This is a genomic window from Flavobacterium sp. LK-23 (assembly GCF_058135255.1).
The window spans coordinates 115,343-173,013 of record NZ_JBYUVT010000002.1 but is presented as its reverse complement, the minus strand read 5'-3'; the positions used below and the strand labels follow the sequence as shown (position 1 = coordinate 173,013).

At 33.0% G+C, this 57,671-nt stretch carries 59 protein-coding genes (2 of these 59 running past the window's edge); 40 read left to right on the top strand and 19 right to left on the bottom strand.

Annotated features, from left to right (window positions below; genetic code table 11):
* The 5 genes from AC3Y25_RS04230 to AC3Y25_RS04210 form a co-directional block, all read left to right on the top strand.
* Positions 1–717, top strand: partial view of an Ig-like domain-containing protein gene (locus AC3Y25_RS04230; RefSeq protein ID WP_489901852.1) — the end only. The gene continues 9,693 nt to the left of window position 1, outside the view; 717 of the gene's 10,410 nt are visible here — the last part of the coding sequence; its start codon lies off the left edge, out of view; its stop codon occupies positions 715–717.
* Between the two features lie 47 nt (positions 718–764).
* The gene (locus tag AC3Y25_RS04225; protein ID WP_379800591.1) at positions 765–1,697 is read left to right on the top strand and encodes a PorP/SprF family type IX secretion system membrane protein; all 933 of its coding nucleotides are present in this window, start codon (positions 765–767) and stop codon (positions 1,695–1,697) included.
* Positions 1,698–1,708: 11 nt separating this feature from the next.
* Positions 1,709–3,646 carry an OmpA family protein gene (locus AC3Y25_RS04220; RefSeq protein ID WP_489901851.1) on the top strand — a complete coding sequence of 646 codons (1,938 nt, stop codon included), beginning with the start codon at positions 1,709–1,711 and terminating at the stop codon, positions 3,644–3,646.
* A gap of 244 nt (positions 3,647–3,890) precedes the next feature.
* The gene (gene ligA, locus AC3Y25_RS04215) at positions 3,891–5,894 is read left to right on the top strand and encodes an NAD-dependent DNA ligase LigA (protein ID WP_489901850.1); all 2,004 of its coding nucleotides are present in this window, start codon (positions 3,891–3,893) and stop codon (positions 5,892–5,894) included.
* Positions 5,884–6,573 (top strand): hypothetical protein, encoded by a 690-nt coding sequence (locus tag AC3Y25_RS04210; protein ID WP_427873176.1) that lies wholly within the window; start codon positions 5,884–5,886, stop codon positions 6,571–6,573. Before ligA ends, AC3Y25_RS04210 begins: the two co-directional genes overlap by 11 nt.
* Here AC3Y25_RS04210 and AC3Y25_RS04205 read toward each other — a convergent pair.
* Positions 6,563–7,474 carry a bifunctional metallophosphatase/5'-nucleotidase gene (locus tag AC3Y25_RS04205; RefSeq protein ID WP_489901849.1) on the bottom strand — a complete coding sequence of 304 codons (912 nt, stop codon included), beginning with the start codon at positions 7,472–7,474 and terminating at the stop codon, positions 6,563–6,565. The genes AC3Y25_RS04210 and AC3Y25_RS04205 overlap by 11 nt on opposite strands.
* A 45-nt stretch (positions 7,475–7,519) precedes the next feature.
* Positions 7,520–8,299 carry a 5'-nucleotidase C-terminal domain-containing protein gene (locus AC3Y25_RS04200; protein ID WP_489901848.1) on the bottom strand — a complete coding sequence of 260 codons (780 nt, stop codon included), beginning with the start codon at positions 8,297–8,299 and terminating at the stop codon, positions 7,520–7,522.
* A 47-nt stretch (positions 8,300–8,346) separates the two neighbouring features.
* Between AC3Y25_RS04200 and AC3Y25_RS04195 the strand changes: the two genes are divergently transcribed.
* The 18 genes from AC3Y25_RS04195 (at position 8,347) to AC3Y25_RS04110 (ending at position 25,219) form a co-directional block, all read left to right on the top strand.
* Positions 8,347–8,859 carry a DUF6913 domain-containing protein gene (locus AC3Y25_RS04195; RefSeq protein WP_489901847.1) on the top strand — a complete coding sequence of 171 codons (513 nt, stop codon included), beginning with the start codon at positions 8,347–8,349 and terminating at the stop codon, positions 8,857–8,859.
* A 12-nt stretch (positions 8,860–8,871) separates the two neighbouring features.
* Complete coding sequence (gene dapA, locus AC3Y25_RS04190) at positions 8,872–9,753, top strand: 4-hydroxy-tetrahydrodipicolinate synthase (RefSeq protein WP_489901846.1); 882 nt, start codon at positions 8,872–8,874, stop codon at positions 9,751–9,753.
* A 141-nt stretch (positions 9,754–9,894) separates the two neighbouring features.
* Positions 9,895–10,689 (top strand): outer membrane protein assembly factor BamD, encoded by a 795-nt coding sequence (locus AC3Y25_RS04185; RefSeq protein ID WP_250835677.1) that lies wholly within the window; start codon positions 9,895–9,897, stop codon positions 10,687–10,689.
* 9 nt (positions 10,690–10,698) lie between these two features.
* A complete protein-coding gene (locus AC3Y25_RS04180) occupies positions 10,699–11,016 on the top strand; it encodes a DNA-directed RNA polymerase subunit omega (RefSeq protein ID WP_008463064.1) in 318 nt (105 codons plus the stop codon).
* 7 nt (positions 11,017–11,023) lie between these two features.
* Positions 11,024–12,238 (top strand): bifunctional phosphopantothenoylcysteine decarboxylase/phosphopantothenate--cysteine ligase CoaBC, encoded by a 1,215-nt coding sequence (coaBC, locus tag AC3Y25_RS04175; protein WP_489901845.1) that lies wholly within the window; start codon positions 11,024–11,026, stop codon positions 12,236–12,238.
* A 69-nt stretch (positions 12,239–12,307) separates the two neighbouring features.
* The gene (gene porD / locus AC3Y25_RS04170) at positions 12,308–13,192 is read left to right on the top strand and encodes a type IX secretion system protein PorD (protein WP_427873184.1); all 885 of its coding nucleotides are present in this window, start codon (positions 12,308–12,310) and stop codon (positions 13,190–13,192) included.
* A 59-nt stretch (positions 13,193–13,251) separates the two neighbouring features.
* Complete coding sequence (gene recN, locus AC3Y25_RS04165; RefSeq protein ID WP_489901844.1) at positions 13,252–14,904, top strand: DNA repair protein RecN; 1,653 nt, start codon at positions 13,252–13,254, stop codon at positions 14,902–14,904.
* 9 nt (positions 14,905–14,913) lie between these two features.
* Entirely contained in the window at positions 14,914–15,435 is a 522-nt protein-coding gene (locus AC3Y25_RS04160) for a tetratricopeptide repeat protein (RefSeq protein ID WP_095927698.1), read from the top strand.
* A 22-nt stretch (positions 15,436–15,457) separates the two neighbouring features.
* Entirely contained in the window at positions 15,458–16,648 is a 1,191-nt protein-coding gene (fabV, locus tag AC3Y25_RS04155; protein ID WP_095927697.1) for an enoyl-ACP reductase FabV, read from the top strand.
* Between the two features lie 126 nt (positions 16,649–16,774).
* Positions 16,775–17,767 (top strand): glycosyltransferase family 2 protein, encoded by a 993-nt coding sequence (locus tag AC3Y25_RS04150; RefSeq protein ID WP_489901843.1) that lies wholly within the window; start codon positions 16,775–16,777, stop codon positions 17,765–17,767.
* Between the two features lie 9 nt (positions 17,768–17,776).
* Entirely contained in the window at positions 17,777–18,373 is a 597-nt protein-coding gene (coaE, locus tag AC3Y25_RS04145) for a dephospho-CoA kinase (RefSeq protein WP_427873190.1), read from the top strand.
* 59 nt (positions 18,374–18,432) lie between these two features.
* The gene (locus AC3Y25_RS04140; RefSeq protein WP_250835685.1) at positions 18,433–20,019 is read left to right on the top strand and encodes a sensor histidine kinase; all 1,587 of its coding nucleotides are present in this window, start codon (positions 18,433–18,435) and stop codon (positions 20,017–20,019) included.
* Between the two features lie 3 nt (positions 20,020–20,022).
* Positions 20,023–20,739 carry a response regulator transcription factor gene (locus tag AC3Y25_RS04135; protein ID WP_489901842.1) on the top strand — a complete coding sequence of 239 codons (717 nt, stop codon included), beginning with the start codon at positions 20,023–20,025 and terminating at the stop codon, positions 20,737–20,739.
* Positions 20,740–21,252: 513 nt separating this feature from the next.
* On the top strand, positions 21,253–22,014 hold the full coding sequence (locus AC3Y25_RS04130; protein ID WP_489901841.1) for a hypothetical protein: 762 nt from the start codon (positions 21,253–21,255) through the stop codon (positions 22,012–22,014).
* The gene (locus tag AC3Y25_RS04125; protein ID WP_489901840.1) at positions 22,004–23,395 is read left to right on the top strand and encodes an RtcB family protein; all 1,392 of its coding nucleotides are present in this window, start codon (positions 22,004–22,006) and stop codon (positions 23,393–23,395) included. Before AC3Y25_RS04130 ends, AC3Y25_RS04125 begins: the two co-directional genes overlap by 11 nt.
* A 12-nt stretch (positions 23,396–23,407) precedes the next feature.
* Positions 23,408–24,013 (top strand): hypothetical protein, encoded by a 606-nt coding sequence (locus AC3Y25_RS04120; RefSeq protein ID WP_489901839.1) that lies wholly within the window; start codon positions 23,408–23,410, stop codon positions 24,011–24,013.
* A complete protein-coding gene (prfH, locus tag AC3Y25_RS04115; protein WP_489901838.1) occupies positions 24,001–24,690 on the top strand; it encodes a peptide chain release factor H in 690 nt (229 codons plus the stop codon). Before AC3Y25_RS04120 ends, prfH begins: the two co-directional genes overlap by 13 nt.
* A complete protein-coding gene (locus tag AC3Y25_RS04110) occupies positions 24,677–25,219 on the top strand; it encodes a hypothetical protein (RefSeq protein ID WP_489901837.1) in 543 nt (180 codons plus the stop codon). The genes prfH and AC3Y25_RS04110 overlap by 14 nt, the downstream gene beginning before the upstream one ends.
* A gap of 242 nt (positions 25,220–25,461) precedes the next feature.
* Here AC3Y25_RS04110 and AC3Y25_RS04105 read toward each other — a convergent pair whose 3' ends face one another.
* From AC3Y25_RS04105 to AC3Y25_RS04065, 9 genes are all read right to left on the bottom strand, one after another.
* The gene (locus tag AC3Y25_RS04105; RefSeq protein ID WP_489901836.1) at positions 25,462–26,208 is read right to left on the bottom strand and encodes an acyl-[acyl-carrier-protein] thioesterase; all 747 of its coding nucleotides are present in this window, start codon (positions 26,206–26,208) and stop codon (positions 25,462–25,464) included.
* Positions 26,209–26,287: 79 nt separating this feature from the next.
* On the bottom strand, positions 26,288–27,208 hold the full coding sequence (gene miaA / locus AC3Y25_RS04100; RefSeq protein WP_489901835.1) for a tRNA (adenosine(37)-N6)-dimethylallyltransferase MiaA: 921 nt from the start codon (positions 27,206–27,208) through the stop codon (positions 26,288–26,290).
* Positions 27,209–27,360: 152 nt separating this feature from the next.
* Positions 27,361–28,200: an ion transporter gene (locus AC3Y25_RS04095; protein WP_379800547.1), complete on the bottom strand. Its 840-nt coding sequence runs from the start codon at positions 28,198–28,200 to the stop codon at positions 27,361–27,363.
* Between the two features lie 30 nt (positions 28,201–28,230).
* Positions 28,231–29,592, bottom strand: a complete 1,362-nt coding sequence (locus tag AC3Y25_RS04090) for an exonuclease domain-containing protein (protein ID WP_489901834.1) — start codon at positions 29,590–29,592, stop codon at positions 28,231–28,233.
* A 103-nt stretch (positions 29,593–29,695) separates the two neighbouring features.
* The gene (locus AC3Y25_RS04085; RefSeq protein WP_091496967.1) at positions 29,696–30,043 is read right to left on the bottom strand and encodes a four helix bundle protein; all 348 of its coding nucleotides are present in this window, start codon (positions 30,041–30,043) and stop codon (positions 29,696–29,698) included.
* Positions 30,044–30,105: 62 nt separating this feature from the next.
* The gene (locus tag AC3Y25_RS04080) at positions 30,106–30,777 is read right to left on the bottom strand and encodes a YggS family pyridoxal phosphate-dependent enzyme (RefSeq protein ID WP_489901833.1); all 672 of its coding nucleotides are present in this window, start codon (positions 30,775–30,777) and stop codon (positions 30,106–30,108) included.
* A 5-nt stretch (positions 30,778–30,782) separates the two neighbouring features.
* Positions 30,783–31,277, bottom strand: coding sequence for a hypothetical protein (locus AC3Y25_RS04075; RefSeq protein WP_489901832.1), 495 nt, complete (start codon positions 31,275–31,277; stop codon positions 30,783–30,785).
* A gap of 15 nt (positions 31,278–31,292) precedes the next feature.
* Positions 31,293–32,180, bottom strand: a complete 888-nt coding sequence (locus AC3Y25_RS04070) for a 3-hydroxyacyl-CoA dehydrogenase family protein (RefSeq protein WP_489901831.1) — start codon at positions 32,178–32,180, stop codon at positions 31,293–31,295.
* Between the two features lie 93 nt (positions 32,181–32,273).
* On the bottom strand, positions 32,274–33,239 hold the full coding sequence (locus tag AC3Y25_RS04065) for a Gfo/Idh/MocA family protein (RefSeq protein ID WP_095927680.1): 966 nt from the start codon (positions 33,237–33,239) through the stop codon (positions 32,274–32,276).
* A gap of 246 nt (positions 33,240–33,485) precedes the next feature.
* Between AC3Y25_RS04065 and AC3Y25_RS04060 the strand changes: the two genes are divergently transcribed.
* The gene (locus AC3Y25_RS04060; protein ID WP_250835697.1) at positions 33,486–34,127 is read left to right on the top strand and encodes a protein-L-isoaspartate(D-aspartate) O-methyltransferase; all 642 of its coding nucleotides are present in this window, start codon (positions 33,486–33,488) and stop codon (positions 34,125–34,127) included.
* A gap of 28 nt (positions 34,128–34,155) precedes the next feature.
* Here the strand turns inward: AC3Y25_RS04060 and AC3Y25_RS04055 are convergent, their stop codons facing one another.
* From AC3Y25_RS04055 to smpB, 3 genes are all read right to left on the bottom strand, one after another.
* Positions 34,156–35,163: a helix-turn-helix domain-containing protein gene (locus AC3Y25_RS04055; protein WP_489901830.1), complete on the bottom strand. Its 1,008-nt coding sequence runs from the start codon at positions 35,161–35,163 to the stop codon at positions 34,156–34,158.
* 85 nt (positions 35,164–35,248) lie between these two features.
* Positions 35,249–35,887, bottom strand: coding sequence for a putative periplasmic lipoprotein (locus tag AC3Y25_RS04050; RefSeq protein ID WP_250835699.1), 639 nt, complete (start codon positions 35,885–35,887; stop codon positions 35,249–35,251).
* An 82-nt stretch (positions 35,888–35,969) separates the two neighbouring features.
* Positions 35,970–36,425: an SsrA-binding protein SmpB gene (smpB, locus tag AC3Y25_RS04045; protein ID WP_095927676.1), complete on the bottom strand. Its 456-nt coding sequence runs from the start codon at positions 36,423–36,425 to the stop codon at positions 35,970–35,972.
* Positions 36,426–36,566: 141 nt separating this feature from the next.
* Here smpB and AC3Y25_RS04040 point away from each other — a divergent pair, with 141 nt between their 5' ends.
* Both AC3Y25_RS04040 and AC3Y25_RS04035 read left to right on the top strand, forming a co-directional pair.
* The gene (locus AC3Y25_RS04040) at positions 36,567–37,205 is read left to right on the top strand and encodes a hypothetical protein (RefSeq protein ID WP_379800535.1); all 639 of its coding nucleotides are present in this window, start codon (positions 36,567–36,569) and stop codon (positions 37,203–37,205) included.
* A gap of 110 nt (positions 37,206–37,315) precedes the next feature.
* The gene (locus AC3Y25_RS04035; RefSeq protein ID WP_489901829.1) at positions 37,316–37,540 is read left to right on the top strand and encodes a VF530 family protein; all 225 of its coding nucleotides are present in this window, start codon (positions 37,316–37,318) and stop codon (positions 37,538–37,540) included.
* Positions 37,541–37,543: 3 nt separating this feature from the next.
* Here the strand turns inward: AC3Y25_RS04035 and AC3Y25_RS04030 are convergent, their stop codons facing one another.
* From AC3Y25_RS04030 to AC3Y25_RS04020, 3 genes are all read right to left on the bottom strand, one after another.
* Complete coding sequence (locus AC3Y25_RS04030) at positions 37,544–38,098, bottom strand: DUF3575 domain-containing protein (protein WP_489901828.1); 555 nt, start codon at positions 38,096–38,098, stop codon at positions 37,544–37,546.
* Positions 38,099–38,208: 110 nt separating this feature from the next.
* Positions 38,209–38,757 (bottom strand): GNAT family N-acetyltransferase, encoded by a 549-nt coding sequence (locus AC3Y25_RS04025; protein ID WP_489901827.1) that lies wholly within the window; start codon positions 38,755–38,757, stop codon positions 38,209–38,211.
* A gap of 8 nt (positions 38,758–38,765) precedes the next feature.
* On the bottom strand, positions 38,766–39,617 hold the full coding sequence (locus tag AC3Y25_RS04020; protein WP_489901826.1) for an aldose 1-epimerase family protein: 852 nt from the start codon (positions 39,615–39,617) through the stop codon (positions 38,766–38,768).
* Positions 39,618–39,802: 185 nt separating this feature from the next.
* Here AC3Y25_RS04020 and AC3Y25_RS04015 point away from each other — a divergent pair, with 185 nt between their 5' ends.
* The gene (locus AC3Y25_RS04015) at positions 39,803–42,073 is read left to right on the top strand and encodes a M1 family metallopeptidase (protein ID WP_489901825.1); all 2,271 of its coding nucleotides are present in this window, start codon (positions 39,803–39,805) and stop codon (positions 42,071–42,073) included.
* 102 nt (positions 42,074–42,175) lie between these two features.
* Here AC3Y25_RS04015 and AC3Y25_RS04010 read toward each other — a convergent pair whose 3' ends face one another.
* Positions 42,176–42,343, bottom strand: coding sequence for a hypothetical protein (locus AC3Y25_RS04010; protein WP_162615021.1), 168 nt, complete (start codon positions 42,341–42,343; stop codon positions 42,176–42,178).
* Positions 42,344–42,544: 201 nt separating this feature from the next.
* On the opposite strand from AC3Y25_RS04010, the gene AC3Y25_RS04005 reads away from it, so the two are divergent.
* From AC3Y25_RS04005 to argH, 11 genes are all read left to right on the top strand, one after another.
* Positions 42,545–43,192, top strand: a complete 648-nt coding sequence (locus tag AC3Y25_RS04005) for a GNAT family N-acetyltransferase (protein ID WP_248726406.1) — start codon at positions 42,545–42,547, stop codon at positions 43,190–43,192.
* Between the two features lie 55 nt (positions 43,193–43,247).
* A complete protein-coding gene (locus tag AC3Y25_RS04000) occupies positions 43,248–44,441 on the top strand; it encodes an argininosuccinate synthase (RefSeq protein ID WP_248726407.1) in 1,194 nt (397 codons plus the stop codon).
* Positions 44,434–45,411, top strand: coding sequence for an N-acetyl-gamma-glutamyl-phosphate reductase (argC, locus tag AC3Y25_RS03995; protein WP_489901824.1), 978 nt, complete (start codon positions 44,434–44,436; stop codon positions 45,409–45,411). The genes AC3Y25_RS04000 and argC overlap by 8 nt, the downstream gene beginning before the upstream one ends.
* Positions 45,412–45,570: 159 nt before the next feature.
* Complete coding sequence (locus tag AC3Y25_RS03990; protein WP_489901823.1) at positions 45,571–46,710, top strand: aspartate aminotransferase family protein; 1,140 nt, start codon at positions 45,571–45,573, stop codon at positions 46,708–46,710.
* 96 nt (positions 46,711–46,806) lie between these two features.
* Entirely contained in the window at positions 46,807–48,000 is a 1,194-nt protein-coding gene (locus AC3Y25_RS03985) for a glutamate-5-semialdehyde dehydrogenase (RefSeq protein ID WP_489901822.1), read from the top strand.
* Positions 48,001–48,209: 209 nt separating this feature from the next.
* Positions 48,210–48,971 (top strand): glutamate 5-kinase, encoded by a 762-nt coding sequence (gene proB / locus AC3Y25_RS03980; RefSeq protein WP_489901821.1) that lies wholly within the window; start codon positions 48,210–48,212, stop codon positions 48,969–48,971.
* A 107-nt stretch (positions 48,972–49,078) separates the two neighbouring features.
* On the top strand, positions 49,079–49,468 hold the full coding sequence (locus AC3Y25_RS03975) for a GxxExxY protein (protein WP_489901820.1): 390 nt from the start codon (positions 49,079–49,081) through the stop codon (positions 49,466–49,468).
* Positions 49,469–49,567: 99 nt separating this feature from the next.
* On the top strand, positions 49,568–50,521 hold the full coding sequence (locus AC3Y25_RS03970) for an N-acetylornithine carbamoyltransferase (protein ID WP_489901819.1): 954 nt from the start codon (positions 49,568–49,570) through the stop codon (positions 50,519–50,521).
* A 97-nt stretch (positions 50,522–50,618) separates the two neighbouring features.
* Positions 50,619–51,392: an acetylglutamate kinase gene (gene argB / locus AC3Y25_RS03965; RefSeq protein WP_489901818.1), complete on the top strand. Its 774-nt coding sequence runs from the start codon at positions 50,619–50,621 to the stop codon at positions 51,390–51,392.
* Between the two features lie 259 nt (positions 51,393–51,651).
* Positions 51,652–52,722: a M20 family metallo-hydrolase gene (locus AC3Y25_RS03960; protein ID WP_057118419.1), complete on the top strand. Its 1,071-nt coding sequence runs from the start codon at positions 51,652–51,654 to the stop codon at positions 52,720–52,722.
* A gap of 167 nt (positions 52,723–52,889) precedes the next feature.
* Positions 52,890–54,170 carry an argininosuccinate lyase gene (gene argH / locus AC3Y25_RS03955; RefSeq protein ID WP_489901817.1) on the top strand — a complete coding sequence of 427 codons (1,281 nt, stop codon included), beginning with the start codon at positions 52,890–52,892 and terminating at the stop codon, positions 54,168–54,170.
* A gap of 74 nt (positions 54,171–54,244) precedes the next feature.
* Here the strand turns inward: argH and AC3Y25_RS03950 are convergent, their stop codons facing one another.
* On the bottom strand, positions 54,245–55,561 hold the full coding sequence (locus AC3Y25_RS03950; protein WP_489901816.1) for a T9SS type A sorting domain-containing protein: 1,317 nt from the start codon (positions 55,559–55,561) through the stop codon (positions 54,245–54,247).
* A gap of 258 nt (positions 55,562–55,819) precedes the next feature.
* Between AC3Y25_RS03950 and AC3Y25_RS03945 the strand changes: the two genes are divergently transcribed.
* Positions 55,820–56,821 carry a DUF2157 domain-containing protein gene (locus tag AC3Y25_RS03945; protein WP_489901815.1) on the top strand — a complete coding sequence of 334 codons (1,002 nt, stop codon included), beginning with the start codon at positions 55,820–55,822 and terminating at the stop codon, positions 56,819–56,821.
* Positions 56,818–57,671 carry the 5' portion of a hypothetical protein gene (locus AC3Y25_RS03940; protein WP_489901814.1) on the top strand. Its footprint extends 310 nt past the window's final position, so 854 of the gene's 1,164 nt are visible here — the first part of the coding sequence; its start codon is at positions 56,818–56,820; its stop codon lies off the right edge, out of view. The genes AC3Y25_RS03945 and AC3Y25_RS03940 overlap by 4 nt, the downstream gene beginning before the upstream one ends.

Sequence of the window (57,671 nt, the reverse complement as noted above, 5' to 3'; positions counted from 1 at the left end):
GGAAAAGTAACTGTAGCTTATGTTAATAATTGCGACGAGAGAACAATTAAAACGTTAGATGTTACTGTTGCAAGCTGTTCAGATTTAACTATTACGCATACTGTAGATAATCCAACACCGAACTTTGGAGATAAAGTAACGTTTACGATTACAGTAAACAATGTAGGTGAAGGAGATTTTATAAATACTATTGTGAGTGATTTGCTTCCTAGCGGTTTACAATTGGTAAGTTCTTCGGCAACTGCAGGAACATACGATCCAGCGACACAGCTTTGGACTATACCAACATTAACGGCAGGTCAGAGCGTAGTATTGACAGTTGTTGCAGAAGTATTATCAAGTGGAAACTACACTAGCGTTGCTACCGTTGAAATTTCGACTCCTTTAGATGTTGATGCATCAAATAATTCAGCTTCAGTTACATTAGAACCAATTTGTCTAACTGTTTACAATGAGTTTACTCCAAACAATGATGGTAAAAACGATTTGTTCAGAATTGACTGTATTGAGTCTTATCCAAACAACGAACTGAAAGTATTTAACAGATACGGAGCATTAGTGTATAGTAAAACACGTTATGAAAATGATTGGAACGGTACAGCAAATGTATCCGGTGTAGTTAATAGAGGAGATATGCTGCCAACAGGTACTTATTTTTATGTGATAACCATTGGAGATGGAACGGTTAAAAAAGGCTGGTTGTCTATTATGAGATAATCCACTTCTATTAATCATCTAATTAATTAAACTAAATAAGTATCGTTATGAAACTATATATAAAATCATTAGAAACATATTTCATTTTAATATGTTCTTTTATTACGGTTTGCGCTTCGGCACAACAAGATCCCGAATATACCCAGTATATGTATAATACTATGGCGGTAAATCCAGCGTATGCTGGATCTACCGGAACCATAGAAGCAGCACTTTTGTATCGTTCTCAATGGGTTGGAATGCCTGGAGCTCCAGAAACACAATCTTTCTCTATTCATGCTCCTCTTAGAAATGAAAAATTAGGAGTAGGTCTAAGTATTGTAAATGATAAAATCGGACCGTCCAACGAACTGTATCTTGATGGAAACTTCTCTTACTCATTACCTCTCGGGTATGAAAAAAGATTGGCTTTTGGTATAAAAGCTGGTACGAGAATGTTAAACATCGATTGGTCTAAAGGAAGATACTACGATGATGATGATGTTTTGTTAAATCAGAACATTAACAATCAGATGAAACTAGCTGTAGGAGCAGGTATTTACTACTATACAGAAAAATGGTATGTAGGATTCTCTATTCCAAGTTTTATTCAGAATGATTACTATGACGATGTGAAAGAATCTATAGATTATGATCGTTTGCACTACTACTTAATGGGGGGATATGTTTTTGATTTGAATCCAAATTTGAAATTTAAACCAGCATTTTTAGTAAAAGCCGTAAGTGGAGCACCGCTTACCGCAGATGTATCAGCAAATTTCATGATTCAAGAAAAGTTTGTTATAGGAGGAGCGTATCGAACAGATGATTCGATAAGCATACTGGCAGGTTTTCAAATATCACCAAGTTTCTATCTTGGATATGCTTTTGATTATACTGTAAGCCAATTGAATAAATACAATGATGGCTCACACGAGATCATCTTGCGTTATCAATTTGTGAAAAACCAAAGCAAAATTAAATCTCCTCGATTCTTCTAAAAACAAAACTTATGAGAAAACTATATATCCTATGTTTAATTTTGAGCGTTACGTTTAGTTTCGCTCAAAAAACTAATTTGAAGAAAGCTGATGCTTTGTTTAAAAACTTCTCTTATTTGGATGCTTCCAAAGCTTACGAAGAATGTTTGCAAAACATAAAAGATCCATCAGCACAGACTTTGAAGAACGCAGCAGATTCCTACTATTTTATTTCTGATTCTAGAAATGCATTAAAATGGTATAGAAAGCTATATGAAGTGCAAGGAAATAATCTGACCGATATTTACTACCTGCGTTATATTCAATCTATGAAAGCAGTTATGGATTATGACGAGGCAGATAAAATCACAAAAGAATATCTAGATAAAAAAGGTGATAAAGCAGAGATTAATAAATATGTTGCCCAAAAGAAATATATAGACAGCGTTGCTAAAGCAAAACCACTTTACACTATTAAAAATTTGGATATTAATACCAGTAAATCAGATTTTGGAGCTACATTTTTTAAAGATAATGTAGTATTTACGTCAGCTCGTGATACAACAAAGTTTAGTGAAAAATTGTATACCTGGAATAATCAGCCTTTTCTTAACTTGTACATTGCAGAAAGAAATCCGGCAGACGGAAGTTTATTCAACGAGACGGTTTTTCTTCCAAACGTAATGACTAAATATCATGAAGCTACGGCAAGTTTTGATAGTAAAGGAAGTACCATTTATTATTCGACCAATATTGTAAAGAAAAATAAATTGGTTGTTGATGAGGCCAGAGTAAACAATTTTCAGATTGTCAAAGGATCAATTGTCAATAATAAATTAGAAAATCCTCAGAAAGTATTTTTTGATAGCGACGATTATTCTGTAGGACATCCATCATTAAGCGAAGACGGACAATTGCTTTTCTTTGCTTCAGACATGCCTGGAGGTCAAGGTGAAACAGATTTGTACATGGTGAAAATTGCGGCCGACGGAACCATGAGTTCTCCTAAAAATCTAGGGCCAAATATTAATACGATTGGTAACGAAGTGTTTCCATTCTTTCAAAATGGAGTTTTATATTTTTCGTCTGATGGACATTATGGCTGGGGTGATTTAGATGTTTATGAAAGTAAACTTTTACCCGATGGAACATTTTCTGCACCAAGAAATCTTGGAGCGCCTATCAACAGTAATAAAGACGATTTTTCTTTTATAATTGATAGAACAGGTGCTTATGGCTATTTTTCTTCCAACAGAGCAGGAGGAAAGGGCGATGATGATATTTACTCTTTTGTAAAAGGAAAACCAGTTTGCAACCAAAGTATTTCTGGAATGGCTATCGATCATAAAACAAAAAAGCCTTTAACAGATGTTACGATAATGGCATATAACTCTTTTAGTGAAGTTCTGGGCGAAACCAAAACAAACTTTGACGGAAAATATGCTATTGAAGTTCCTTGCAACAAAGTGGTAAAAATGATTGCCGCAAAACTAAATTACAGTAGTGATGATAAAACAGTTGAAACAACTGGTGAAAATGGTGGCGAAATAAAAGATGTAAATTTTGAATTGAGCAATTATGATGACTTAGTTGTCAAAAAACAAGGAGTTGAAAAAGTGGATGTAAATCCAATTTATTTCGATTATGACAAGTATGACATTACACCAAAAGCTGTAGAAGAATTGTCTAAAGTGGTCTTCATCATGCAGAAGTTTCCAAACATCAGAATCAAAATTGAATCGCATACCGATTCACGCGGAAAGGATTCGTACAACTTGAAACTTTCAGATAATAGAGCAAAATCAACTCGAGATTATATCCTTTCGCAGGGCATAGATGCTTCTCGTATCGAAAGTGCTATCGGCTATGGTGAAACACGATTAATTAATAAATGTAAAAATGGTGTAAAATGTTCTGAAGAGGAGCATCTGCTAAATAGACGTTCAGATTTTATCATTATTCAAAAATAGTTCTATATTTGTACTGTAAAGTATTGATTTTCAGTTTAAAATATAAAACGTCAAAACCATTTGGAAGTTGGTTTTTTTTAATTCTTTTTTAAGAATAATGGACAAGGAGGAAATCAGACTGCATGGATTTGCAGTCTGATTTTTGATTTTTTAAAACTTTTATTTTTTCTGCATTTGAACAAAAATAAATTCTAATTTTGATATTCAGTTTTACATTATTATAATCTGCAATATTTTACTATTTATGAGCATTCAAGAGACCATTCAAGCATTACGAAATGAACTTAATCAGCACAACTATAATTATTATGTGTTAGATAATGCTACAATTTCAGATTATGATTTTGATATTAAGCTAAAAGAACTTCAGGATTTAGAAAATAAACACCCAGAGTTTTTTGACGAAAATTCGCCAACTCAGCGAGTAGGAGGAACTGTTACCAAAAATTTCAAAACGATAGCGCATCAATACAGAATGTATTCTTTGGATAATTCTTATTCTAAAGAAGATCTTTTAGATTGGGAAAACCGCATTCAGAAAGTTTTAGGAAACGTAAACCTGCAATACACCTGCGAACTAAAATACGATGGAGCCTCAATAAGTATTACGTACGAAAACGGAAAATTGGTTCAGGCCTTAACGCGTGGAGATGGTTTTCAAGGAGATGAGGTAACGAGCAACATAAAAACCATAAAATCAGTTCCGTTGCATTTAAAAGGAAATTATCCTGATAAGTTTGACATTCGTGGAGAAATTATTCTTCCGTTTGCCGGTTTTGAAAAAATGAACCAGGAATTAATAGAAATTGGCGAAACTCCATATTCAAACCCAAGAAATACTGCTTCGGGAAGTTTAAAATTACAAGACAGTGCTGAGGTAGCCAAACGTCCGCTAGAATGCTTGCTTTATTTTGTAACAGGAAACAATCTGCCTTTTAAAACGCAATATGAAGGACTAGAATTAGCCAGAAGCTGGGGCTTTAAAGTTCCAAAAGAAGCAAAATTAGTTAATAGTATGCAAGAAGTTTTTGACTTCATTGATTATTGGGATGTTCACCGTCATAATTTGCCTTATGAAACAGATGGAGTTGTTGTAAAGGTTAACAGCATTCAGCATCAGGAAGAATTGGGGTATACAGCAAAATCGCCACGTTGGGCAATTGCTTACAAATTTAAATCAGAACAAGTTTCAACTAAATTAAAATCAATTTCGTATCAAGTTGGAAGAACTGGAGCTATCACGCCAGTTGCCAATCTAGAACCTGTGCAGCTAGCTGGAACTATTGTAAAAAGAGCTTCTCTTCATAACGCCGATCAAATTGAAAAATTAGATATTAGAATAAATGATACTGTTTTTGTTGAAAAAGGAGGAGAAATTATCCCGAAAATCATTGCAGTAGATTTAGAAAAACGTCCTGAAAATTCAGAACCAACATATTATATTTCTTATTGTCCAGAGTGCCATACAGAATTGGTTCGAAATGTTGGAGAAGCCAATCATTATTGTCCGAATTTTTATGGATGTCCTCCGCAGATTATTGGAAGAATTCAGCACTACATTTCAAGAAAAGCAATGGATATTGAAGGGCTTGGGGGAGAAACAGTGGCGCTGCTTTTCAAAAATAACCTAGTGCACAATTATGCCGATCTGTATGAATTGAAAGTTGAGGATATTCTGCATTTGGAAAGAATGGCTCAAAAATCTGCAGAAAATCTGGTAAATGGAGTTCAGAAATCAAAAGAAATTCCGTTCGAAAGCGTATTGTTTGCACTTGGAATTCGTTTTGTTGGAGAAACAGTTGCCAAAAAACTAGCCAAACATTACAAAAACATAGATGCTTTAGCACAGGCTTCTTTAATGGATTTAATTTTGGTTGATGAAATTGGAGAAAGAATCGCTAAAAGTGTTATCGAATTCTTCGAAAACGAAGAGAATAGAAAAATTATTGAACGATTAAAAAGTTATGGAATTCAATTTGAAATTGAAGAAAAAATAAACCCAAATGCTACTGATAAATTTGTTGGAAAAACTTTTGTAGTTTCTGGCGTCTTTAGTCAATTTTCTAGAGACGAATTAAAGAAGGCTATCGAAGATAACGGAGGAAAAGTAGGAAGCTCAATTTCTGCAAAAACAGATTTTGTAGTCGCGGGAGATAATATGGGACCAGCAAAACTGGAAAAAGCAACAAAGCTGAACATCACTATATTATCAGAAGAAGACTTTATAAACAAATTGAATGAAGCCTAATAAACCATCATTAATTTTGTTCTTTTTCGGCTTGTTTTGTACCATCATTTTTGATTGGGCAGAACAAGATGTTTTTGCGACATATGCAAAAGCGATTGTTCTCCCTGCTATTTTTATTTATTATTTAATTAGCAGTGAGTTTCAAATCGGAAAAACAGAAGGATTGATTTTTTTATTCTGTTTTGTTGGACAAGTTTATGATTTAATGGATGTTGAAAGCTCTGAATTAGGAGGAGTGCTCAGTTTTCTAGTTGTTTATAGTTTAATCGTCACTATATTTATTCGACAGCACGAAAGAATTAGATTAACCAAACGCGATATTCTGCCTATTTCTATTGTAGTTGTTTTTATAGTCTATTTGTTAATCTCTGTTTTGAGCTTGCAGTTGGACAGTATGAGAAAATTTATCGTAATATACACCGTGTACGGAATCGTTCTGAGTATCTTGAGCTATTTCTGTTTTGTAAGTTACATCACAAAAGGAACACATATAGCGCTACTGATGTCGCTCATGGCTATAAGCTACATTTTCTCAGATATCTTCTATATTTTTAATGAATACTTCTCGTATTCTATTGTTTTAGTTTTAATACGAGATACAACTCAAATTCTAGCTTATTTCTTTATGGTAGAATACTTTTTAGAAAAAGCTAGAATTCAAAAAAAGACTATACAATAATAGTTGCACTTTGGTTTGTATGCGCTTTGTTTTTATCAAAATAGAAATCGATACGGCCTAAATTAATTCCGTAACACCCAACTTGATTAACAAGAACCTCTTTTCCAGCCTTATTTTTTACAATTGTAGGTTTGTCTAAGAAAGTATGCGTATGTCCTCCAATAATTAAATCAATGTCTTGCGTTTGTTCTGCAAATGTCAAATCACTAATTTTTGTTGCATCATCTTTGTATTTATAACCCAAATGCGAAAGACAAATTACCAAATCACATTTTTGTTCTTGCTTTAAAAGTTTTGTCATATCCTGAGCAACTTCCACTGGATTATTGTAAACCGTTTCAAGGTATAGTTTTTTATCTACTAAACCTTGCAATTCAATTCCAACACCAAAAACACCAACCTTAATTCCATTTTTATTAAAGATTTTGTACGGTTTCACATGTCCGTTCATAACCGTATTTTTAAAATCGTAGTTAGAGTTGATAAAGTCAAAAGTTGCGTGCGGAAGCTGAGCATATAATCCGTCAAGACCATTATCAAAATCGTGATTTCCAATTGTAGAAGCATCATATTTCATCATACTCATCAATTTGAATTCTAATTCACCTCCATAATAATTGAAATATGGCGTTCCCTGAAAAATATCACCAGCATCTAATAAAAGTACATTCGGGTTTTCTTTACGAATAGTTTCAATCAACGTTGCACGACGAGAAACACCACCTTTGTTAGGATTACGCGGATCATCAGCAGGAAAAGGGTCAATGTGGCTATGCACATCATTAGTATGTAGAATCGTTAAATGCTTATTCTCGTTACTTTCAAAACTGCTCAAAGACAATCCTAAACTTAGTAGGGCAGTACTCGCTGCTGTTTTTTCGATAAACTCTCTTCTTTTCATTTTATATATTTTTTGCAGAAATGCTTTGCTTGTTTTTTATAATTTTTATTCCTCTGTGATTCTAATATTTTTTGGAGCAACAACAGTGTCAACTTCTTTAAAATAATCAATCAATACATCTCTAAGCTTGTAGTTTAAGTCAAACTTTTGAGTGTTTTTTGCAAAGAAAGTCATGCTGTCTCCACCATTTGCCAAGTAATCGTTTGTAGCAACATAGTATGTTTTGTTTAAGTCAAGCGGTTTGCCTTGCACCATGATGTTTTTTGCCTTATTGTCTTTTGTAATTGTGAAAGTCATTCCAGACAATGGCTGAGGTTTTTTCTCCTTAATAATATAAGCAGCAATTTCTGAGATTTGCTCACCTTTTAAAGCGAGAACAACCAAACTGTTTTCGAAAGGCATAATTTCAAAAGCCGATCTTGTTGTAACATTTCCTTTTGGAAGAATAGCACGAATACCGCCATGATTTAAAAGACATAAATCGATATCTTTCTTTTCGCGCGCGTTAAAAACAATGTTTCCTCTTAGCACACAAACATCTGCCATCAAGCTTCCAATGCCAGTTTGCCATTTTCCAGTGCTTTTGTCAAGAGTTTCTGGGCAATAAGCCAATACATTATCCAAATCTTTATTGATGTGATCGCGATAAGGCTTAATAAAGTTTTCAATTTCAGGAGTTTCTGCAGCTTTTTCAGTAACTGGGAGTTGTTTTCCTTCAATTTTAGTTAAATTGTAGTTATTCTTACTACAGGAAGAGATTAAAAAAAGTGTTAAGAATATAACAAAAAGTTTTAAAAATCCGTTATACTTTTTTAGTTTTACCATTTTAAATGCAACTTAAATAATTAATTTTGTAATCTAGTAAAAGTACTATGTTTTTGAATTATATAAAGGAATTTTTTGTAAAAAAATCATTAAATAATAATTTAAATAAGGAAAAAAACGAAGTATTTACTAAGAACGTCCAATCAATTGGTTTATTGATAGATGAGAGCGATTTTGAGTATTCGGAAGCGGTAGTAAAGGAGTTAACGCTCCACGGAATTGCTTTAGAAAATATAAAAGTTCTTGCGTACAAAGGAAAATTTAAGGAAAAAGAAACCTATTCTCGTCCAACTTTTGGTAAAAAACACATCAGTTGGAACGGAGAAATTACAGAAGGTTTCTTGAATGATTTTGTAAATTCAGAATTTGATCTTTTGCTGAGTTATTATAATGTCGAGAATAGTATTTTGATGTTAATCACGAGTAAGTCAAAAGCTAAATTTAAAGTCGGATTTTCTGCTGTAGATCAGAGGCTAAATCGTTGGATGATTAGTACAGAATTAGGAAGCTATAAACTATTTGTTTCCGAATTGTTTAGGTATTTAAAAAATATAAAATAAATTAATAATAATATGCAATCATTGATAGGAACTGGTGTTGCGCTTGTGACGCCATTTAAAAAAGATTTTTCAGTTGACATTGAGGCTTTACAGCGAATTGTAAACTTCTCTATAGATGGCGGAGTGGAGTATCTTGTTGTGATGGGGACAACAGCAGAAAATGCAACCCTTACAACAGAGGAGAAAGAGTTGGTTATAAAGACTGTAATCGATGTGAATAAAGGAAGATTGCCTCTAGTTTTAGGAGTTGGGGGAAATAATACTATGCAGATTGTTGAGGAGCTAAAAACAAGAGATTTTTCTGCTTTTGAAGCGATATTATCAGTTTCTCCATATTATAATAAACCAACTCAGGAAGGAATTTATCAGCATTTTAAAGCAATTGCGGAAGCTTCTCCAATTCCGGTAATCCTATATAATGTTCCTGGAAGAACGGCAAGTAACATGCTTCCTTCAACAGTGGTGCGTTTGGCTAACGATTTTAAAAATGTTGTAGCTATTAAAGAAGCAGCTGGAGATATGGCTCAAGCGATGCAGATTATTAAAAATGCTCCAAAAGATTTCTTAGTGATTTCTGGTGATGATATGCTAGCTTTGCCGATCGTTTTGGCTGGAGGAGCAGGTGTTATTTCTGTAATCGGACAAGGTTTTCCTAAAGAATTTTCAGAAATGATCCGTTTAGGACTAAATAAAAAAGCGGCTGACGCTTACAAAACACATTACTTTTTGTCAGACAGTATTGATATGATTTTTGAGCAGGGAAATCCAGCTGGAATCAAACAAATCTTCCAAGCCCTTGGAATTGCTGAGAATACTGTTCGTCTACCATTGGTTTCTGTTGATGAATCTCTAGCAACAAGGCTAAATGACTTTGTAAAAAACAGCATTAAATAATTGTTAAAGTGCTAGTATTTTAAGATACTAAAAAATTATTTTGCAGTAGCTAAATTAATAACTAAATTTGCCACCGAAACTTCGGTGCGATTTCACTTTGGCATAATTAATTGTCTGAGAGATTGTAATAACAGTAAGAAAATGAAAAAAATAGTATCGCTATTAATTGTTGTAACTCTTTTTTATTCTTGTGGAGAATATCAAAAAGCGTTGAAAAATGATGATGTTGCAGCAAAATTTGAAGTGGCAACAAAAATGTATGATGCTGGTAAATACACAAAGGCGATTCGTCTTTTTGAGCAACTGGCAACTTCGTACAGAGGAAAACCACAAGCAGAAAAACTGTTTTACATGTTTTCGCAGTCGTATTATAAAACAAAACAATATTATTTAGCTGGTTATCAGTTTGAAGCTTTTGTTTCAGGGTATCCAAGAAGTGAAAAAGTGCAGGAAGCTGCGTTTTTAGGAGCTTATAGTTATTCTAAGTTGTCGCCAGTTTATAGCTTAGATCAAGCAGATACGGTAAAGGCATTAGAGAAATTACAGACTTTTATTGAAAATTATCCAAATTCTGAATATATTCCTCAAGCAAATGAGACTGTACAGAAGCTAAATGGTAAATTGGAGAAAAAAGCTTACGAGAATGCTAAAGGATACAATACAATATCAGATTACAAATCGGCTTTAATAGCTTTTGATAACTTTATTGCTGATTTTCCTGGTACACCATTTAAAGAAGATGCGCTTTTCTATAAATACGATTCTGCATATAAATTGGCAATTAACAGTGTTCCTTCAAAAATGGAAGATCGTTTACATGTTGCACAAACATGCTATGCTAACTTATTGAAGTTTAAAAGCGATACGAAATATAAAAAAGAGGCAGACGAAATGAATGCCAGAGTTGAAACAGATTTACAAAAATTTACTAAATAAAATAAAGTCATGGATTTAAAAAAGACGAATGCTCCTGTAAACACAATAACTTACAATAAAACAGTTATTGAAGAGCCAACAGGAAATGTGTATGAGGCAATTACCATTATGGCTAAAAGAGCAAATCAAATTAATTCAGAGATTAAAAAAGAATTGACTGAAAAATTAGAAGAGTTTGCTACTTACAATGATAGTCTAGAAGAAGTTTTTGAAAATAAAGAACAAATTGAAGTTTCTAAATTTTACGAAAAATTACCAAAACCACACGCTTTAGCTGTTCAAGAATGGTTAGACGGTAAAACTTACCACAGAAGTTCAAACAAATAATAGTACAATGTCAGTTTTAAACGGGAAAAAGATTTTACTGGGTGTTTCCGGTGGAATCGCAGCGTATAAAACAGCCACTTTAGTACGACTTTTTATAAAAGCAGGTGCACATGTCCAAGTGATCATGACACCTGCTTCTAAGGATTTTGTAACCCCACTTACATTATCTACACTATCAAAAAATCCAGTACATTCAAGTTTCTTTAATCAGGATGATGAAGAGGCAGTTTGGAACAATCATGTAGAATTGGCTCTTTGGGCAGATTTTATGTTGGTTGCGCCTGCTACTGCAAATACTTTGTCTAAAATGGCTACAGGAAATTGTGATAACCTTTTAATTGCGACCTACTTATCGGCAAAATGTCCCGTTTACTTTGCGCCAGCAATGGACTTGGATATGTACAAACATCCTTCGACTTTATCGAGCTTTGCGGCATTGAAACAGTACGGAAATATTATGATTCCTGCTGAAAGCGGAGAATTGGCAAGTGGTTTGTCAGGTGAGGGCCGAATGGCTGAACCTGAGAATATTGTAGCTTTTCTAGAAGCTGATTTAGAAAGTAAATTGCCTTTAAAAGGAAAAAAAATACTAGTTACCGCAGGACCGACATACGAAGCGATTGACCCTGTACGTTTTATAGGGAATCATTCGTCAGGAAAAATGGGATTTGATATTGCTAATGAAGCGGCAAGCTTAGGTGCAGAAGTGTTCTTAATTGCAGGGCCAACTCATTTAAAAGCAAAAAATAGTCTGATAAAAGTGGTAGATGTTGTTTCGGCTCAAGAAATGTACGATGCTTGTCATTTGTATTTTAATGAAGTTGATGCGGCAATCGCTGCTGCTGCTGTTGCAGATTACAGACCTAAATTTGTTGCAGATCAAAAGATTAAAAAGAATACTGTCGAATTTTCGATAGATTTAGAGAAAACAAAAGATATCTTGTCTTCTTTAGGCGCTATCAAAAAAAATCAGTTTTTAATCGGGTTTGCATTAGAAACTGAAAATGAAATTGAAAATGCTAAGCTGAAAATTCAGAAAAAAAACTTAGATTTGATTGTTTTAAATTCCTTACAAGATAAAGGTGCAGGTTTTAAAAAAGAAACCAATAAAGTTACTTTTATTGATAAAAATTTTGAGATCGAACCTATGGAATTAAAATCAAAAGAATCTGTTGCGGCTGATATTTTGAATAAAGTTATTCTGCATTTTTCAAAATCATAAATTTAGAATATACGCCGAAAACATAAATTGGAAACAACTTATGTTATAAAATTAAATATCTAGACGATTATGAAGAAGATAGTTACGCTATTAGTATTTTTAAGCTTTGGTTTTGTACAAGCTCAACAGTTAAATTGTACAGTGACTATTAATACAGAACGATTAACAAACCCAAATAATCAGGTTTTTAAAACGCTTCAGACTTCTTTGGCTGAGTTTGTCAATAAAACAGACTGGACAGGCTCTGTTTTAAAACAAAATGAGAGAATAAACTGTTCAATGTATATTACTTTATCATCTAACAGTTCAGATCAATTCACTGGAACCATTCAAGTTCAGTCTTCGAGATTGATTTTTAATTCAACCTATTCTTCTCCGGTTTTAAATTACAACGATAAAGATTTTAATTTTAGATATACAGAGTACGAACCATTATTGTTTAACCCAAGTACTTACGAATCAAACTTAGTTTCTGTAATATCTTTCTACTGTTATGTGATTTTAGGGATGGATGCCGATACTTTTCAGATGGGAGCAGGAAATCCATATCTTCAAACCGCGCAAAATATTGCCAATGTTGCACAACAGGGAGGTTTTAAAGGATGGAACCAATCTGACGGACTTCAAAATCGATACTATTTAATTAATGATATGATTGCTCCAACCTATAGCGATTTGCGTCAGACTACTTATGCATATCATACAGGATTGGATGCAATGACATTGGATACAAAAGCAGCTAAGGAAAAAATCAAAAATGCATTAATGCTTATTGGTAAGTTAAACTCTGTTAAGCCAAATGCTTTTATAACCCGAGTTTTCTTTGATGCAAAATCAGATGAAATTGTTTCTATTTTTTCTGGAGGCCCAAGTATCACAATTACAGATTTAACCGATGTCTTAAATAAAGTTTCGCCGTTAAATTCTACAAAATGGTCACAGATTAAATACTAATCTCGTTTTTCATTTTTATCTTCGCTACTTTTTAACCTTATATTTTTACAAATCGACCTATGATTACATCACTGTCAATTAAAAATTATGCTCTTATCGAAAAACTGGCTATAGATTTTTCTAAAGGTTTTTCTATAATTACAGGTGAGACAGGTGCGGGAAAGTCAATTATTTTAGGGGCTATTGGTCTTGTTTTGGGTAAAAGGGCAGATCTAACTTCATTAAAAAATAAAGAAGAAAAATGTGTTATTGAGGCACAATTTGAAATTGGAAAATATAATTTAAAGGAGTTTTTTGAAGCTAATGATTTGGATTATGAAGATGAAACCATCATTAGGAGAGAAATTTTACCTTCTGGAAAATCTCGTGCATTTATAAATGATAGTCCGGTAAATCTTCAAGAATTGCAAGATTTGAGTTTGTATTTGATTGATATTCATTCACAGCAGCAAACTCAGGAATTGTCAGATGAAAATGTTCAGTTTAAAATTATTGATGCCATTGCAAACAATAATGACATAATTGCTGAGTATCAGAAACTGCTTAAGTCTTATAAGTCAGATAAATCGAAGTTAAATGCTTTGCTTAAAAAACAAAGTGATGCTGGGAAAGAGCAGGAATATCATACATTTTTATTGAATGAACTGGTTGCGGCTCAATTGAAATCTGGAGAGCAGGAAGAGTTAGAAGCAGATTACGAAAAACTGAATAATGTTGAGATAATTAAAGAATCTCTAGATAAATCTTTGACAATTGCCAATGAAGAGCAATTTGGTGTTTTTCATAGTCTGAATGAAATCAAAAATGCTTTGCAAAAAGTTGCACCTTTCTCTGTAGAGTACCAAAATTTGTTTGAAAGAGTAACAAGTTTGACGATAGAGTTTGATGATGTTTCTAAAGAATTGGAAAATTGCTCAGAAAAATTATTGAATGATCCTGCACAATTAGAATTGATCAACCAAAAACTGCAGTCGATTTATAATTTACAGAAAAAACATCAAGTGAGTACTGTAGATGAGTTATTGCAAATTCAGTCCGATTTAGGAAATTCTTTGCTTGAGCTTGATAATATGGATGAAGAAATAGCTTCATTGACTAAAATTATCGAGGAAAAAGCAACAGAGCTTGATGTTTACGCATCGAAAATACATCAAAATAGATTAGATGCAATTCCTACGCTATCAGCACAATTGGTTTCAATTCTCGAGACTTTAGGAATGCCTAATGCACGTTTTAATATGGAATTGCAGCCTTCTGAAACGTATTTTCAAAACGGAAAAGACGAATTGCAATTCTTGTTCTCAGCAAATAAAGGAACAGATTTTGGCTTGCTAAAAAAAGTAGCGTCAGGCGGAGAGATGTCTCGTATTATGCTGGCTGTAAAAGCAATTTTAGCTAAATATTCAAAACTACCAACTTTGATTTTTGATGAAATTGATACAGGGGTTTCGGGAGAAATTGCCATAAGAATGGGAGAAATTATGAAAGAAATGAGTGCAACAATGCAGATATTTGCCATTACGCATTTACCTCAAATTGCGGCAAAAGGAGATTCTCATTTTAAAGTTTCTAAGTCTACAGTTGGCGACGATACGCAATCTGAATTGAAACTTTTATCGCAAGAAGACCGAATTATAGAAATAGCCCAAATGTTATCTGGAGCAAACATCTCTGACTCAGCATTAAATCACGCAAAAGAATTATTGAATTAAAATAGACGAATGGAAAGTTTGAGTTTTTACGAAAATCAATTTATTAAGGCAGACGCATTAATTTCTGAAGGAAATTCTGCAGATGCAAAAGAGCTGCTGGAAGAAATTTTATCTCAGTATCCTGATTTTGGTAAAGCTCACAATCATTTGGGATGGATTTATTATAATAAATTAAGTGACTTCGAAAGAGGAATCTATCATTATAAATTGGCCATGAAGTTTGATTCTAAATATCCAGCTCCATATTTAAATTACACCTATCTGCTAATTGATATAGGGAGATATGCAGAAGCAAAAGAGCATATTAATTTTACATTGGCTAATTTAGAAAATGCAGATAACTCTACTTATAACAGTGAATTAGGAAGGATGGCGGAGTATGAAAGCCAATATACTAAGGCATTCAATTTTTATAAAGAAGCAAAGAGGAATGCATTAAACCCAAATTTTATTGACAATATGAAGGCTAATATGAAAAGGGTTAAGGATAAAATGTCTATTTTTGAAAAATTAAAACTGAAATTGAAATAATACAAAAAAAAATAATTGCAAGATGATTATAGAACCTAGAATGAGAGGATTTATTTGTTTGACTGCCCACCCAACGGGAGCTGAACAAAATGTAAAAAATCAAATCGAATACGTAAAATCTAAAGGAGAAATCGCTGGTGCTAAAAAAGTTTTAGTAATCGGTGCTTCTACAGGTTTCGGATTGGCTTCAAGAATTACTAGTGCTTTTGGTTCTGGTGCATCAACAATTGGAGTGTTTTTTGAAAAACCACCAGTTGAAGGAAAAACAGCTTCTCCAGGATGGTATAATTCTGCAGCATTCGAAAAAGAAGCTCATAAAGCAGGTTTATATGCAAAAAGTATCAATGGTGATGCATTCTCAAACGAAATCAAAAGAGAAACTTTAGATTTGATTAAAGCAGATTTAGGACAAGTAGATCTTATAATTTATAGTTTAGCGTCTCCAGTACGTACAAATCCAAATACAGGGGTTACGCATCGTTCAGTTTTAAAACCAATAGGACAAACTTTTACAAACAAAACTGTTGATTTTCACACAGGAAAAGTTTCAGATGTTTCTATTAATCCTGCAAATGAGGAAGATATTGAAAATACTGTAGCGGTAATGGGAGGTGAAGACTGGGCAATGTGGATTGATGCCTTGAAAGCTGAAAATTTATTAGCTGAAGGAGCTACAACAGTTGCTTATTCTTACATCGGGCCAGCTTTAACTGAAGCTGTTTATAGAAAAGGAACAATCGGTCGTGCAAAAGATCACTTAGAGGCTACTGCATTTACTATCGAAGATTCTTTAAAATCTATCGGAGGAAGAGCTTATGTTTCTGTAAATAAAGCTTTGGTTACTCAAGCAAGTTCTGCAATTCCAGTAATTCCATTGTATATTTCTCTTTTATATAAAATCATGAAAGAAGAAGGGATTCACGAAGGTTGTATTGAGCAAATCCAGCGTTTATTCCAAGACAGATTGTATAATGGTTCTGAAGTTCCTGTTGATGAAAAAGGAAGAATCAGAATTGATGATTGGGAAATGCGTGAAGATGTTCAAGAAAAAGTGGCCAAACTTTGGTTGGAAGCTACAACTGAAACATTGCCAGAAATTGGTGATTTAGCTGGTTACAGAAGTGATTTCTTAAATTTATTCGGATTCGAAGTTCCTGGTGTTGATTACAACGCAGACACTAACGAAGTTGTTGAGATTGAAAGTATCAAATAATATATTTTTACTTAGTAAAACCAAAAACCATCAACCAAAAGTTGATGGTTTTTTTGTGAATATACCATATCTTTGTTAAAATTTTAAAACAATAAAAATATACCCTTTAATAACGCACATTCTGCTATGATTTTTTCTTTAATTATACCCGTGTATAATCGTCCTGATGAAGTTGATGAGCTTTTGGAAAGTCTCTCAAAATCTGATTATAATGAAGCTTTTGAAATTGTTCTTGTCGAAGATGGATCTTCTATTCCATGTCGGGATGTGGTGATGAAGTATCAAGGAAAATTAAATATATCATACTACTTTAAAGAAAACTCTGGTCCAGGAGATTCTAGAAATTTTGGGATGCAGAGAGCTAGAGGTGATTATTTTATCATTTTTGATTCAGATTGCATTATACCGTCACAATATTTAACCGAAGTTCGAAAAGAATTAGATGCAAATTATGTAGACTGTTTTGGAGGTCCTGATAAAGCATTAGATAGTTTTTCTGATATTCAAAAAGCCATCAATTTTGCTATGACTTCTTTCTTGACTACAGGCGGAATTAGAGGTGGTTCGGAGAAGATAAACAAGTTTCAGCCACGCAGTTTTAATATGGGTATTTCTAAGAAAGCTTTTGAGGCATCAAAAGGATTTGGAAACATTCATCCGGGTGAAGATCCAGATTTATCAATTCGTTTGTGGAATTTAGGCTTCGAGACAAGGCTTTTTAAAGAAGCTTATGTGTATCATAAAAGAAGAATCGATTGGGAAAAATTCTCAATTCAGGTAAATAAATTTGGTATTGCTCGACCGATTTTAAATAGCTGGTATCCAGAACATAATAAGTTAACTTTTTTCTTTCCGACTTTCTTTATACTTGGATTATTATTAGCTTTTTTATTGTTAATTTTCAATATCGATATTTTATTACAATTATATTTCGTATATTTCGTTATAATTTTTCTTACAGCCAGTATTCAAAATAAAAGTATCAAAATTGGATATCTGTCTGTAATTGCAGTGTGGAAACAGTTTTTTGGTTACGGAACAGGATTTTTAAAATCCTACATTAAAGTAATTTTATTAAAGAAAAAACCACAAGAGGCTTTTCCGCGTATGTTTTTTTAAATTATAAGAATGACAAAAGTTATTGGTCTTACAGGAGGAATTGGCAGTGGGAAAACGACTGTTGCCAACTATTTTCAAGAAATGGGCGTTCCTGTTTATATTGCCGATGACGGTGCTAAAAGAGTAATGCAGTCAAAAAACATTCTGTCAGAAGTAAAAGCTGCATTTGGTGGCAATATTTTTGATAATGATATTTTAAATCGTGCTAAACTAGCTCAAATTGTTTTTAATGATAAAGAACAATTGGCAAAATTAAATGCGATTGTGCATCCAGCGGTAAAATTAGATTTTGATGATTGGGTAAAAGAGCACAAGAATAATGATTATGTAATGTATGAAGCTGCTATTTTATTTGAAAGCGGCCGATATAAAGATTGTGACGTAATTATAACCGTAACAGCACCCGAAGAGGTAAGAATTGATAGGGTTATAAAACGAGATAAAACCACCCGTGAAGAAGTTTTAAGTAGAATGAAAATGCAGTGGAATGATGAAAAACGAATTTCTAAGAGCAATTTCGTGATTAATAACAATAATCTTAAAAATGCTAAAGAAGAAGTTGTTAAAATTCTTAAAATTTTAAATATAAAACAAAAACAGTCTTAAATGTTAATATTTGGTTAATGTATTATTTAGTATATTGTTAAAATATTAATTTTGTTTCGATGAATAAATTATTTTTTAGAATACTTGTTTTATTGATGAGTTTGTCCTTGATAGGGATAATTCTGGTGCAAGTGTTTTGGTTCAATTCTTCGTTCAAAAATAATGAAGAGCAATTTAAATACCACGTTACTCAAGTAATTGGAAATGTTGCAGACAAGCTGGAACAACAAGAAGAGTACAGTTTCTACGACAAATACAACCGTATTAAAGACAGTACGGGTAAAATTCCAAAAAAAGAAGATTTACTAGAAGTACTTTATGTACAAAGAAACACAAAAACGAATAAAACAATCGTTTATTCAAGCACATTGACATCTGAAGATTACGATATTAATGGTTCAGTTTTTAACAAAAAATTCAGTAGCGAGCGTTTTAAAAATTTTAGTTCAAAAAGAATAACTGAAGTTTATAATAACCACAACGGAATTGATAATAATAATTTAGGTCAAAGTATAATTCCTGATCAAAGATTTGAAAAATCAGGAAGTTTAGATATTTTAAATAAAGTTCAACAGCAGATTCAATACAAAGATATTGCTTCTCTAACTCCAATTGAAGGGAGAGTTACAAAGGAAAGGCTTTTTAAATTATTGAAAAAAGAACTTGAAGAATATGGTGTAAAAACCAAATTTGAATTCGGAATATACAGCAGTGGCGTTCCAACAAAGATTAAATCCGATGGATTTCATTTTGATAAAGAATCCACATATGATATTCCAATTTATACAGATAATGAAGGGAATAGCAAATATGAATTATCAGTTACTTTTCCTCACAAAAAGAAATTCTTATTATCTGAATTATTAAGTATTACTATTTTGTCAATAGTTTTTACATTAATTATAATAGTTGCATATACAAGTGCGTTAAATCAATTATTGCGTCAGAAACACATTTCTGAAATCAAGACCGATTTTATTAATAACATGACGCATGAGTTTAAAACTCCTATTGCAACTATAAACCTAGCATTAGATGCTATTAGAAGTCCGAAAGTTATTGAAGATAAAGAAAAAGTGTATCGTTATCTTCAAATGATTCGAGATGAAAACAAAAGAATGCACGCTCAAGTTGAGAATGTTCTCCGTATTTCAAAATTAGAAAAGAGAGAACTTGACATAACTAAAGAGCCAACTGTAATTACAGATATAATTGACGATGCTATTGAGCATGTGAATCTTATTTTAGAAGACAGAAATGGTTCGGTAGTAAAGCATTATAACGCAGCAAGAACAACTTGTTTGATTAACGAAGTTCACTTTACAAACGTGCTGGTTAATATTTTGGAAAATGCCATTAAATATTCTCCAGACGCACCAGAGATCGAAATCTTTACTGAAAACATTAAAGATATGATCCTGATAAAAGTGAGAGATCATGGATTGGGAATGAGTAAGATAGCTCAAAAACGAGTATTTGAGAAATTTTACAGAGAACACACAGGGGATCTTCATAATGTAAAAGGACACGGATTAGGCCTTGCTTACGTAAAACGAATAGTAGAGGATCACAATGGTCAAGTATATGTAGAAAGCGAAAAAGGAAAAGGTAGCACCTTTATAATAAAAATACCATTAATAAATTAAAATATGGAAAATACTAACAAAAGAATACTTTTAGTAGAAGATGACCTAAATTTTGGGGCGGTTCTTAAAGATTATCTAATGTTAAATGACTTTGAAGTTACTTTAGCTAAAAACGGTATGGAAGGTTTCGAGAAGTTCAAGAAAGATGTGTACGATTTATGTATTCTTGACGTAATGATGCCTTATAAAGATGGTTATACTTTGGCCAAAGAAATTAGAGAGAAGAACAGTGAAGTGCCAATTATATTTTTAACAGCAAAATCTATGAAAGAAGATGTGTTAAAAGGTTATAAAGCTGGTGCGGACGACTATTTAAATAAACCTTTTGATTCAGAAGTTCTTTTAATGAAGATTAAAGCAATCATTCAAAGAAAATCAGCTGATACAAAAGCAGAACAAGTACAGTTTGAATTTAATATTGGAAAATTCCACTTAAATTCAAAACTAAGATTCTTAACTTTCAAAGATGAAGAGCCAATTAAATTGTCTCCAAAAGAAAATGAACTGTTAAAAATGCTTATTCTTCATGAAAATGATTTAATGCCAAGAGAATTAGCTTTAACAAAAATCTGGAGAGATGATAACTACTTTACATCAAGAAGTATGGACGTTTACATCGCTAAATTAAGAAAATATCTAAAAGCAGATGAAGATGTTGAAATCTTAAACATTCATGGAGAAGGTTTCAGATTGGTAATAAAAAGCAAAGTTTCTGAATAATCATTCAGCAAAAAAATAGATAAGCTCTGAGAAATCAGGGCTTTTTTTGTGCATGAAATAAAAATATTTTAATTTATTTTTTGTGATATAGATTTGCTTTTAATTATTTGATTCTAAAAACAATAGAGTTGGTTTTAAAAGCTCAAAATATATTGGTTAAATTTATTTTGAAGAATTTTCTTTAAATAAATTTGGAAAATCAAAAAAGTATTATGAATATTTGCACACGAAAAAAATAATAACCCTTTAAAAACGAAGAAAAAATGTTTGTACTTACATTGACATCTCAGAGCTTTACACCAAACGTATTTGGTGAAGCAATTCTTCGTGGCTTATTTCAATCCTAGAAATATATTTTTAGATATATAAAAAAAGCCCGAAGACAATAAGTTTCGGGCTTTTTTTTATTCTAGACTCTTCAAAATTTTCCCGAAAATCGATTTTTAGATTTTATCCATCAGGATAAATAGTTTGGCCTTTTTGGCTGTTAATTTAATGCACGATAATTTTTTTATGGAAAATTATACGGTAGACGAGTATGCTTTATGTACTCGTTTTAAAAGTAAAAGAAAAAAGAAAAGATTAGTAAAAGAAGATATTGAAAAACAATTAATCCAGTTAAGAAAACTTGAAATCGACCTTTGGAAAAAGCGTAAAGACTTACCATTGGTTCCTTTGGAAATTCCGTATCAAAAAGGCTGGCAACGTAATTTTAAATTAAGAGATGATATTGCTAGATCAAGTGAAGCGTCGTTTTACAGAGAGTTATTGGAAAAAATAAATACATGGCAGTTTTCTTCTGAAAAATCTTTTAAAAGAAAGGAAAAGAGAAAGAGAAAACATCTGTATGTTGAAAAACTCCAAACTGTAAAAGAATTTTCGGAGTGGGAGTGGAGAAGTTCAAAATTAGAATTGACCGAAAAAGAAAAAGCACATTTTTACAAAAGGGAACGTTGGTGCAGCAATTTTAAACGATACAAAATTCATTATGTATTTAACGAACCTTGGCGATATGTTCTTCGTGTAAGCCCTTATATGATAACACATACTAGAATGGTCGATTCAGATTTAGAAAGCCAAATTCAGCTTCTTGACAATTATATTGTTAATCATAATCTGAGAGATAAAATAAATAGATTAATACACGGCAGTTCTCATAAATGGAGTTACTATGAAAAGGAAAATCCAAAAGAGATAAGCCCAATTAAAAATAAAAGTCTGCATGCTTTGTATCAGGAATATGCAGACGAAATGATAGAAAATCATGGGAAATAAATTATCTGGAAAAGACCTGATTAAATTAGGTTTTCCAAAAAATAATTCAATAAATATCGCCTTAGGGCAGATAAACAGATATAGAAAAAGAGAAAAAAAGGAATCTATTCTAACAGAAGCAAAGGATGTATTGTTAAATCCTGAAAAATATGAAGGAAATGGAACTTGGGGTAAAGTAGCCGAAGGTTTAATCAAACCCGTTCAGGTAAGAATGCATCAGCTTAAAAATACAAGAGCGCCCTTTAAGATTTTTGGTGAGAACGAAATAGACGAACAGGCTAAATTTCAATTGTACGATTCGTTGAAACTCCCAGTATCGGTTGCTGGAGCTTTAATGCCGGATGCGCACTCAGGCTACGGATTGCCTATTGGAGGCGTTTTAGCAACAGACAATGCCGTGATTCCGTATGGAGTTGGAGTTGATATTGGATGCAGAATGAGTCTTTCCATTTTTGATTTGCCAGCTTCTCATTTCAAAGGAAAAGAACATCAATTAGAAGCTATTTTGAAAGACAATACCAAGTTTGGAATGTATGAGACGCATGCTTCAAGAGTAGATCATGAAGTATTTTATAAAAGTGAATTCAAGGATATTCCGTTGTTAAAGAATCTTTTACCAAAAGCTTACAAACAATTGGGAACTTCAGGAGGAGGAAATCATTTTGTAGAATTCGGAATTGCAAAAATCGATAATCCAGAAAACGAATGGAAGTTGGAGAAAGGAGAATATTTTGCTGTTCTTTCGCATAGCGGTTCCCGCGGATTGGGTGCTAATATTGCAAAACATTACACGTATTTGGCCACAAAACAATGTCCGTTGCCCAAAAATGTACAGCATTTAGCTTGGCTAGATTTGAATACACATGATGGTCAGGAATATTGGCTGGCTATGAATTTAGCTGGAGAATATGCAAAAGCTTGTCACGATGATATTCATAGACGAATTGCCAAAGCGATTGGAAAAAGAGTAGTGGTAACAATAGAAAATCACCACAATTTTGCTTGGAAAGAAATGGTAAATGGTCAGGAATGTATTGTGCATAGAAAAGGAGCAACACCTGCAGGTGAAGGACAATTGGGAATTATTCCAGGTTCTATGACAGCGCCAGGTTTTATTGTAAAAGGAAAAGGTAATGAAGAAAGTTTAAACTCTGCTTCGCATGGTGCTGGACGTTTGTTTTCGAGAGCTAAATGCAAAAGTACTTTTACGCAAAGTGAAATCAAAAAGGTTTTGAAAGCCAACGATGTAACCTTAATTGGAGGAAATATTGATGAAGCACCAATGGCATACAAAGACATTACAAAAGTAATGGCAAACCAAACTGATTTAGTTGAAGTTTTAGGAACATTTACGCCTAAAATTGTTAGGATGGACCGCTAAAAATTAAAAATTATGGAAAGATTTCAAGACGAAAATAAATGGTTGGGAAATTTTTATAACGAGATTTTCGTAAGATGCCCCAAATGTGAATCTAAAGGAGTTTTAAAAGAAGTGCCTGGAAATTGTGAATGCGGAAAATGTACTACAATGGCTTTCGAATGCAAAACGTGTTTTTATAAGATTGATGAACCTGTTTATCAATACAAAGCATATGGAAAGCATTATTGTGGCAATTGTTATGAAAAATTCGATTACGAATCTCAGATTTTTAAAGAGATTCCAGAAATATATCAGGTTAAATGCCCGTATTGCAGTTTTCAGGAAGAAATAAAGCCAGGAGTTTCTAGAATTAGAAAAGAAGCTAAGAAAGACGGTTTAGTAAGAGAACCATGGCATAATTTGCTTCTTTGGTTTCAAAAAGAAATCAAAGGAAATATTTTTTGGGTTTACAATTATGAACATATAATGTACTTGGAAAGATACATTAAAGCCGATTTGAGAGAAAGAAATAATAATGGAAGCGGGAATGGAACGATGGTTTCGAGACTTCCAAAATTTATTAAAGAAGCAAAAAACAGAGAAAAGCTTCTTAAGATATTAGAAAAATGGAAAGAATAATTCAGATAACGGCGGGTCGCGGACCTGCAGAATGCACTTGGGTGGTTGCCCAAGTGCTTAAAAAAGTACTTGAAGAAGCACAAGAACAGCAATTGGAAACTGTTTTGCTGCAAAGACAAGCAGGAACTGAAAACGGAACTGTAGAAACAGCTTCAATCGCTGTAAAAGGAAAGAATGCTGATCAGTTTGTGAATTCTTGGATAGGAACAGTTCAGTGGATTGGCCAAAGTCAGTTTAGGAAAATGCACAAGCGTAAAAACTGGTTTATTGGAATCTTTGAAATTGAACAACAAAAAAACAACATATTTTCTGAAAACGATATTCAATATCAGGCCATGAGAAGTTCTGGTGCGGGTGGTCAGCACGTAAATAAAGTAAGTTCGGCAATCAGAGCGACGCACATTCCAACCGGAATTGCAGTAGTTTCTATGGACAGCCGTTCGCAGCACCAAAACAAAAAATTGGCAACAGAAAGATTAATTAAAAAACTAGAAGACGAGAAACTGATTCAGCTTAAAAATCATGTGGGACAACAATGGGAAAATCAGCTCAATGTACAACGAGGAAATCCAGTGAGAGTTTTTACCGGAAGTGATTTTAAAAAGAATAAAGTGGAGAAAAGTTACAAAGGGACTCGTGAGAAATTAAAAAATGATTTACGAAATGAAAACAACTGATAAATACCTTTTTCAAGCGTTGGATAATTATCCTTATTCGCTTGAAGAAACTATAGAATCTTTGGATTATGCTTTTTCTTATGACGATACAAATACAATGGTTTTGTGTTTATACGGAAGAATTCAGGCAGAACAATTAATGAATTATGAAGAGGCAAAATCTTATTTTCAGCAAGCTTTATCTATTAATATTCATGCGCTTGAAGTATATCCGTATTATTTGCAAACCTTGATCGTGAATGAAGATTATGAAGAAGCTCAAAAGCTAATTGATTTTGCTTTAACTGTAAAAGGAATAAACAAGTCTGAAATTTACATCAAAAAAGCAATTCTGTTAGAAGTACAGCATAAATTTAAAGAAGCTTTAAAAGAAATTAAGCAAGCAAAATTATATTCTGTTCAGCATGATTATGACTCTGGAATTAGTGAAGTGGAGAAAAGAATTAAAGTTAAAGTTGGTTTGTTGAAAAAGAAGAAAGAGAAGAAAGAGGATAAATCTAAGAAAGGCTCTAAAAAGAAATCAAAGTGATTTTAAACAAAAAACGATGCAATTTAGCATCGTTTTTTTTTTTGTTCTATGAAGAATATTTAGATAAAGTTTGTCATTTCGACGAAGGAGAAATCTCCGCGAGTAACTCCGCAATGAATGTCCAATCTTTGTAGAGCTTCTTGTGGAGATTTGCTTCGCCTATTCGCTATCGCTCGGATCTCCTTCGTCCAAATGACAATATTGCGGGAAAATAGGAAATAAAACTTGTTTATAAACTTCTTTTACTTCCAGTGCAACTCCAAAGCAAAACAAGTTTTATCGTCTTTCGTGATGCTGAATGTTGCTGTTGTATGATCGTCGTCTTCGCTTTCATGAATTACCACGTTATCGTGTAACGAAAGCTCTTTCATGAAATTCATTTCAAAGCTTTTTACTTCTTGTTTTATAATTCTTTTTGGATCGACATGATCCAGACACCATTCTAAGTATTTTACGTTATTGACGTGGTTTACAATGTCTAAATCTGATAAATAAACTGTTTTTTCGAAAACAGCTTCTTTTTCGTGGTTGATATTTATTTTAGAAAAGCCTTCTGTTGTTGCTCTTTTTTCTGGGAACAATTCGAAATGTTCATAAGGCAAAGCTAAGGCTTCTGGACGACGTGCTTTGGTATTAAAAACGGCCCAATAGGTTTCGCTTCCAACAATCTTTTTCCCATTTACATACATTTCAAGCGCACGAACCGAACGTGAATTTTCGAGGCTATTGATCCAAGTTTTTACCGTTACAACATCTTGCCATTTTGGTAAAGCAGTTACTTCTACACGCATTCTGCTTAAAACCCAAGCCTGATCAAATTCCTGCATATCTGTAAAACTGATTCCGCCAACTTCTGAATGTGAAGCAGCGGTAAGCTGTAAAAGATTACATAAATCGGTGTATTTTAAGTAGCCATTTGGCGTACATTGTGTAAAATTAATTTCCCAGTCTTTACTTAAAACTGATGTGAAATTTGGTGATATTGGCATTGCTAATTTTAGATTTTTAGATTGTTGATTTTAGATTTTTCCTGAGGAAAATAGAATAAAGATGAAAGAGAAAAGACTTCTATTTTAGAAGATTTTCTATATAATTTATAATCTCCTTTCTATCAGTCGAATAATCAAACCATTTGGTGTTTTCATTTCGTTTAAACCACGTTAATTGTCTTTTAGAAAATCGGCGTGTGTTCTTTTTGATTTCTTCAATTGCGAATGGCAAAGTGAAATTTCCGTCAAAATAACTAAATAATTCTCTATAACCGACCGTTTGTAAAGCATTTAACTCTTTGTTGGGATAAAGTGATTTGGCTTCTTCCAGCAATCCCATATCCATCATAATATCGACACGTTGGTTGATTCTGTTATAAATGATTTCTCTGTCGGCATCTAAACCAATTAAAATAAGAGTGAAGTTTCTGTTGTTTTTCTTTAAATTTAAGAATGAAGAATAGGGTTTTTGAGATCCAATACAAACTTCTACAAAACGCATCATTCGTTGCGGATTTTGTAAGGTCTGCGGATTTTCGATCGTTATTTTTTGATAATAATCTGGATCTAAATTTTGTAATTGCTCTTGAAGATATTCGATTCCGAATTTTTCATAGTTTGAATTTACTTCGGCACGAATTTCTGGAGGAATTTCTGGAAATTCGTCAAAACCTTTTAATATGGCATCAACGTATAAACCTGATCCGCCAATTAAAATGGCAAAATCATTATTTTGATATAATTCTTCTAGTTTTAAAAGTGCTTCTTTTTCGTAATCGCCAACGGTATAATTCTCGAAAATGGATTTGTTTTGAATAAAATGGTGTTTTGCAGCACTTAATTCTTCCTGACTTGGAACAGCGGTTCCAATGGTCATTTCTTTAAAAAACTGACGGCTGTCGCAAGAAACAATTTCGCATTTAAAATGCTGTGCCAAAGCAATGCTTAGGGCTGTTTTCCCGATAGCTGTTGGTCCGACAATGGTTATAAGGTACTTCATATTTTTTAGCCCAGATGGAAATGGAAACCCCGGACTTATATTTGTTGTATTTTTTTGGTGTAAAAGAGCGACCAGCGGAAGCTCCTTTTATGCCTTAAAAAATTACAAATATAAGGAGGAGTTGCAATGTACAGCTGGATTAGCTTCTAAAATTAATTATTTGGCAATTCTGTTCCGCATTCGTAACAATATTTTGCATTGTCAAAATGAACTTGCGACTGACATTTTCGGCATGTTTTTTTTCCGCTTACGGAATTGTTTCTTAGGCTGCTTTTTGCAAATTCGGCTGTAACAATTCCTGTTGGAACAGCAATTATTCCGTAACCTAAAATCATTACAAATGCTGCAATAAATTGTCCTAAAGGAGTTTGGGGAGAAATGTCGCCATAACCAACGGTTGTTAAAGTAACAATTGTCCAGTAAATTCCCATCGGGATACTTGTAAATCCTGATTCTTTGCCTTCAACCAAATACATGACTGTACCGATTATAACGGTGCTGATTAAGACAAAATAAATGAAAACCAGAATTTTTTCTTTACTGGCTTCTATAGCTTCTTTTAATTGTAAAGATTGATGATTAATTTGCGGAATATGCAAAATCTTGAACAATCGAAGAAAACGCAGTGCTCTTACAATGGATAAAATACTCGCACCAGGAAAAAAGATCGATAAATACATGGGTAATACGGCAAGCAAATCGATGATTCCGTAAAAGCTGAAAACGTATTTAACGGGTTTTTGAATAGAAATAATTCTCAGTATATATTCGATGGTGAAAAAAACTGTAATTATCCATTCGCATATCAATAATTGTTCATGATATTTAGAGCTCACTCCTTCAACAGTATCAAGCATTATTAGGAGAACGCTCAGTAGGATTAAACCCAGCAATACTAAATCGAACATTCGTCCTAAAATGGTATTGGTACCATATAGAATAATTTTGACTTTTTCCCTGAAGATTTCGTATTGTGATTTTTTATTTTTCATATCACTAAAGATAATGAAAGTTTTGTTTTGTTAAAAATGAAGTATTTTTAATGATTTGCTTTTTCGGATGTAATTCTGAATGATATTTTTCACATCACGATTATGCTGCATTGGAATCAGAATGTTTTTCAGGATATCAATATTGGTGATCTGGTGATTCAAATCGTAATAAGCATAACCTTGATAGGTTCCGTTTTCTATTAAAATCGCACTTCTTTCATTTACATTTCGGCCTCTGTCTATTAAGATCATGCTTTTATTATCGAAACTGTTTTCTGAGATAAACTGCTGTACTCTTAAATTGTAAACTTCAGGTGTAACTTCGCCAACGCAAGCGCCATCGCATTCTTTGATTTTGTATTGAAAACACTCTTTTTTGGTTTGATATAAACCAGTTAGTTTTTGGCACAAATGATATTTTGCTGTAAACCTAAAAAGTGCATTTTTACCTTCTTGCAAAGAAGCAAAAGAGGTTATTTCTTTTTTACGTCCGTCTGCTTTTTCAAGTTTTAAATTGATGTATCCGTTTTCATCTTTTTCGGCATACAAGGCGAAAGGAAAAACCGTTTTCTTTTGCGAACGATTGTATCTCGGACGATTTATTTTTACTTCCTGACTTTCTTTTAAAAGGGCGATTAATTCGCTTCCAGTTTCGTCGTAAGTTATGGTAAAGACTTCAGCCTGAATTCTTTTGCTTTTGGTTGTAACTCCAGTAAAATGCTGATTGACTCTTTTTTTGATATTTTGACTTTTGCCAATATAAATCAAAGTTCCCCCTTCGTTATAAATATAATAAACGCCTGTCTTGGCTGGCATTTGATTTAAGATATCTAAGAGTTTTGGAGAAATTCCTTTTTCGACTTCGAGTTTTATAAAATCTTTTACAATTGTTTTCTCAGTGTCTTTTTCCAAAAGCATTTTAAACAGCTTTGTCGTTGCCATAGCATCTCCACTTGCACGATGCCTATCTGCCATGGGAATTCCGAGCGCGCGCACTAGCTTCCCTAGACTGTATGAAGGTTGTTCTGGAATTAGTTTTTTGGCTAATTCTACTGTGCAAAGAGTTCTGGCTTCGAAATCGTAGCCTAAACGACGAAATTCTGTTCTCAGGATTCTATAATCAAAAGAAGCATTGTGAGCCACAATTACAGAGTCTGAAGTAATTTCGATAATGCGTTTAGCTATTTCATAAAACTTTGGAGCAGAACGCAACATCGCATTATTGATTCCAGTCAGTTTTACTACAAAGGGCTGAATCGGAATTTCAGGATTGACAAGGCTGATGAATTGGTCTACTACTTCATGTCCATCAAATTTATAGATGGCGATTTCAGTAATTCCCTCTTCATTAAATTGTCCTCCTGTAGTTTCTATGTCTAGTATTGCGTACATATTCAATGTCAATTTCAAAAATCAATGGCAATTACAATATCAAAACTCAATATCAATTTTGAAAATTGTTATTGTAATTGCCATTGTCATTGATATTGAAAAATTATCTTTTATTTATTATCATTTTTGATGAGATTGCGATTAATTGCTCTACTTCAATTAGAAGTTTATTCCTTTTGCTGTCGTCGCCTTCTTTTATATAATCTAGAATTTTTAATGAGTTTCTAGACTCTTTTAACTCTTTTACAACTAATGAAACTTTAAAGACAAAATCTTTGTCGGTTATTGTTCCTTGCGCTTCTCCAAAATTTAAAGATGCACTTCCAGACGATCTAATTAATTGATTTTTATAATATTCATTTTCAAATAGTCGTTCTAATTGTCTTGTAAAGAAAATACATTCTCCAGCAAAACGAACTAATCGATCTTCAAAATTGAATATTTTTTCCATTTAAAATTTTCCTTCCTTTAAAATTGACATTGATTTTTGCAATTGAAATTGATGTTGAAAAATTATCTGCCTCCAAAAATGCTGCTTCCAATGCGAACCATTGTGCTTCCGCATTCTATTGCCAATTGATAATCTCCAGACATTCCCATTGAGATTGTAGAGACGCACTGCAGTGCGTCTTTACCATATCCGTCAATGTTTTTTAATGAATCAAAAATGGATTTTAAATGGGTAAATTCTTTTTTAATCTGGTTTTGATTGTCTGTGAAAGTTGCCATTCCCATTAAACCTAAGATACGAATATTTTTTAACTCTTTAAACTCTGGAGAAGTTAAAAGTTCATTTAATTCGTTTTCATCCAAACCAAATTTAGATTCTTCTTCTGCAATATAAATTTGAAGAAGGCAATCTATAATTCTTTTATTTTTTAAAGCTTGTTTGTTGATTTCTTGTAATAATTTTAAACTGTCAACACCATGAATCAAAGTCACGTACGGAGCCATAAATTTGACTTTATTGGACTGAACATGACCAATCATATGCCATTGAATGTCTTTTGGCATTTGTTCCCATTTCTCGGTCATTTCCTGAATTTTGTTTTCTCCAAAAATGCGGTGGCCTGCTTCGTAAGCTTGTAATAAGTCTGAAACAGGTTTTGTTTTAGAAACGGCGACAAGAGTTACCTGTTCAGGTAAAGTTGCTTTGATTGTATGTAAGTTTGATGCTATTGACATTTTATTTATTTTTTTGAAAGCTGAATATGTAAGCTTTCATTTCTTTCTGATGGAATGTAAAAATCGATCTTTTCATTTTCCATTTTTAATTTAGTATCGAATCCAGGCCCTTTTGCATCATCCTCTAAAGGAGTATAAAAAGAACCCATATCACTTTGAAAAAGAGTGCCAAATACTTTGTCATAGCACTTATCAGAACCACAAAAATAGCCTACTACTTTATCATCAAGATTTACAACGATTATTTTAAAGTCTGATTTTATATTTAAATCTCTTAAATATAAAATTAAAAAATTGTGTTTTCGCTTTTTATCAAAACTCTCGGTACTTTTAAAGACACAATTGTCATACCTTTTGTTGTTGATATCCAGTTGATATCCATTTTCTTGCTTTAAAGTTCTAGTTATTCCAAATAAATAATCAATAGTCACTGGTTTGTAATAGTAAAGAGTAATTAAACTAAAAATTATTAGAATGACTAGAAAGATTATTTTTTTCATTGAAGAAATCAGATTTTACAAAAATTGCTTCGAGATTTTCTCTGCTTTTTTACTTTCGCTGTAATCGTAAAAACCTTCTCCAGATTTTACTCCAAGTTTTCCAGCTCTAACCATATTAACTAAAAGTGGGCAAGGAGCATATTTTGGATTTTTGAATCCGTCGTACATTACATTTAAGATTGCTAGACAAACGTCAAGACCAATAAAATCGGCTAATTGAAGTGGTCCCATTGGGTGCCCCATTCCTAATTTCATTACGGTGTCAATTTCGTAAACTCCTGCGACTTTGTTATATAACGTTTCTATTGCTTCGTTTAGCATTGGCATTAAAATTCTGTTTGCTACGAAACCTGGATAATCGTTTACTTCAACAGGAACTTTACCTAATTTTTCAGATAAAGTCATGATGATTTTAGTTACTTCATCGCTTGTATTGTATCCGCGGATGATTTCGACCAATTTCATAATTGGCACTGGATTCATAAAGTGCATTCCGATAACACGTTCAGGATGTGCTACAACAGCTCCAATCTGTGTAATTGAAATAGAAGAAGTATTGGTTGCTAAAATGGTGTTGTGCGAGCAATATTCGTTTAATTGTTTGAAGATATTTAGTTTTAATTCAACATTTTCAGTTGCTGCTTCAACTACTAAATCCACACCAACAACACCGTCTTTTATATCTGTGTAAGTAATAATATTGGTGATAGTTTTAGCAACATGTTCTTGAGTAATTGTTCCTTTAGAAAGCATACGATCTAGGTTAGCAGCAATGGTTGCCATTCCTTTATCTAATGATTTTTCAGAAACATCGATTAATTTTACAGTAAATCCGCTTTGCGCAAAAGTATGTGCAATTCCGTTACCCATTGTTCCTGCTCCAATTACAGCTATTGTTTTCATATTACCTTTAGTATATTATATTTTACGATTTAGCCACGAATTCGCAACTTGATCGCGAATTTCGTGGCTAATTTATTTTTAAAATTCTTTAATTTATTTATCGAAACAATCAATAATTTGATAAGCCACGCGCAAAGCATCTGTAGCTTGCTCCAGTGTTACAACTGGTGTAGTATCTGTATTGATTGCATTTGCAAAAGATTCTAATTCGTCCAGAATTGCATTGTTTTGCTCGACATCTGGATTGGTGAAATAGATTTGTTTTTTTACACCTTCGGCGTTTTGAAGAATCATGTCAAAATCTCCAGGAACTTCTGGCGCATCTTTCATACGGACCACTTCGCATTTCTTTTCTAAGAAGTCAACAGAAATGTAAGCATCTTTTTGGAAGAAACGTGACTTACGCATGTTTTTTAATGAGATTCTGCTTGCTGTTAAGTTCGCTACACAACCATTTTCGAATTCAATTCTGGCATTGGCAATATCTGGAGTATCGCTAATTACAGATACACCGCTGGCATGAATATCTTTTACTTTTGAATTTACTACACTTAAAATGGCATCAATATCATGAATCATTAAATCTAAAACCACAGGAACGTCTGTACCACGCGGATTAAATTCGGCCAAACGATGCGTCTCAATAAACATCGGGTTTTCGATCATGTTTTTTGTAGCGATAAAAGCGGGATTAAAACGCTCTACGTGACCAACTTGCCCTTTTACATTGTACTCTTTTGCCAAAGCAATAATTTCTTCCGCTTCTTCAACCGTATTAGCGATTGGTTTTTCAATAAAGATATGTTTTCCTGATTTGATGGCAACTTTTGCACATTTATAGTGTGAAAGTGTCGGAGTTACAATGTCAATCACGTCGACAGCGTGAATAAGTTTTGCAATTGTGCTGAAGTTTTTATAGCCAAACTCTTTAGAGATTCTTTCGGCATTTTCTTGATTTTCGTCGTAAAATCCAACTAATTCGTATTTGTCAGATTGTTGTAATAAGCGTAAATGTATTTTACCAAGATGACCAGCACCTAAAACTCCTACTTTTAACATGAGAATGTATTTTAAACAAAAATATAATTTATTTGTTTAACGTGAAAATGAATTTACCGAATTGTGAAATGTGAAATGTAAATATGAGTTGTGGCTTTCGATATTTAACGGTCGATGTTTTACGTTTTACGGTTTATATTTCGCAATTCATATTTCAACTTTTAGCTTTATTAATTTAATATTTAAAAATCAATATTTGAAATCCTGTTTTGTTTCTTATTTTTGCGAAAATAAAACTTACCCATTTTGAAAGACACTGCCAAACATCAAGGACTTCGCAATCAATTAGTAACGACTTTAGAACAAAAAGGAATTACTGATAGAGCGGTTTTGGATGCCATAAAAAAAATCCCAAGACACCTTTTTTTAAATTCAAGTTTTGAAGATTTCGCTTATCAAGACAAGGCATTTCCTATTGGTGCGGGACAAACCATTTCTCAACCTTATACGGTGGCTTTTCAGTCGCAATTGCTTGAAGTTAAGAAAGATCATAAAGTTTTGGAAATAGGAACTGGTTCTGGTTATCAGACTGCCGTCTTATTTATGTTAGGCGCTAAAGTATTTACCGTTGAAAGACAAAGTGAATTATTTAAAACAACTTCTAATTTGTTCCCAAAGTTAAATATCCGTCCAAAGCATGTTTCTTTTGGAGATGGTTATAAAGGATTGCCAAATTTTGCTCCGTTTGACAGTATTATAGTTACAGCAGGTGCGCCTTTTATTCCGCAGCCTTTAATGGCTCAGTTAAAAATAGGAGGAAGGCTTGTTATTCCTTTAGGAGAAGATGTTCAGATTATGACTTTATTAATCAGAAAGAATGAAACTCAATTTGAAAAACATGAGTTTGGAGAGTTTAGATTTGTTCCTTTATTAGAAGATAAAAATTAATACGAAGCCCAGTTTTAGCTGGGCTTTTTTATTTTTCGATTAATTGTATCGCTCTTTTTAGATTTTCTTTTTCGATTCTAATTATATAATTAATAAAAATTGATTTATCATTCTGAATCTGACTTTCCTCCAAAACAGAAAAATACTCATCTATACTCTTTTGATTTTCATCAATTGTGAAGTATGTATAATTATGTTGGATTAAAATCCAGTTTAATGCTAGATTTGCCATTTGAAGATTTCCATTTTCAAAAGGCTTAATTTCAGCTATTTTTAGATGAGCTTCAGATGCGAGAATTAAGGGATGGAGATTGTTTTTTTGGGTTTCGTACCAATTAAAAAATAAACTCATTTCGCGTATAATAAGTTTATCATTGATATATTTTCCGGAACTTTCAGATTCCAACTCTTTAAAAATAAAAGTATGAAGCAAAAGAAAATCTTTTTCATTAAATGCTGTTTTCTTTTGAGTTAGATCTTTAATGTAAAATGTTGCTTCTTGAAAATTAATGGCTTCAAGATGATTTTGCATACTTTTTCCAGAAATGGTCAATCCTTCATTTAAGATTAGTTTAGTTTCTTCCAAGGTTAGTGGATTCTTGTTTAAATGAATACTTTTAAAAATAAATTCTATTTCTAAAGTTTTTGAAATTTGACGGTACTCAAAATGATTAAAAGAATGAATTTTATTTTTTAAGATTTCAATTTCATCCAAGATATTTTGAATAGAAGATAGTAATGCTGAGTTGATTTCTTTTCTATTGTTTTGAATTTCTTGTTCAGCTAAAATTAAGGCTTTCAATGCAAATTCTTCATTGCCAATTTCATACAGAATTTTCTCTTTAAGCCAAGCAACCATTAAAGTCTCATAATCAATCTCTAAAAGTTGAGATAATTTGGTTACTTGCTCTTTTGTTGGTTTTCGAGTTCCAGATTCAAATTTACTGATCAAAGCCTGATCAATATCAGCAAGCTGAGCTAACTCACGAGTTTTTAAACTTTTCTGTTCTCTAGCATTTTTTAAAAGTGATTTCATTCTATGAAAGATTTAGTCTTGACAAAATTAGTCAATTTTTCAAGCAAAAGAAAAGCAGCATTTTTGAAATACTGCTCTTTATGTTTTATTTGGGAGGAAGTGATCCGTCTTTTCTCATTTCTTTTACAACAGCTTGCATTATCGCATCAACGGTTTGTCCTAAATCGGTAACATATTGCGATTCTGTAGTTCCTGTCCAGATTAATTTGTTTTGTTTTAGTGAAAACACATTGGTTTCTACCATATAAGATGTGGTTTCTTGGTAATATCCAGGATCGTAAAAATTTGGAGAATACATTCCGTACCAGTTTCCAAATCCATAACCGTACATTCCTGTATACATCCCGTCAAAACCTCCATAATACATTCCTGTATAAGTGCCAGGAACGTAATTAACTTCTTTTTCTTTGCTGACTAATCGCATACTGATTACTCCGTCAAAATTTTCGTCTTGTAAAACCTTTAGTTTTTGTTCTTGTGATAATTGTGAAGTTGCATTTAAGTATTGATATGACGTTTTAAATACTGGATTGCTTGCCGCAATTCTGTTTTCTGTAATTCGTCTCGAAGCCTCATCTTTGACCAAAGCGACAACCAAAACTTTTTTAAATTGTTCCTGAGCAATCGTTACATCAGGATCTCTCCAGCTGTTTACAATAGAAGTATTACTGCTACAACTTGAAAACGCTGCAATAGCGAAAAACAAAACTAAGTACTTTTTCATATTTTACAGTTAAATTGGTTATAAGTAAAAATAACTATAAAATGTTAATTATAAGTGTTTTGTATAAAAATAAAAAAGCTTACTAGTTGTAAGCTTTTTTAATGCGGTCTAAATCTCGTTTGGTATCTTGCTCCTTTAGAGATTCTCGTTTGTCATAGTTTTTCTTTCCTTTACAAAGGCCGATCTGTAATTTGGCTAAACCTTTTTCATTTGTAAACAATTTCAAAGGGATAATAGTAAGTCCTTTTGCCTGTACACTTTTATGTAGCGTTTTTAACTCCTTTTTGTTTAAAAGTAATTTTCGCTCACTTCTAGATTTATGATTGAATTGATTTCCAAAAGAATATTCTTCAATATAAGTATTAATGGCAAAAAGTTCCATACCACTGAATTCACAAAAACTTTCGGTAATGTTTGCTTTCCCTAAACGTATAGATTTAATTTCTGTTCCTGCCAAAACAATTCCAGCAGTGTACGTATCGATTATTTCATAATCGAATCGGGCTCTTTTGTTTAATATATTGACTGATTTTATCATAGCTGCAAATGTAAGACAAAATTGAAAAATTTCATGAGGGCTAAGATAATTAAAGTTTTTTTTTAATCTATGATTTTAATCATCTAGGACAAAAACGCTTCCTTTTAAGTTTGTCTCATAATTTCTAAAACAAATTTAATAATGAAAAAAATTGTAACGCTAGTCGGCGTTGTAATTATGGGTTTAACCGCTAAAGCCCAGGATTCAACTCAAGGACTAAAAGGAGCATGGTTTGCAACCTCTCAATTCGGTTATCAACAAACGAAAACGGCAGATGAAAAAAACACTACATTATCTGTATTGCCAATTGTTGGAACATTTGTAACGCCATCTGTTGCTGTAGGTGCAGGAGTTGGTTTTATCAACATTAAAGCAGATTCTGATGCTGGAACTGCAGCAAAAACAAATCTATTTGTAGCGCAGCCTTTAGTTAGAAAATACTGGAATGTTGCTGGTTCACTTTATTTCTTCGGACAATTGGCAGTGCCTATTATTACAGGTAAAGAAAAAGAAAGTGAGTTAAAAGTAAATCAAGTTGGATTGTCTTTATCAGGTGGATTTGATTATTTCGTAACTAAGAATTTCTCTGTGGAGTTTTCTTATGATTTGGCCAACTTTACATCAACAACACTTGATCCTAAAACTGGAGACAAAACTACAGTTACCAATTTTGGTTTAGCACATGTTGCAAATGTAGATCCGTTTTACAATACAGCTTTAGCAGGAAGTAACCCAAATTTGACCTCTCCTGTTTCTGTTGGATTTAAATTCGTATTCTAATTTATTCTTTATTTGATTATCGTAAAATTCTATTTTAGTAATTTTGCAAAAAGAAAAGACCGTACTTTTCCTAGTACGGTCTTTTTGATTTATTATCTAAAAAGTATAAAATGCAAAATCAATCTAAAGATCCCCTTCACGGAATCACGCTTCAAAAAATTGTCGAAACTTTAGTCAATCATTATGGATTTGATACTTTAGGAGAATTAATTCCAGTAAAATGCTTTAATTCGAATCCGAGTGTAAAATCGAGTCTTACATTCTTGAGAAAAACAGATTGGGCTCGTAAAAAAGTAGAAGAGCTTTATGTAAAAACGCTTCCCAAGTTCAGTTGACTCTTATAATTTGTAAGAGATCATAACTCCTCCACGGTACGGAAGCCATTCACCACTTTTGTTATAGTTTGGGGCTTTTTCATACCTTCCTGGAGTTCCATCATTATAATATCCGTGATAAAAACCTTGGTGCCATCCACCGCCTACAAAAAAGTCAAGTAAAAACTTATCACTTAGTTTTAGGTTGTAACCAACTGTAGCACCAAGTCTGTAGCCAAAACCATCTTCATAACGGTTACTGTCCCAATAATTCCATTTTTGCAATTCGTATTTATCGGCTCCAATATGTCCTCCTACATAAAAACCGTTATATTTTTCTTTAAAATGGTAACGTACTTCTGGAGTAATAGTAATAAATTTCATTGGATTGTGTCCGTTAAACGATTCCCAGAAAGAAGCCATTACATCGGCACTAAATGTGGTTTTCTCTCCAATGCTAGTTTCTATTCCAATATTAGGAACTAAAAACAAAGCAGTTGCTCCGTTAAATTTTACAAATGTCTGACTTTGTAATTGCATACAAAATAAAAGAACAAGTAGGGCAGGTATTTTTTTCATAAAAATGTTTTGGATTCAAAAACAGCTTTTTTTGCTGATTTCGAGCGCAAATATAACGTATAATGCTAGAGAACAATTGCCTATAAGATTATTTTAACAAGAATAAAAATCTACTTTTCTAATAATGAATAAATTACCTTATCAAGAAATTTTCCTTCCCAAAATTCTGATTCTTTTAAATGCGCTTCTTTAACAAATCCACATTTTTGCAATACTTTTTCTGAGGCATGATTTCCTGGATCAATTACAGCTTCTATGGAGTGAAGTTTTAAATCTTCAAAACCAAATTTAATTAGTCGGTTTACAGCCTCTGGAATGATTCCTTTTCCATGATAATCAGCTGAAAGCATATAACCTATTTCTGCTCGGTAATTTTCAGGTTGCAATCTGTAAAAACCAATAATTCCAAGCAACTTAGGGTTGCCTTTTAGTCTGATACTCCAATTTATTCCAGTGTTATCGTCAATTTTATCATTGATTATTTTGATGTGTTCCAAAGCGTCTTCATGATTTTTTGTTAAAGGTCTTGGAATAAATTTCATGATTTCAGGATTAGAACGTAGTTCAAATACTTCTTGTACGTCTTTGTTATTAAGCCTATCTAGAAGTATGCGTTCTGTTTCTATTACAGGAAATGGAGTAAAGTTAAAATCTAACATTTTCTTTATTATAACGTTGTTATACTAAATTTTGCACTGAAATCTTTGTTGGCTTCCAATATCAAAATTCCTTCTTTTTGGTATAAATCACCTGTATTTTCATCAGTATCAGAATATCCAAGCCATGGTTCAATACAGATAAAAGGTGCGTCTTCTTTTGTCCAGATTCCTAAACTTGGAAAATCTTTATAATCAACTTTTATATAAGGTTTTGAATTGTTTAAAATGGTTAAAGATTTTGATTCTAATGTTTTAAAGATTAAAGCATCGTTCTTAAATAGTTCATAATTTAAAGGGACTAAATTGTTTTTGGTATCTAAAATTTTAGTTTTAGACGAAATCAAATCGTTTTCAAGAAGGTAATATTTTAAACTTTCCTCTTTTTCAAATTGAAGGGCATAATTTTCAAAATGATCAGGAAGAGCAATTGCTGGGTGCGCTCCAATAGAAAAAGGCATTTTTTCTTTTCCTTTATTAATGACTTTGTATTCAAGCTCCAATGCGTTTTCATTAAGCGTATAAATAAGCTGCAATTCAAATTCAAAAGGATACTTCTGCAATGTTTCTTCAGAAGATTGAAGAGAGAAAACAGCTTTATTTTCCGTTTTTTCAATCAATTCAAAGTCCATGTCACGAGCAAAACCATGGCGTGGCAGATGGTATTCTTTTTCGTTGATTGTGTAGGTGTTATTTTTTAAAGTTCCTACAATTGGAAAAAGTACGGGAGAATGTTTGCCCCAAAAATCTGGATTGCCTTCCCAGATATATTCGTTTTCTTGATTGTCTTTTAATGAAAATAATTCAGCTCCAGCATGTTTAATGGAAGCTTTTAATATTGAATTTGAAATAGTTGTAGTCACAATGTTGAATATAAAATGAATATTTTTTATAGAGATGTAAATATATTTTATAAAATTTAGTTTTTTAAGAAAAAGGCTTAAATTATTTTATTGATAAAATTTTGCTAAAATTGAATTTATGTTTTAAAGTTTCTCTGTAAATAGCTTTTTTTTTCATTAATTTGCTACATAAACAGCTAAAAAATATGAAAAAGCAATCTGCAAAAGCCATTTTAACCGCGGCTTTATTTTTTGGGATTTCTTCAGTATGGGCGCAGCAAACCCCGTCAGCGACAGCAGCAAATCCGGTAAACAATTACAATTATCATGATGCCTTTGGACCTCATTTTTACACCAAAAATGCTACATCAACTCGCGCAGCTAGTGGTGAGCCAGGAGTTGAGTATTGGCAGAATAGAGCCGATTATCAGATTACGGCAAAATTAAACGGAACTACAAATGAGATTGTAGGGACAGATGAAATTACTTATACGAATAATAGTCCTAATAAATTATCATTTCTTTGGCTGAATTTAGATCAGAATTTATTTAAAGAAGATTCTAGAGGAAACGCTATAGTGCCTTTGACAGGAAGCCGTAACGGAGCCCAAGGACAAGTTTTTGATGGTGGAAATAAAATTAAATCTGTAAAAGTAATTACTGGTGGAAAAACTAAAACAGAAACAGTTGCCAAATACATAGTTACAGACACAAGAATGCAGATTTTCCTTCCACAAGAATTAGCTGCAAAAGGAGGCTCTGTAAAAGTTAAAATCGAATTTTCTTTCATCGCGCCTTTCGAGGGCTCTGATAGAATGGGAGTTTTGGAAACAAAAAATGGAAAAATTTTCACGATTGCACAGTGGTACCCACGTATGTGTGTGTATGATGATGTTAGAGGATGGAATACAGCTCCTTATTTAGGTGCGTCTGAGTTTTACTTAGAATATGGAGATTTTGATGTGAAACTTACAGTTCCAGGAAATCACTATGTTGTAGCTTCAGGAGAATTGCTAAACGGTCAGGAAGTATTTTCTGCTGAGCAATTAAAAAGATATAAAGACGCTTCAAACAGCGACAAAACAGTTATGATTCGTACTGCCGATGAAGTTAACGCAACGGCAAATAGCAACTCAGGAACTGAAAAAACATGGCATTATAAAATCAAAAATGCACGTGATTTTTCTTGGGCATCTTCTCCGGCTTTTATCTTAGACGGAGCTAAAATTAACCTTCCAAGCGGTAAAAAATCATTAGCATTGTCTGCTTATCCAGTTGAAAGTGATGGGCAAGGTGCTTATGGACGTTCTACAGAATATGTGAAAGCTTCAATTGAACATTATTCTAAACAATGGTTCGAATATCCTTATCCAGCAGCTACAAACGTTGCAGGTAATGAAGGAGGAATGGAATATCCTGGAATTGTTTTCTGCGGATGGAAATCTAAAGGAGCAGATTTATGGGGAGTTACAGATCATGAATTCGGACATATTTGGTTCCCAATGATTGTTGGTTCTAATGAAAGATTATTTGCTTGGATGGATGAAGGATTTAACACTTTTATTAACTCGTTAAGCACTGCTGCATTTAATAATGGAGAGTACAAAGAACAGCCAACAGATTTGCACGAACAAGCAGAACCGTTTACTAGACCCAATTTAGAAACAATTATGAGTTCTCCTGATAATATGAAGGAAGCTAATATTGGTATGTTATGCTACTTTAAACCAAGTGCAGGTTTAGTAATTTTAAGAGAACAGATTTTAGGAAAAGAGCGTTTTGATACTGCTTTTAGAACCTATATTCAGCGTTGGGCATATAAACATCCACAACCAGATGATTTCTTTAGATCTATGGAAAATGTGGCTGGTGAAGACTTAAGCTGGTTCTGGAGAAGCTGGTACGTAAACAATTGGCGTTTTGATCAAGGTGTTAATTCTGTAAAATATGTGAAAAACGATCCTGCTAAAGGTGCCATAATCACAGTTGAAAATTTTGATAAAATGCCAATGCCAATTGTTTTAGATGTGAAAACAAAAAGCGGAAAAGTGACTAGAGTTAATCTTCCGGTAGAAGTATGGCAGCGTAATAATAGCTGGTGTTTCAAACACAATTCTACAGAAGAAATTGAAAGTATTACGTTAGATCCTGATCATGTTTTTCCAGATAATAACGACTCAAATAATGTTTGGACAGCAGCAAAAGGTAAATTGGAAAAAGATATTATTTTAGATGGATATTTAGGTAAATATGCTACAGCAAAATCTCCTTTAACTATTGAACTGACAGAAAAAAATAGTGCTTTAGTTGCCGAACTTCCAAATTATCCTAAGTTTACATTAGAGCCTGTAGCAGGCGAAAAAGACACATTTGAATCGAAAAGAGCGGGATTAAAATTTAAATTTAATGAAGCTAAAAATGCGTTTGACATGACAATTTTAGATAACGGACAAATAATGCAGTTTACTAAGAAGTAAAAATTATAAAGATATAACCTATTTAAAACCCGATAATTAGAGATAATTATCGGGTTTTTGTTTTTGCATATATTAACAAAACCTAAAAAAAATGTTAGAATTTTAATTTTTTGTTTTGTAAATAAAAAAATAATGTACTTTTGCACCGATGAATAAAATAAGTTTACATATAACTTCTTTGTCACGGACAAACTCACCGATTACTTCTCCCGAAGTACGGACACTATCTCTATAGTGTTCACTGAGTTTTATAGCCGTATATTTATTCATATCCATTTTTCATTTTGAAATCACATAATTTGTCCATTGGACAAACGCATCCTAAAAGTATTTATTATTTTGTAAATTTTCTTAATCAATGTTTTGGTTTTGAGGTGTTTACTTCTTTTATGCTTAATTTTATTGGATTCAATTCTGGATTTCAAGCGAATCAATATGCTTTAATTTTTAACTCTAACTTCAATAATTGAAATGAAGATCTCTATTGTTGTAACTCAAGAAGAACACTTTAAGTATGCGCAGGAAATCTGCGATACGATAGAATCGTCTGCCTTATTAAGAGGTACGGGGATTGCTAAAAGGACTCCTGAGTACATTCAGAAAAAAATGGCAAATGGTGATGCGATGATTGCTTTGGCAGACGGAAAATTTGCAGGTTTTTGCTATATAGAAAGCTGGCAGCACGGAAAATTTGTCGCTCATTCAGGATTAATTGTACATCCAGATTATAGAAGTCATGGTTTGGCCAAAAAAATAAAATCCAAAGTTTTTGATTATTCTTTGAAAAGATTTCCAGATGCTAAGATATTTGGAATTACTACAGGTTTAGCTGTTATGAAAATTAACTCTGAATTAGGCTATAAACCAGTTCCTTTCTCAGAATTGACAACCGATCCAAGTTTCTGGGCGGGCTGTAAAACCTGTACTAACTTCCCAATTTTACAGAGCAAAGAAAACAAAATGTGTCTTTGCACTGGAATGTTGTACGATCCAAAAGAAAAACAAAAAACACCACCGAGACATCCTTTTAACGAGGCTGTTTTAAGCAGACTTAAAAAAATAAAACAGGCTTTATTCTTAAACAAATTATTGTCATTTGTTTTTTTATTCAAAATTTAATTAAAAAGAAATCTCAAACTGCTATATACGAAAGTATTAGCCTAAATTATAAAAAATGAAAAAAGTAGTATTAGCTTATAGCGGAGGATTAGATACCTCGTATTGTTTGAAATATTTAAAAAACGAAAAAGGTTATGAGGTTCATACCGTTCTTGTTGATACAGGAGGATTTAGTGCAGAGGAATTATCAGCAATAGAAAAAAGAGCTTACGAGTTAGGAAGTGCACAGCACGCCAACTTAACGATTTTAGATAAGTATTACGATAAAGCTATAAAATACTTGATTTTCGGAAATGTATTAAAAAACAATACTTATCCGTTATCAGTTAGTGCTGAGCGTGTTTTTCAGGCAATTGAAGCTATAAAATATGCGAAAAAAGTAGGAGCAACTGCAATCGCTCACGGAAGTACTGGTGCAGGAAACGACCAAATTCGTTTTGATTTGATTTTCCAGACTATTGCTCCAGAAATCGAAATCATTACGCCAATTAGAGATTTAAAATTGTCAAGACAAGAAGAAGTGGATTATCTAGCTCAAAACGGAGTTCACTATTCTTGGGAAAAAGCACAATATTCTATCAATAAAGGACTTTGGGGGACAAGTGTTGGAGGGAAAGAAACTCTAACTTCAAGCCAACCGTTGCCAAGTGAAGCGTATCCTTCTCAATTGCAAAAAGAAGGCGAAGAAAAAGTTACGCTTCATTTTGAACAAGGAGAATTAGTTGGTTTAAATGGAAAAACGGATAAACCATCAAATAATATTGTGGCTCTAGAAAAACTGGCAAGCGCTTATGCAATTGGTAGAGATATTCACGTTGGAGATACGATTATCGGAATTAAAGGAAGAGTTGGTTTTGAAGCAGCAGCTCCATTAATAATTATCAAAGCGCACCATTTATTGGAGAAACATACGCTTGGTAAATGGCAGCAATATTGGAAAGAACAATTAGGAAACTGGTACGGAATGTTATTTCACGAAGGTCAGTTCTTAGATCCAGTGATGAGAAACATTGAAACGTTCTTGCAAGACACACAAAAAACAGTAAACGGAACGGTAACAGTTTCTTTAAAACCATACCATTTCTCACTTGACGGAATCGAATCTGAAAATGATTTAATGAACACAGGTTTCGGTCAATACGGCGAAATGAACAATGCTTGGACATCTGACGATGCAAAAGGATTTATCAAGATTTTAGGAAATGCACAAAACATATTCTCATCTGTAAACAAATTAGATCATGATTAATGTCGGAATTATTGGTGGTTCGGGCTACACGGCCGGAGAACTCATCAGAATTTTAATGTATCACCCAAAAGTAAACATCGATTTTGTTTACAGTACAACAAACGCTGGGAAGCCACTTTCTGTAGCGCACCAAGATTTGATGGGCGATATCGAAATGAATTTCACGGATGAAATCAATCCAAATGTGAATGTTGTTTTCTTGTGTTTAGGTCACGGAAAATCAATTTCATTTTTGAAAGAAAATCAGTTTGCGAGTCATACCAAAATTATTGATCTGGGAAATGATTTCAGATTGAATAAAGATGCGCACTTCGAAGGAAAAGATTTTGTTTACGGATTGCCTGAAATCAATAAAGCAGAAATCAAAAAGACAAATTATATTGCAAATCCAGGTTGTTTTGCAACTGCTATTCAATTGGCATTATTGCCTTTAGCAAAACATAATTTGCTGAATAATGATGTTCATATTAATGCCACAACGGGAAGTACAGGAGCGGGAGTAAGTCTTTCAGAAACTTCTCATTTCAGTTGGAGAAACAACAATATGTCACATTACAAAGCTTTTGAACACCAGCATTTAGGTGAGATTTCAGAAAGTCTGGTTCAATTACAAGACGATTTTGACAGCGAATTGCTTTTTATTCCAAACAGAGGAGATTTCCCAAGAGGAATTTTTGCAACTTTATATACATTATGTGATGATAGTTTGGAGCAATTGGTTGCTAAATACGAAGAGTTTTATAAAAATGAACCTTTCGTAACTGTTACCACGACAAACATCAACATGAAACAAGTGGTGCAAACGAATAAATGTATCATTAGTTTATTGAAAAAAGGAAACCGGGTTTTAATAACATCAATTATCGATAACTTAACCAAAGGTGCTTCGGGACAAGCAATTCAAAATATGAATTTAATGTTCGGATTAGAAGAAACCACAGGTTTACATTTGAAACCAAGCGGATTTTAATTTTTTAGTTTCAAGTTTCAGGTTTCACGTTCTGTGCGTGACTCGAAATGGATACGAAGAAACATAACTAGTTTTAAGGTTTGAAGTTTTAGTTTTCACGTTCAGTGAGTAACTTGAAACATGAAACATGAAACCTGAAACAAAATAAACAAAACAAAAATGAACTTATTCAACGTTTACCCATTATACGACATAACTCCAGTAAAAGCAGTAGATTGTACAATTATTGACGACAAAGGAGTAGAATATTTAGATTTATACAGTGGACATGGTGTGATTTCTATCGGACACACACAGCCAGATTATGTAGCAAAATTGAAAAATCAGATAGATAACTTAGGTTTTTATTCGAATGCCATTCAGAATCCTTTACAGGTGGAATTGGCTCAGAAATTAGGGAAACTATCTGGTCTTGAAGATTACGAATTGTTTTTATGCAGTTCTGGTGCTGAAGCCAATGAAAATGCTTTAAAACTAGCTTCTTTCCATAACGGAAAATCAAGAGTTGTAGCTTTTGATAATTCTTTCCACGGAAGAACTTCTGCATCCGTAGCTGTTACTGACAACAAGAAAATTGTTGCGCCAATCAACGCACAACAAGTAGTTACTTTTTTACCGCTTAACCAAATCGAATTAGTTGAAGCCGAATTGGTTAAAGGCGATGTTACGGCTGTAATTATTGAAGGAATTCAAGGAGTTGGAGGTTTAGACCAAGGAACAACAGAATTTTTTCAAGCATTAGAAAAAGCATGTAAAAAACACGATGTTGTTTTAATTTTAGATGAAGTACAGTCAGGATACGGAAGAAGCGGGAAATTCTTCGCTTTCCAGCATCACGGAATCAATGCTGATATTATTTCGGTTGCAAAAGGAATGGGGAACGGTTTTCCTGTTGGAGCGATCTTAATTTCTCCAAAATTTGAAGCAAGTTTTGGATTATTAGGAACAACTTTCGGCGGAAGCCATTTATCTTGTGCAGCAGGAATTGCAGTTTTAGACGTAATTGAAAAACTAGATTTACAAAAGAATGTAAACGAAGTTTATGAATATTTCTTAGAAAAAATCAAAGAAGTTGACGGAATCAAACAAGTAAAAGGCAAAGGATTAATGCTTGGAGTAGAATTTGATTTTGATGTAGCTGCTTTAAGAAAGAAACTAATTATCGAAAAACACATTTTTACAGGAAGTGCCAACAATAAAAATCTATTGAGAATTTTACCGCCACTTACTGTGAAAAAAGCTGATATTGATACGTTTGTAAAAGCTTTAAAAGAAAGCTTAGAAGAATTAAAAAACTAAATACAAAATTATCCTAACAGGTTTTTAAAACCTGTTAGGTATCAATAAGTTTCGATAAAAAGAAACAACCGAAAAACAACCAACCAACTAGAAATTATGAATCCATTATCAATTGAAAAACGCAATGCGGTTTTGCGGACTATGACAAAGCTGGTCGAACAGGAACGGAATGAGATTATCCTAACCAATCAGGAAGATCTTTCTGATTACGACGGTTCCGATTTAGCGATGGAAGAACGCTTAAAAGTAGATGATAAAAAAGTCGACGAAATGATTTTATCATTAAACCAATTAGCTTCTCAAGAAGATCCCGTTGGCGTTGAGCGTTTTCACTTTACTCATGATAATGGAATAAAAGTGGTCAATAAAACTGCTGCTTTTGGAACGATTTTAATTATTTACGAATCCCGCCCAGATGTTACAATAGAAGCGGGAGGAATTGCCTTTAAATCCGGAAATAAGATCTTATTAAAAGGAGGAAAAGAATCTTTAAAATCAAATTTGAAGATCGTAAGTCTTTGGCATAAAGCTTTGGAAGAAAGCGGAGTTTCAAAAGACTGGGTGGAGTATCTGAATTATAACAGAACAGAGACTCAGGCATTCTTAGAAAAACCAACTCAAAAAGTCGATTTAATAGTTCCAAGAGGTGGAGAAAAATTAATTGAGTTTGTAAAAGCACATGCAACGTGTCCTGTAATTGTAAGCGGACGAGGAAATAATTTTGTTTACGTTCATGAAAAAGCAGATACAGATTTGGCTTTAAAAGTAATTTTAAATGCCAAAACAGCTAAAATTTCAGCTTGTAATGCTTTGGATAAAGTTTTAATAGATTCGAAACTTCCTAATTTTGAAGGCTTCACAGCAATGCTGATTGAGGCTTTAATAGAAGCAAAAGTGGAAATTATTGTCGATAAATCTTTAGCAAATTTCGAAAATACCAAAACGCTTCAAAACGAAGATATTTGGTATGAAGAATTTCTAGATTACAAAATTGTCATTGGAACAATCGATTCTCAGGATCATGCAATTGATATGATTAATAAATATTGTGGAGGACATTCTGCAGCAATTATAACAAGAGACGACGAAACGGCACAGCAATTTATGGAAGCAATAGATGCTGCAGCAGTATACCAAAATGCCTCAACCCGTTTTACAGACGGCGGACAATTTGGACTTGGTGGCGAATTAGCAATAAGTACCGATAAACTTCACCAAAGAGGTCCAATTGGTCTTCAACATCTCGTAACAAACAAATGGTACGTGTATGGAGAAGGACAAATTAGGTAATTTTAGATTTTGGAGTTCAGATTTTAGATTGATGATTGACGATTTTTGATTTAAGATTATTGGAATTTGGAATTTATTTTTTGGAATTTAACTATAGATGAAGCTTTGCGAACTTAGCGTTTGTAAATAAAAACAATATAAAAAACCTTGCGCTCTTTGCGTTAAAAATAACTTAGTGCCTTAGCGCCTTCGTGGCAAAAACAAAAGACATGGCAAAAAAACGGATTTTATTAAAAATAGGAAGCAATACTTTAACCAAAGAAACCAATCATATTTCGCGAGGAAAGATTGAAGACCTTGGAATACAGATTGCAGCTTTAAACGACGAATATGAATTTATCATAGTGAGTTCAGGAGCAATTGCGGCGGCAAAGCAATTTGTAAAGCTTGACAATCAAGATAAAGATGTTTTTGTAAAACAAGCTTTAGCTTCCATAGGACAGCCTCATTTAATGCGGATTTACAATGAAAATTTCAAGGATTTAGGTTTAAATACATCGCAGTGTTTACTTTCTTATTCTGATTTCGAAAAAGAGCAGACCAAAAAGAATATTGTCAATACCATTAATGTATTAGTTAAAAACAATTACATTCCGATTATTAATGAGAATGATACTGTTGCAACAGATGAGATTAGGTTTGGAGATAACGACAAATTAGCCGCTTTAACGGCAGTGCTGTTAAATGTTGATATTCTGATTATTGCCACCAATACAAATGGAATTTACACGAAAGATTCTATTCACGATGAAAATCCAGAAACAATCAAATTGGTAAATGATTTAAAGACCTTAGAAAAGGAAATCGGAGAATCGAAATCATCACACGGAACAGGAGGAATGCAGTCCAAAATAGAAGCAGCAGCAATTTCAAAAGCAGCGAATATCGAAACTTGGATTGTCAATGGATTAAACGATAATTTTATTTTAAAGGCATTAAAAGACGAAATTCCGTTTACCAAGATTGTGTAGATAGAACACGGATGAAACGGATTCGCTATCGCGAAGACGCGGATTAAAACGGATTTTATATTTGGTTTTAAATTTTATGTAGTATATTTCATTCAAATTTGTTTTTTATGAAATTATTGCATCAAGAGTTAACCGAAGTAATTATCAAAACTTTTTATGAAGTTTATAATGAGTTAGGATATGGATTTTTAGAAAGAGTTTATCAAAATTCGTTGTATTTAGAATTAAAGAATAAAGGGCTTAACGTTGAAGCACAGAAGAAAATCATCGTTTATTATAAAGGAATAAAAGTAGGCGAATATTATGCAGATTTGGTAGTGGAAGATTTAATTATTTTAGAATTAAAAGCAGCAGATTGTATCGTAATGGAATTTGAAAACCAAATTTTAAACTATTTAAGAGGTACAGATTGCGAAGTAGGTTTACTTCTAAATTTTGGAACAAAACCAGAATTTCGAAGAAAAATTTTTGAGAATAGCAAAAAAGTAAGAATATAAAAAATCCGTCTCAATCCGCGTCTTCGCGATAGCGAATCAGTATAATCCGCGTCTAATTTTAGGAATTGCATATAAAAAAATAAAAACAAAAGAAAACAAATGAACTATATCTCAATAAAAGACATCAACTCGTTATCAAAATGGGTAAAGCAAGCGATAAAAATCAAAAAGAATCCGCTTAAAAATCAAAGTTTAGGAAAGAATAAAACTCTTGGAATGTTATTCTTCAATCCAAGTTTAAGAACGCGTTTGAGTACTCAAAAAGCGGCTTTAAATTTAGGAATGAATGTTATGGTAATGAACTTTACCAACGAAGGATGGACATTAGAATTCGAAGATGGAGCTGTAATGAATTCTGGTGCATCAGAACACATCAAAGAAGCTGCAGAAGTAGTTTCTCAATATTGTGATATTATCGCAATTCGTGCTTTTGCAGGTTTGGTTGATAAAGAAAAAGATTATCAAGAAACTGTAATTTCAGGATTCTTGAAATATGCTACTGTGCCAATTGTAAACATGGAAAGTGCTATTCGTCATCCTTTGCAGTCATTGGCAGATGCGATTACAATGGAAGAATTCAAACCTAGACACAAAGACAAACCAAAAGTGGTTCTTTCATGGGCGCCGCATCCAAAAGCGTTGCCTCAGGCAGTTGCCAATTCATTCGTAGAAATGATGCAGATGCAAAAAGACATGGATTTTGTAATCACACATCCAGAAGGTTACGAGTTAAGTCCAGAAATTACAAAAGACTGTACAATCGAATACAACCAAGATAAGGCTTTTGAAAATGCAGATTTCGTTTACGTAAAAAACTGGAGTAACTTCAACGATTACGGAAAAGTAACCAACAGCGATCCAAATTGGACCGTTACAGCGGAAAAAATGGCTCTAACCAACAACGGAAAATTTATGCACTGTCTTCCAGTTCGTCGTAATGTAATTGTAAGTGACGAAGTTCTTGACGGAGAAAATTCAATCGTAATCGAACAAGCGAATAATAGAACGTATTCAGCGCAATTAGTTTTACAGAAGATTCTTAAAAAAATGTAATTTTTTTTAAAGTTGCTAAGATTCTGAGCTACTAAGATGCTAAGAAACTTTGCACAAAAAAACTTAGTATCTTAGAATCTCAGAACCTTAGAATCTTATGCAATTATCAGTAATAAAAATAGGTGGAAACATCATCGACAATCCTGCAGAATTAGAACAATTCTTAATCGATTTTTCTAAAATTGAAGGCTATAAAGTTTTAGTTCACGGCGGTGGAAAATCGGCTACAAAAATGGCGCAGAGTATTGGTTTAGTTCCGCAAATGATTGACGGTCGCCGAATTACAGATGCCCCGATGCTTGATGTTGTCGTAATGATTTACGCCGGACAAATCAACAAACATATTGTAGCGCAATTGCAGGCAAAAGACAATAACGCGATTGGTTTTTCTGGAGCTGACGGAAATTTAATTCAGTCAACAAAAAGAAATCACCCAACAATCGATTATGGATTTGTAGGCGATGTAAAACAAGTCAACACTAAATTACTGGCAACTTTATTAGAAGCAGGAGTTGTTCCCGTTTTCTGTGCAATTACACACGACAAAAATGGACAATTGCTAAACACCAATGCTGATACGATTGCGAGCGAATTATCAATTGCATTATCTGAAGTTTTTGGTGTTACACTAACATATTGCTTTGAAAAACAAGGTGTTTTGCAAGATTCAGAAGACGATTCGTCTGTAATTACAGAAATCAACGAAGCATTATACAATAAGCTAAAAGAAGAAAAAGTAATCCATTCTGGAATGATTCCGAAATTGGATAATTGTTTCAATAGTTTGTCGAGAGGTGTGCAGAAAATTAAGATTGGGCATCATAAAATGCTTCAAAATTCAGATATTCCGCATACAACGATTACATTATAAAAAATGTTGCCAAGAATTGACATTAATTTTCTCTATTAAAAGAGAAAATTATTTTAGATGTACACTAAAAAGTTCATTTTGATTTTAAATCTACAACAAAAAAATAATTTGTAAAAATTCGTGTAATTAGTGGCAAAAAAACGGAGCTGCGCAGTGCTTTTAGAATTTAATTTTAGAAATTTGCGCCAATCAAAAATGTCACAGATTTAAATTAAAAAACTTTGTGACTTCGCGCCTTCGTGGCAAAGAAACCAAACTTATGAAAAGTATAGATACGCTTACCCAAGAAGCAATTAGTTTATTAAAAAGCCTAATCGAAACCCCTTCATTTTCAAGTGAAGAAGACCAGACGGCACTTTTAATAGAAAATTGGTTCAATCAGAATGAAATTCCCTTCAAGAGAGAAAACAATAATGTGTGGGCTTTTAACAAATATTTCGACGAAAACAAACCAACACTTTTATTAAACTCACATCACGATACTGTACGACCAAATCAAGCTTATACAAATGATCCGTTTAAAGCAATCGAAAAAGACGGAAAACTATTCGGTTTAGGAAGTAATGATGCAGGTGGATGTCTAGTTTCATTATTAGCGACGTTTGTTCATTTTTACGAAAATCAAAACCTATCACACAATATTGTAATTGTGGCTTCCGCCGAAGAAGAAAGCAGTGGAAAAAATGGATTAAATAGTGTTTTAAAACATTTGCCAGAATTAGATTGTGCTATTGTTGGAGAGCCAACTTTAATGCAATTAGCAGTTGCTGAAAAAGGACTTTTAGTTTTGGATGTAAAAGTAAAAGGAACCGCAAGCCACGCCGCACATCAAAATGACGATAACGCATTATACAAATCAATTCCGGTAATGGAATGGTTTAAAAACTATAAATTCGATAAAATTTCAGACGTTCTAGGTCCAGTAAAAATGACTGTAACACAAATCAACGCAGGGAAACAACATAATGTTGTACCATCAGAATGTGATTTGGTTGTAGACATTCGTGTAACAGACCGTTATACAAACGCTGAAATTTTGGAAGTTGTAAAAGCAAATGTAAATGCTGAAGTAACTCCTAGATCAATGCATTTAAACGCATCGTCTATTCCAGTTGCGCACGGTTTGGTTCAAGCTGGAATTGCATTAGGAAGAACAACTTATGGTTCGCCAACACTTTCAGATCAATCGGTTTTAAGCTGTCAGTCTTTGAAATTAGGACCTGGAGAAACATTACGTTCGCATTCAGCTGACGAATTTATTTTTGTAAATGAAATTGAAGAAGGAGTCGACTTGTATATCAAGATACTAACTGATTTCTTTAAATTATAAGAAAAGAAAAACCGCCACGAATTCACGAATTATTTTTTTTATTATCTAAACGAGATATTAATTCGAATTAATTCAAAAAATATAATCAGAAAGATTATCAAAAATAATTCGTGAATTGCTTCGCCAGTTCGCTAGCGCTCGAGTCGTGGCAAAAAAAAACATGACCTATGAAACTTTGGGAAAAAGGAATACCAACAGATAAACAAATCGAACAATTCACCGTTGGAAACGACCGCGAACTGGATTTGGTTTTGGCAAAATATGATGCTTTAGGTTCAATTGCTCATGCGAAAATGTTGGGACAGATTGGTTTATTAACGCAAGAAGAAACAACATCTTTAGTTGATGCATTAAACGAAATCATTGCTGATATTGTAGTTGGGAATTTCGAAATCGAAGACAGTTTCGAAGACGTACATTCAAAAATCGAATATCTTCTAACCGTAAAACTAGGCGATGCCGGAAAGAAAATCCACACCGCGCGTTCTCGTAACGATCAGGTTTTAGTAGACGTTCATTTGTATTTAAAAGACGAATTAAAAGCAATAAAAGAGCAAGTAAAAACATTGTTTGATTTGTTGATGGAATCGGCAGAGAAACACCAGAACGTTTTATTGCCAGGTTATACACATTTGCAAATTGCTATGCCATCGTCATTCGGAATGTGGTTTTCTGCTTATGCTGAAAGCTTGATTGATGATATCACAATGTTGAATGCAGCTTCTAAAATTGTAGACCAGAATCCGTTAGGTTCTGCTGCGGGTTACGGAAGTTCTTTTCCAATCAACAGAACATTTACAACAAAGGAATTAGGTTTTGAAACCTTAAAGTACAATGCAGTTGCCGCACAAATGAGTCGCGGAAAAGCAGAGAAAACCGTTGCTTTTGCGATGACAAGCGTAGCAGGTACATTGTCAAAATTTGCTATGGATGTTTGTTTGTATATGAGTCAGAATTTTGATTTTATTGGCCTTCCGGCACATCTTACAACTGGTTCTAGCATTATGCCTCATAAAAAGAATCCAGATGTTTTCGAATTGATCAGAGGAAAATGCAATAAGATTCAGGCGCTTCCATACGAAATCACTTTAATTACCAATAATCTTCCCAGCGGCTATCACAGAGATTTGCAGCTTTTAAAAGAAGGTTTATTTCCAGCGATTCAAACTTTAAAATCTTGTTTGGATATTGCGATTTTTTCAATCAAAGATATTACGGTGAAAGATCATATTTTAGAAGATAAAAAATACGATTATTTGTTTACTGTAGATACTTTAAACGAAATGGTGGTAGCTGGAATGCCGTTTAGAGATGCTTACAAAGCGGTTGCAGAACAATTGGAAGCGGGAACATACAAATCTCCAAAAGAAACTAAACATACGCACGAAGGCAGTATTAATAATTTATGTCTTGATGCAATTAAGGATAAAATGAAAGCTGCTTTTTAAGTGAGTGTGAAAATTAAGATATAAAATGTAAAAAGGTCATTGATTTTTCAATGACCTTTTTTTATGGTGTAAATTTAGTTTTTTACCAGTTTAAAAGTTTTGCTTCGGTTTTCGATTTGAACTTTGCATACATAAATTCCTTTAGCAAGATTTCCAACATTCAATTCTAGTTTTTCATCAGGAGAAACATTTTTGGAATTTGAATATACTTTTGCGCCATTAGAAGAAAAAAGATCAACTTGTGCCAAACCATTATCTGAACTTGAAAAATCAATATTCAAAAGACGATTGATAACTGACGGATAATATTTTAAATCTAGATTGTTTACATTATCATTTAAGCCCAAATTGTTGCAGCTCGTTGATACAGCGCCTTGAGCAGTAACTTGAAGCGTTGCTCCAGCTCCGCAAGAAGCGTTTGAAATAAATCCAGCAACATTGGCTATTGGTAAAACGCTATAAGTATAAGAAGGTTTTACAACAGTTGTTCCTGAATTTGCAGACGAATTCAAACAATCAGTAAAAGCAATTCCAATTGTTCCACCATCTGTGCTTACATAATTTTTAAAAGCCGTTCCGATTTTGGCAAAATCAGTTCCTTCTACATAACATGTTGTGTTGTTGCTTCCGCCGCCTAAACCAATTGCAAGTGAACCCGAAACGGATGTATTGTAGTAACAGTTTAAAATATGAAGTTCGGCATTTCTTGCTCGTGGCATTCTTTCTTTACAGCCTTCAGCCCAATAACAGTTTTTAAAAGTGATGCTATAATGTCCGTCAGAAGGAGCGTCGGTTTTAGAAGAACCAACTAAATCAGAAAAACGGTGATCATCGGCTCCACCAGAGCCTCCAGCTTTTGGGGCTTTCAAATAAATAAATTTGCACCAAGAAACCGTTACATTATCTGCTGCGCCTTTATTATCAAAATTTCCATCCATTCCGTCTTGAAATTCACAATGATCTACCCAGATGTTTGTCGCTTCTGAAGTAAGATTATCACGTCCGTCTACATCATACGCACCGGGGCCTTCAAAAATTAGATTTCTAATAATAATATTATTTGATCCCGGTTTTAAACTTAAAATTCCAGAACCAGTAGCAGTTTGATCCAGATTCACTAATCTAGCACCAGGAAGACCAATAATGGTTTTGTCATTTACTAGGAGGCTGGTGTAGGAACAATTTATAGTTCCTGAAACTAAAATAACCTGCGGAGTAGTCAGTTTTAATTTTGCTGTTAAATCGGTTAAGGTAGTCACTGTCACAGGAGTTGCATTTCCTCCGCCAGTGGCAGAAGCTCCAAATCCTTCTGGTGCACTCATAAAATAATTTTGCGCAAATAGAAAGGAGCATGGCATAAGTAAGGCCAATGCAATAAGTTTTGTTTTCATTTAAGTGTGGTTTTTTGTGGTTTAATAGTCAATGTAATCGATTGCACAAATGTAAAAGAATTAAAAGAATTTCAAATTAATTTTTCAAATATTTATGTTTTTAAAGTTTTGATTTACAGATTTATAAGTGTTGTTTTTACACTATTTAATTGTAGTACGATCTGTAGAGATATTTTAGAAAATAGGAAAGGTTTTAAAGTAAAAGGAGAAAATTCATGCTAAATACATATATTTGATGTACCAGTTTAAAACGCACCAATGGAAAAATTCAAAGATCAGTCTGCGCTTCATCTTTTCGAGAAGGGTTTAATTACACAAAACCAGCTCGAAGAAGTGAAAACCTATCGAAGCCGAAATATCTTTTCGTTAAATGCAGAATTAAAGCTATTCCTTTATTTATCAGTAGTATTATTTACTTCCGGAATTGGAGTCTTGATTTATGAAAATATCGACACTATAGGACACATTGCTATTCTATCGTTGCTTTTAATTGTTATTGCAGTCTGCTTTTTTTATTGTTTCAAGCATTCTAAAGGTTTTCAGAAAGCAGAAACAACTTTTGAGCATCCTGTTTTAGAATATCTGGTTTTGGCGGGCAATATCTTGACTTGCATTTTTATCGGATATCTTCAGTTTCAGTATAAACCTTTTGGAGAACATTACGGATTAGCGACTTTAGTGCCAACTTTTGTAAGTTTCTTTTGTGCTTACTATTTTGATAATAGAAGTGTTTTAACTATTGCAATTACGGGTCTGGCGGCTTATGTGGGACTTTCTGTTACGCCACAAGATATATTTAATGACAGCAATAATTTGTATGCAAGCCAAAGTTTAAGCTATTCAGCAGTAATGTTGGGAGTTTTACTCATTTTATGGACCATCTACAGTAGTCGAATTTCGCTTAAAACTCATTTTGGTTTAGTTTTTCTCACTTTTGCATTACATATTGTAAGTATTGCTGCGATTAGTAATTTAACAGGTTATGATACATTAACATGGGTAATATTTGCTTTAGTTTTAGCTGGTTCAACCTATTATTTTTATAAAGCTAGCTATCAATATAAAGCAATGTCTCTATATGTGTTTATGATTGTTTATGCTTATATCGGAGGAAATATTGTTTTGTTCAGAATTTTTGAAAACGTTGATTTCTCTGATATTTGGGAATTATTAATTTTCTTACTGCCAGCTTATTTTGTTGGTTCGATTGTAATGTTTATTAAATTAATTAAAAAATTTCATAAAGAGATAGCAGAATGATAGTATACAGCAAACAATTATTAGATAATGAAATTTTAGTTGATGAAGCAGATTCTTTGTGCAAAGGAGGCTTTATTAGTAAAGAACAGAAGAAATTTATAGAAAAAGAACTGCCCGTTTTAAAAGGTCAGAGTAATATTCTGGTTAGAATAGGCTTCTTTTTGCTTGGCTGCTTGTTGTATGGGTCAATTTGTGGATCAATTTCTTTATTTGGATTAAGCGCAGAAAATGTATTTTTTCAAATCTGCTGTTATATTTTTACTATAGTTGGATTTGTAGGAGCAGAATTGCTTGCAAATCAAAATTATCATAATCATGGCTTAGATGATTCTTTTATATTAAATGCGATTTTATGTTTGGGCGCAGCAGTAGCAATAACAACTGAAGGTCATGAAATAGTAATTGCTTTTTTTGTAGCAGTTGGAGCGCTTTTTATGTTTTTGAGATATCTGCATGTATTATCAATGCTTGTATTTTGCATTTCGGCAACCGCCTTTTTGTTTTTCGGAATGTTTAAATTTGGAGATATTGGAAAAGCTATTTTGCCTTTTGCAGCAATGATTCTTTCAGGATTGTTTTATTTTTTGACAAAAAAGAGGATGAATCATTTAAGCCAAAGTTATTATTACAACGGATTATTATTGGCAAATAGTTTTTGCTTGGTTTTGTTTTATCTTTCTTGTAATTATTTGGTTGTAAGAGAACTTTCTGCAGAACTTTTAGGAACAGAAGTAAAACCTGGAACAGATATTCCGTTTGCATTTTTCTTTTATGGTTTTACTTTTATGGTGCCGATTGTTTATTTGGTGCAAGCTTTAAAAACAAAAGACAGAATAATGCTTTGGTTGAG

Coding starts and splice junctions, on each gene's coding strand:
- AC3Y25_RS04120 (WP_489901839.1), top strand. CDS start 23,408: ATGGAAAGATTTCAAGACGAAAATAAATGGTTGGGAAATTTTTATAAC.
- AC3Y25_RS04075 (WP_489901832.1), bottom strand. CDS start 31,277: ATGAAAAAAATAATCTTTCTAGTCATTCTAATAATTTTTAGTTTAATT.
- AC3Y25_RS04010 (WP_162615021.1), bottom strand. CDS start 42,343: ATGAATAAATATACGGCTATAAAACTCAGTGAACACTATAGAGATAGT.
- AC3Y25_RS04160 (WP_095927698.1), top strand. CDS start 14,914: ATGGAAAGTTTGAGTTTTTACGAAAATCAATTTATTAAGGCAGACGCA.
- AC3Y25_RS04040 (WP_379800535.1), top strand. CDS start 36,567: ATGAAAAAAATTGTAACGCTAGTCGGCGTTGTAATTATGGGTTTAACC.
- AC3Y25_RS04200 (WP_489901848.1), bottom strand. CDS start 8,299: ATGGTAAAACTAAAAAAGTATAACGGATTTTTAAAACTTTTTGTTATA.
- miaA (WP_489901835.1), bottom strand. CDS start 27,208: ATGAAGTACCTTATAACCATTGTCGGACCAACAGCTATCGGGAAAACA.
- AC3Y25_RS04195 (WP_489901847.1), top strand. CDS start 8,347: ATGTTTTTGAATTATATAAAGGAATTTTTTGTAAAAAAATCATTAAAT.
- AC3Y25_RS04055 (WP_489901830.1), bottom strand. CDS start 35,163: ATGAAATCACTTTTAAAAAATGCTAGAGAACAGAAAAGTTTAAAAACT.
- AC3Y25_RS04210 (WP_427873176.1), top strand. CDS start 5,884: ATGAAGCCTAATAAACCATCATTAATTTTGTTCTTTTTCGGCTTGTTT.
- fabV (WP_095927697.1), top strand. CDS start 15,458: ATGATTATAGAACCTAGAATGAGAGGATTTATTTGTTTGACTGCCCAC.
- prfH (WP_489901838.1), top strand. CDS start 24,001: ATGGAAAGAATAATTCAGATAACGGCGGGTCGCGGACCTGCAGAATGC.
- AC3Y25_RS04000 (WP_248726407.1), top strand. CDS start 43,248: ATGAAAAAAGTAGTATTAGCTTATAGCGGAGGATTAGATACCTCGTAT.
- AC3Y25_RS04185 (WP_250835677.1), top strand. CDS start 9,895: ATGAAAAAAATAGTATCGCTATTAATTGTTGTAACTCTTTTTTATTCT.
- argC (WP_489901824.1), top strand. CDS start 44,434: ATGATTAATGTCGGAATTATTGGTGGTTCGGGCTACACGGCCGGAGAA.
- AC3Y25_RS03945 (WP_489901815.1), top strand. CDS start 55,820: ATGGAAAAATTCAAAGATCAGTCTGCGCTTCATCTTTTCGAGAAGGGT.
- AC3Y25_RS04220 (WP_489901851.1), top strand. CDS start 1,709: ATGAGAAAACTATATATCCTATGTTTAATTTTGAGCGTTACGTTTAGT.
- AC3Y25_RS04050 (WP_250835699.1), bottom strand. CDS start 35,887: ATGAAAAAGTACTTAGTTTTGTTTTTCGCTATTGCAGCGTTTTCAAGT.
- AC3Y25_RS03950 (WP_489901816.1), bottom strand. CDS start 55,561: ATGAAAACAAAACTTATTGCATTGGCCTTACTTATGCCATGCTCCTTT.
- AC3Y25_RS04105 (WP_489901836.1), bottom strand. CDS start 26,208: ATGCCAATATCACCAAATTTCACATCAGTTTTAAGTAAAGACTGGGAA.
- AC3Y25_RS04015 (WP_489901825.1), top strand. CDS start 39,803: ATGAAAAAGCAATCTGCAAAAGCCATTTTAACCGCGGCTTTATTTTTT.
- AC3Y25_RS04080 (WP_489901833.1), bottom strand. CDS start 30,777: ATGTCAATAGCATCAAACTTACATACAATCAAAGCAACTTTACCTGAA.
- AC3Y25_RS04225 (WP_379800591.1), top strand. CDS start 765: ATGAAACTATATATAAAATCATTAGAAACATATTTCATTTTAATATGT.
- AC3Y25_RS04135 (WP_489901842.1), top strand. CDS start 20,023: ATGGAAAATACTAACAAAAGAATACTTTTAGTAGAAGATGACCTAAAT.
- AC3Y25_RS04110 (WP_489901837.1), top strand. CDS start 24,677: ATGAAAACAACTGATAAATACCTTTTTCAAGCGTTGGATAATTATCCT.
- porD (WP_427873184.1), top strand. CDS start 12,308: ATGAAGAAGATAGTTACGCTATTAGTATTTTTAAGCTTTGGTTTTGTA.
- AC3Y25_RS03990 (WP_489901823.1), top strand. CDS start 45,571: ATGAACTTATTCAACGTTTACCCATTATACGACATAACTCCAGTAAAA.
- argH (WP_489901817.1), top strand. CDS start 52,890: ATGAAACTTTGGGAAAAAGGAATACCAACAGATAAACAAATCGAACAA.
- AC3Y25_RS04090 (WP_489901834.1), bottom strand. CDS start 29,592: ATGTACGCAATACTAGACATAGAAACTACAGGAGGACAATTTAATGAA.
- AC3Y25_RS03960 (WP_057118419.1), top strand. CDS start 51,652: ATGAAAAGTATAGATACGCTTACCCAAGAAGCAATTAGTTTATTAAAA.
- AC3Y25_RS04025 (WP_489901827.1), bottom strand. CDS start 38,757: ATGTTAGATTTTAACTTTACTCCATTTCCTGTAATAGAAACAGAACGC.
- AC3Y25_RS04030 (WP_489901828.1), bottom strand. CDS start 38,098: ATGAAAAAAATACCTGCCCTACTTGTTCTTTTATTTTGTATGCAATTA.
- ligA (WP_489901850.1), top strand. CDS start 3,891: ATGAGCATTCAAGAGACCATTCAAGCATTACGAAATGAACTTAATCAG.
- AC3Y25_RS04035 (WP_489901829.1), top strand. CDS start 37,316: ATGCAAAATCAATCTAAAGATCCCCTTCACGGAATCACGCTTCAAAAA.
- AC3Y25_RS04005 (WP_248726406.1), top strand. CDS start 42,545: ATGAAGATCTCTATTGTTGTAACTCAAGAAGAACACTTTAAGTATGCG.
- AC3Y25_RS03975 (WP_489901820.1), top strand. CDS start 49,079: ATGAAATTATTGCATCAAGAGTTAACCGAAGTAATTATCAAAACTTTT.
- AC3Y25_RS04180 (WP_008463064.1), top strand. CDS start 10,699: ATGGATTTAAAAAAGACGAATGCTCCTGTAAACACAATAACTTACAAT.
- dapA (WP_489901846.1), top strand. CDS start 8,872: ATGCAATCATTGATAGGAACTGGTGTTGCGCTTGTGACGCCATTTAAA.
- proB (WP_489901821.1), top strand. CDS start 48,210: ATGGCAAAAAAACGGATTTTATTAAAAATAGGAAGCAATACTTTAACC.
- AC3Y25_RS04125 (WP_489901840.1), top strand. CDS start 22,004: ATGGGAAATAAATTATCTGGAAAAGACCTGATTAAATTAGGTTTTCCA.
- AC3Y25_RS04095 (WP_379800547.1), bottom strand. CDS start 28,200: ATGAAAAATAAAAAATCACAATACGAAATCTTCAGGGAAAAAGTCAAA.
- AC3Y25_RS04150 (WP_489901843.1), top strand. CDS start 16,775: ATGATTTTTTCTTTAATTATACCCGTGTATAATCGTCCTGATGAAGTT.
- AC3Y25_RS03985 (WP_489901822.1), top strand. CDS start 46,807: ATGAATCCATTATCAATTGAAAAACGCAATGCGGTTTTGCGGACTATG.
- argB (WP_489901818.1), top strand. CDS start 50,619: ATGCAATTATCAGTAATAAAAATAGGTGGAAACATCATCGACAATCCT.
- coaE (WP_427873190.1), top strand. CDS start 17,777: ATGACAAAAGTTATTGGTCTTACAGGAGGAATTGGCAGTGGGAAAACG.
- recN (WP_489901844.1), top strand. CDS start 13,252: ATGATTACATCACTGTCAATTAAAAATTATGCTCTTATCGAAAAACTG.
- AC3Y25_RS03970 (WP_489901819.1), top strand. CDS start 49,568: ATGAACTATATCTCAATAAAAGACATCAACTCGTTATCAAAATGGGTA.
- AC3Y25_RS04065 (WP_095927680.1), bottom strand. CDS start 33,239: ATGTTAAAAGTAGGAGTTTTAGGTGCTGGTCATCTTGGTAAAATACAT.
- AC3Y25_RS04070 (WP_489901831.1), bottom strand. CDS start 32,180: ATGAAAACAATAGCTGTAATTGGAGCAGGAACAATGGGTAACGGAATT.
- AC3Y25_RS04085 (WP_091496967.1), bottom strand. CDS start 30,043: ATGGAAAAAATATTCAATTTTGAAGATCGATTAGTTCGTTTTGCTGGA.
- coaBC (WP_489901845.1), top strand. CDS start 11,024: ATGTCAGTTTTAAACGGGAAAAAGATTTTACTGGGTGTTTCCGGTGGA.
- smpB (WP_095927676.1), bottom strand. CDS start 36,425: ATGATAAAATCAGTCAATATATTAAACAAAAGAGCCCGATTCGATTAT.
- AC3Y25_RS04130 (WP_489901841.1), top strand. CDS start 21,253: ATGGAAAATTATACGGTAGACGAGTATGCTTTATGTACTCGTTTTAAA.
- AC3Y25_RS04205 (WP_489901849.1), bottom strand. CDS start 7,474: ATGAAAAGAAGAGAGTTTATCGAAAAAACAGCAGCGAGTACTGCCCTA.
- AC3Y25_RS04140 (WP_250835685.1), top strand. CDS start 18,433: ATGAATAAATTATTTTTTAGAATACTTGTTTTATTGATGAGTTTGTCC.